A 43,801-nucleotide genomic window follows, 5' to 3' on the forward strand; every position below is an offset into this window, starting at 1 on the left:
GCTCGGCTGCCTCCACCACTGCCTCACCAAGCGCACTCCCTACAACGAGAGCATCGCCTTCCCACCCCACCCCGCACCTGTTCTGGCCGTCGCCGCTTGACGCCGCAACCGCATCGGATGTCTGATCTGCGACGGACGCGGCACCCCCCTCAAGGTCATCACCACCGCGGCCAATGTCAACGACGTCACCCAGACCCTCGCCCTCGTCGACGGCATCCCGCATGTCGCAGGCCGCCCCGGCCGGCCACGCCGCCGCCCCGACTCACTGCTCGGGGACAAGGGCTACGACTCCAACCCCAACCGCGACGAGCTGCGCAAGCGCCGGATCCTGCCGGTCATCTCCCACAAGGGCGCCCCGAACATCAAGGGCCTGGGCAAGCTCCGCTACGTCGTGGAGCAGACCTTCGCCCTGCTCCACCAGTTCAAACGCCTCGCCGTCCGCTGGGAACGCCGAACCGAACTCCACGACGCCTTCGTCTCATTGGCCTGCGGCCTCATCTGCTGGAGACGACTGAAGAAGCACCGGTCATGATCGTGGCACGAGTCTTTAGCTACAACTCACACCACTCACCCGCAGGGCCGGCCGCCCATGTCTGCGTGAAGTCGTGCACCAGGTCCCACGCCCGATCGATATCCAGGACAAAGTCGCCCATGAACACGGCGAGGTCGTCCATGATCGGGAGTTCGACCTCGGCACCCGAGGGCACGGTGCCGTCTCCTACGAGCAGAGACATCCTCTCGGTGTCACTCATCAGATGGACGACCGCGTGATCATCTCGGAAGGCCAGGATCAGCACCGGGAACTCCCTGTCCGGCGACCGAACCTCGACGTACCCCTGCCCACGGGAACGCAGGTCGTTGAAGCGGTCTGACAGATCCTTCACCTCTGAACGTCTCTCAACCGGATCGAAGAGTCCCGATTCGGGCGACGTCGCCGCCCACACCACGCTCATCCAGTCCCTCTTCCCCACACAGATCATCGTCCACGATCCAGGGCCAAGCTCCCACGCTCCACCACGACATGACTACTGGGACTGGGTCGCAAGATCGTGTTGCGACCTCTAAGGGACCTCGCCCACCCGACTCCCGTACCTCCATGGCTCAGGAGATGATCCGAGGACCATCCGTGGCCAAGAACTAACCAATCGGCCACTTACGACAACGGCATCGCCATCCCGCCACAGCAAGGTCCCCAACGGTCCGGCCCTCCTCTACGCGCGCTCGGAGATAGCCGCCATGATCGAGGGAGTCAAGGTCGGTGAATTTGACCATCTCGCAGAGGGCTAGCGCGCTCGGCCATGCGAGTGAGTAGTTCGCTGAGCGGTTTTTCGGAATGATTAGCGAGGTAGCTTGGTGGCGAAGTTGTCCTAGACGAGGCGGGAAACCATGCGTGCACGTAGAGTCTTCGCCATCTTGATCGCCACCCCTGTCCTGCTTGCCGCGATCGGAGTGGCTGGTGGATCCGCGGTCGCTATGCAAAAACCCGCCTCCGAAGGGTCAAGTGCTCGGCCCAAGCCGACCGCTGAAGTTGAAAACAGGCACGGCGAGGTCAAAAGATCTGCCGATGAAGAACCTGAACCGGAAGAAGGCCTACTCGGCACTGTCGGAGGTGAACTCCTCGATCGAGTTTCTTCCAGATGGGCGTAAGGGCTCGTAACGCGATCATGATCGTGTTACGAGCTCATAGCGGCTAACAGAATGGGCGTTGAGGATTGTGCGTACAGGTATCCCGGCTCGCCGGGGAGGAATCGACCACGCAGCGCGACCAGTCCAGCCGCGCGGCCGCGTTCAGTTCGGCCAGCAGAACCTCGTGCAGCTGCTGCCAGACGCCGGCCTCGCTCCAGTCCCGCAGCCGCCGCCAGCACGTCATGCCTGAGCCGAAGCCAAGGTCTTGCGGCAGGTACTCCCACTGGATGCCGGTGTGCAGCACGTACAGCACGTCCCGGTCCGGCAGTGGCTGGTGCCCTGGGTACCGGAACCTGCGCTCGCGCTGCGGCAGCAGAGACTCAAGGCGGTCCCACAGTTCATCCGGCACGATCCACGGCGACGTCCCCACACCGAGCCGAACGCTCAACTACCGCTCTGGACACAGCCATCAGCGACGATCCATCTCATTGTGTTAGCTGCTGTTAACGCCCTCTCAGAACGTGTCCCGACGCTTTGTCTCAACGCCTGTGTCATTTCCCCAGGCCGGTGTCAGGGCTGCGCTGGAAGATAGGGATGTGCAACTCCCCTACGTCTATCGCGTCACGAAATATGACCCCGCCGACCGTGACGAACGCGGGCACTACACCGGCACCGAGGACACCACCAGCGATCACGGCGAGGTCGAGGCGGCCTACCTTCAGTCGGTCGCGGCCTTCGCCGGGGACACCGGCATCGATCACTTGGCCGTACGTGAACCGCAGGTCCCGTCGCTGGCACACTTCGGCGTCGACCCGCCGGTGGACGACTTCGGGTTGGCCGGGCGTCTCCCTGTCGATCCGGCAGGCTTCCATGACGGGGCAGAGGTGTCGCTCGATATCGGGCTGGAGCTGGTGCGGGCCATGCTGCGCGGCAACGGCGCTTGGTGCCGGCTGGAAGTGGAGGACACTTTCGCGGTCCATGTGGGATGGGACCAGTACGTCTATATCGGTAGTAGTAGGCCATGCGAGGAAGCGCTGGCCCGAACCCGCGCTCTGGGGCTGTTCCCGGAACGCCGGGACGCCTCCCCGTACGACATGGTGGTCGACGGCGAAGACGTTCAGCGACCTGGCGACGACGATTTCTGGGCCGGCCTGCACTGGGCTGTCGCGATCGGCCGAGCCGGACTCCTGGAAGAGATACGCGTCGAAGGCTCCTCACGATGGCACCGCCTCGACCGCGACACCGTCGACACGGTTCGCGCCGGGCTCGCTCCGCGTGCCCGACTGGCCGTGTGGCCAGCCCTGTCCTCCGACATCGACGGCGTCCTCGGTTCACTCCCCGCCGGAGGCCTCGTCGAAGGGGTCTGGCAGGACAAGGACGGCCGGATCCACAGCGCTGTCGTCGAAGAGGACGAGTTCCCGGAGTTGGCCGCCCGGATATCCGTTGCCGATGCTGCAGCACTCCTGTCCGTGTATGCCGATGAACGTGCACCTCTGTTCACCGCGGTCATGCCTGACATAGACGGGGTGGTGCGGGCCCGTTGGCGGACCGAGCCGACGCCGAGCGACCGCACCTGGTCCTCACTCAAGGCTCTCCACCGAGGTGACATCGTCACCGGCACGGTGACCCACGTCGCCGACTTCGGCGTCACCTTCGTGGACGTCGGCGGTGTCGAAGCGATGATCAATATCCCCGAATTGTCATGGCGTCCCATCGACCACCCCCGCGACGTCGTCTCCGTCGGGCAGGAGGTCACTGCCGAAATTCTCGACGTCGACCTCATCCGTGAACGCATATCACTGTCCCTGAGGGCCCTGCACGATGATCCGATGTCGCTGCTGACCGGGCAGATCGGCCAGACGATCGTCGGCCGCGTCACCAAACTCGTCCCCTTCGGCGCCTTCGTACGCATCGAAGAAGTTGCCGACGGATTCGAAGGGCTGGTGCACAACTCCGAACTGGGCGACGGTTTCTCAGAGATCCAGGTTGGTGACGAGCTACCAGTCAAGATCCTGGAAATCGACCCGACACAACGGCGCATCACCCTCTCGCACCGGCAAGCTGCCCCAGAGTTCTGATCAGGCCGTGCTGCCTCTCACGGTTCCGGGGATTGTCACGACACGGGATCGAACCTGCCGCCCAGCCAGCTCACGGCGATGCCGTATCGGACATGCATCCGACACTGTGGTGCTTCTCGCCGTGTCTCATGGCGTGCCCAGCCGCTCAGTCTCACGGCCTTGCCCAAACCACGGCAGCCGGACGAGACACCGGAGCCTTGCCGTCTCACTTCAAGTTGTCGGCAGAGCGCGAAACGGCGACCTCGCCTTCACACGAGGCTTGTGTTGGACTGCGCGGACATAGTCCATACGGTGGGGTGAAGACGATGCCTCTTGAGGGCGAGTACGAGCCGAGTCCGGCGCAATGGGTGCGCGAACAGGTCGAGTTGTATGAGAGTTCGGGTGGCATGCAGGGCACGACGCTCTGGGACACGGGCCTGCCGGTCGTCATTGTCACGATGCGCGGTGCGAAGAGCGGCAAGATCCGTAAGATCCCGCTGATGCGCGTGGAGCACGAGGGGCAATACGCGGCCGTGGCCTCGAAGGCCGGCTTTCCGCGCCACCCGGTCTGGTACTTCAACCTCAAGGCCGACCCGCATGTGGATCTCCAGGACGGCTCCAAACGCCAGGACATGACGGCCCGTGAGCTCACCGGGGACGAGAAGGCCCAGTGGTGGCAGCGCGCGGTCGCCGCGTACCCGCCGTACGCCGAATACCAGGAGAAGACCGAACGCGTGATTCCCGTGTTCGTGCTCGAACCCGAGTACCTGGCCGAGCCTGCGAACACCCCAGTGCCGACGAGGAACTGAACTCCGGGCCTCAATCGCTCGGCCCGGCAAGACGCCGCGCGGCTGGACCAGGCCGACGGGGAGCGGGACGCGGTCGGCCGTGGGATCCCGCGCGATAAACCCGACGGCGTCGACGGCCGTCCCGGGATACTGCTCGCCATGGATGAGGTCAAGGTCGTCGTCGCCCATTCCGAGCGCGCGACCCTGCGCGTCGGCGATGTGTTCCTGAAGGTGGATGCCGATCAGGCGCGCATCGACGTCGAGGTCGAGGCGATGGCCTTGGCGCCGGTCCCGACCCCGGAGGTCCTGTGGCGCAAGCCGCCCGTGCTCGCGATCGCCGCGGTCGCGGGGTCGGCGCTCGGCCGCCTCGGCGAGCCGTCTGCCGCGTCGCCGGAGGCGTGGGCCATGGCGGGTGCCGCCATCCGGAAGTTGCACGACGCGCCACTGCCGCCGTGGCCCGGTGGGGGCGGCCGGGGCCTCGACGAGTTGGCAGCGGATCTCGACGGCGAGTGCGAGTGGCTCGTGACGAACGGCGTCCTGCCCGCCGACCTGGTCACCCGCAACCGACAGGTCGCCGAGGCCGCGCTCCGGCCGTGGACTCCGGCGTTCACACACGGCGACCTGCAGATCGCCCACGTGTTCGTCGACGGCGACGAGGTCACCGGCATCATCGACTGGTCCGAGGCAGGCCAGGGTGATGCCCTGTTCGACCTCGCCACCTTGACCCTCGGACACGAGGAGCACCTCGGCGACGTCCTCGCCGGCTACGGCACCGACGCCGACCTCGACGTGATCCGCGCGTGGTGGTCGCTGCGAAGCCTGCTGGTGATTCGCTGGCTCGTCGAGCACGGCTTCGACCCATCCGCTCCGGGCTGTGAGGTCGACGTGCTGAGATCCCGGCTGTGAGGCTGCCCGGGCCCTACTGCTGTGAATGAGTTGCGGTACACGCCCACGCCGGAGCTGTGCCCGGTGCCACGCTGGGCGATGGCGAGGGGCATGGGAGGAAAGCGACCGCTCCTTCGGGGGCAGCGGGGAACGGGCCGACACCGGGCTGCACCCCGTGCTCATATCCCGATCCTGCAACGTCATGACAGCGCCCCCGAGTTGCCGAGGAAACCCGTTGGGCTGCCCGACTTGCTTGAGGCATGATCGACTCGTGGAAACCTACCTGGAGACCGAGCGCCTGGCCCTGCGCCGCTTCACTGCCGATGACGCGGACCTGCTGATCGAATTGGACAGCGACCCGGCGGTGATGCGCTACCTGACCGGCGGCAATCCGACCGCGCCGGAGGTCGTCCGCGAGCGCTACCTGCCGAACATCCTCGCCGGCTACGAGAAGTGGGGCGGCGACCTCGGACTGTTCGCCGCGCACGAGAAGCACGGCGGCGCGTTCATCGGCTGGTTCATCCTGCGTCCCGAGCCGGAGGGCCCGCTGGACGAAGTCGAACTCGGCTACCGGCTGCGGCAGGCGGCCTGGGGCAAGGGTTATGCCACCGAGGGCTCGCGGGCCTTGCTGGGCAAGGCGTTCACAGAGCTCGGTGTGCGCATGGTCTGGGCTGAGACGATGTCCGTGAACCACGGTTCGCGCAACGTCATGAAGAAGCTCGACATGACGCTCGCGGACACCATCCCCACTCCCCCCGACATGGAGATGATCGAGGGCTCCGAGCACGGAGGCGTACGGTACGAGATCACCAGGGAGCAGTGGGAGCAGCAGTAGCCACGGTGCGAGCGACCGTTCTGCATCCACGCCTACCGGAACCGGTAGGCGGACCACACGAGTCACGAGTCGTACCGGGCTGAACCCGGGGCTCGCCACGGGTTGTTGGTCACTGTCAACGACACCCATTACTGAGCGATCAGCGACGGGGCTGACAGGAGTAGCGGCGCCGCCGGACCTCATGGGCGCGGGCAACGGGCGCAGCCTCTACGGCACTCTCATCCTGTACAACGGCGCCCCCTGTACAACGACGACCGCCACCTGACCTGCCCACCATGCCGTCGGAGCGGCGGGCATGGCAGAGCAGGTGGCAAAGACCAGTCGAGGTGAACAGCGTGCAGACCGAAGACGGACAATACCTGGCACGGCTGGAGCAGGCTCTGCAGCCCTCCGCCCCCATCCCGCCGGGCGACAGGTGGACCGCAGCCCCGGATCTGCTGCTGTACCTCGTGGAGCAGATCCGCTCCCGGCGCCCCGCACTCACCGTCGAACTGGGCAGCGGCATCTCCACCTTGTGGCTTGCCACGGCCCTGCGCACCTACGGCATACCCGGCCGTCTGGTGAGCCTGGAACACGATCCCGACTATCACGAACAGACCACGCAGGAGCTCAGCCGCCTGGGGCTTGGCGAATTCGCCGAGGTGCGGCTTGCTCCGCTGGAGCAGTGCGACGTCCAAGGCGAAACCTGCTCCTGGTACGCCGAATCGGCCTGGCACGACTTGAGCGGCTGCGGCCTGCTGTTCGTGGACGGCCCACCCGGATGGACCGCGCCGCTCGCCCGATATCCGGCCGTCCCCCTGCTCGCCGACGCCCTCGCCCCCGGAGCCGTAGTGCTCCTCGACGACTACGACCGCGCTGATGAGCAGGCCATTGCCGCCCGCTGGATCCAGCAGCACCCCACCTGGTCCCTCGAACGCATTGCACACCGGAAGGGAACGGCAGCGCTGCATCTCCCGGACACGAACCCGAGCTGACTCGCATACGGCCGGCACAACTTGCTTGATTGGAGACGGAGAACAGAGCACGTGGGCCGGAGGAAGGCCCTTGGTACTGGTGGGCTCGTAGTGGGCTCGCCTATTCAAAGGTCGCCAATTCTCCGGGGAGTGCAGTGTGCTGGTGATGTGGCCGTAGCTGAGGGCCTCGGCGATTACAGGGGTGGGCATCTCCCGGTGCAGCTGGCGGGTCACTTCTGCCCGGCCGGCGGTCGTGGCGATGTCGAGGTCATTGATCAGTTTCGCGAGGGTGCAGCGGGTGTAGGGGTGAAGCGGCTGGTCGGCGCGTCATCCGGGGAGAGCCAGCGAGAGTCGCGGTTCGTCGCCGTGTTCGCCGCCCGCCGTGCTTGGATCGGGCGAGCGGGGCCCAAGCACGCCTCAACTGCTATTGCTCGCCACGGTGGTCACCGCTGCCCCGGACGCCTCGCAGAGAAGGTAGGGGCGCACCCGGGTGCTGCGGGCGGGGGTGTGTGAGCCCTCCAATAGGTGACGATCAGGCGAGACCGTTGCTGTAGCGGCCAGTTGGCTCCATTGGGCCGGATGCTTCGCGCCATCCGGTTGCATGCCCCCCAGGGAGGACCCAGCCATGCGTACTTTCCGTTTTGCTGCCGCGGCAGCGATGCCCCTGATCCTTGCTGTCACCACCGCCCTCGTCGGTTCCGAGCAGACTGCGACTCACACGCATGCACCTCGCGCTGCCCAAGTGAACGGGGAAGTCGACTTCAACATGCCCGTCACCATCAACATCTACCTCGACGCCAACGTCAACGTGTGAACTGCCGGTGCTGATCCCGAGGTGGGGGAACGTCCACCTGGATCGCTGCTGGGCCGAGCCTATGCGCCAGCGGGCGGGTTGAAGGAGCTCCAATGCCCTGGCAGTGGAACGTCGTCCCGCAGCGCTACGCCCACATGGTCACCAAAGGGCTGCCCGCCGGCCAGGTCGACCAGGGCCGGGGCGCGGTGAGCGACAGGAGCTTCGCCCGCTGCTCGACAGTTACGCCAACACGCCGATGCTCGTGATCAACGGCGCTGACGACGTACACGTACCCCGGCACGACACGCTTGTCTTCGACGGCCGCCGCGACACAGAGCTCCGCCTCCAGCCCGACGGAGAAGAAATCCTCGACCGGAACCGGCAGCACCTCCGCGATCGCGTGCACAGCCGGGATCTGTGAAGGATCCACGCCTCGGAGGGCGACCGCCGGCTCCTCAACATGGTGCCTGTCAACGCGCTCGTCGTGGTTGAGCTGTATGGCCAGGCATAGTACGTAGCAGGCCGGCGTCGTCTAGGCGTCGTGGCCAGGGCAGGCTCGAACCCGCCCTTGAGCAAGACCGCAGCGCAGCGCTCCCGCAGCGCTATCGCGTTGGGGTCTATGGAGGATCTGCTCGGCCAGCAGTCAGGCGGCGTTCCCGCACCGCCCGCGGTGCGTGCTGCCAGCACACCGAGGCGAGCTCCCCGTATTCCAGCCGCACCAAGCCGAACACGCGGGGGGCCGGCGCGACTCTGCTGGACACCTACGAGGCCGAGCGGCAGCCGATCGCCGCCGGGGTCCTGGGGCTGTCCACCGAGAAGTGGGGCGGCATCGCCAAGCTCGACCCGTCGAGCATGAAGCGCGGCAAGGACGAACAGCAGCTCGCCCTGACCTACTACGGCGGCCCGCTCGCCCCCACCGACCGGGACAGCACCAGCACACTGCGCGTGGGAGACCGCGCTCCGGACGCCCGGTTGCTCGGTGCCCACGGCGCCGAGACCCGGCTGTTCGACGTCTTGCGCGGGCCGGACTTCACCGCCATCGCCTACGGCCCCGGTGCCGCCCGGGACCTCGAAAACCTCGACTGGCCGACGGCGGGTGCCCAGCTGAAGCGGCTCGCCGTCGGATCGGCCGCAGGCGACGGCCGCACCTTCTCCGACCCCGAGAACACGCTTCAGAGTGCCTACAGTCTGACTGGCGACACATTGCTGCTGATCCGTCCCGACGGCTACATCGGGCACATCGCCACCCGGGACTTCCTCACCACCACTCAAACCGCCGCACGGGCAATGACACCGCAGGCAAAGAACCGCACCATGTCCCGGCAGAGCCGCCCCTCCCCCAATTCGGGGGCCACTGAAAGAGCCGCACTCACCGGGCCCGGGCCAAACCGTCCCTGACAGGGCTCCGCACCCTGCGTCCCGGCCTGCACCACACCGTGACCCCACAGGCCCGAAGCCCTTGACCACACAGCCTTCGTCTTCAGGCGAGTGACTCCGTGGCATCCGGCCACGGAGCCTCCGCAAAAACCCGTTGGCTGACCACGGCGACCACTGCTAACTTCCCAGAGGCCGTGCGAGAGAACGAGGAGGTGGTACCCGTGAACACAGTATCGACATGGGTGCTCCCCTCCGGGGTCACGGTCGGGCGATAGGTCGTCCGGGAGCGCCGTTCAAGCGCACTCCCGAAAGGCACGACCATGCAATTCACTTCCGAACAGCGCCTCGACGACGGCGTCCTAGAGCGCGAATTCACCCTCGGCGAGATCCCCGGCACCCTGTGGACACCAGGATCCGCCGCACCGGCCCCGCTGATCCTGATGGCCCACAACAACGGCCTGCCCAAGGGGCAATCCCGGCTGGTGGCCCGCGGCCGGCACACCGCGGCGTCCGGCTACGCGGTGGCCACCATCGACGCCGCCGGGTGCGGCGACCGGCCCCGTTCCGCCGCTGACGAACAGGCCCGCGCCGAACTCCGCCGGGCGATGCAGGCCGGCGAACCGGTCGACGAGATCTTCGAGTCCCTCGTCGGCCCGCTGGTCGAAAAGGCGGTCCCGGAATGGCGGACCACTCTGGACGCCCTCCTTGCGCTGCCCGAGATCGGCGGCCCGGTCGGGTACTCGGGGTGGATGGCCCTCGGCATCCGGCTCGCGGTGGTCGAGCCGCGCATCGCCGCCGCCGGCTTCTTCGCCGGGGGGTTCGTGCCCCGCGCCCAGCGCGAGGAGGCCCGGCAGGTCACCATTCCGCTGCTGCTCCTGCTGCAGTGGGACGACGAGGGGAACCCCCGGCAGCGCGCCCTGGACGTGTTCGACGCCTTCGGCACCAAGGAGAAGACGCTGCACGCCAATATGGGCGGGCACGTCGGCACCCCGTGGTTCGAAGGGGAGGACGCGAACCGGTTCTACGGCCGACACCTGAAGTGAGGCCGGGCCGTCAGGCCGACAGGCCGACAGGCCGACAGCAGACGATAGGCGATAGGCGGTGTCAGCGTCAGCTGGAGTACTTCCTCGCGCTCTGTGAGGCGGACTCCTTCAGCGGGGCGGCTGCGTGGCTCTATGTCACGCAGCCCTCCCTCTCCCAACAGATCGGGGCTCTGGAGAAAGAGCCGGGCGCGGCTCTGCCGGAGCGTGGCAGGCAGGGGGTGACGCTGACCCCCGCCGGCCGGGTCTTCCTGCCGCGGGCGCAGGACGTCGTCCGCGCTGTTCAGGACGCCCAGGACTCGGTCGCGAGGTGGTCGAGGGGTCACACCGCCGGGTCCTCGAAGAAGCCATGCGTAGTGGTCAGGGCGACATCGCGGTCTTCCGCGACCCGAGCCGTGGGAAGGGCCGCGCGTTCAGCAGAAAGCTCCCTTCCCAACTGGCCGAACGCTACCGGGACTTGCTCACGTCCCTGGAGCTGCCGCCGACCGCGGAGCGGGATCTGCCCGAGGAAGCGCTCCGCTCCCAGGCCTTGCCCGAGCGGCCACGCCGCTCTTTCCTGCGACACCCTCCGGTACAAATGGAGTCCCGGCTTGACAACCACCTCACCCCGACCGGGTACCGGACCCAGGGGTTTCACCTGTTTCAAGGCGATACGGAGCGCCGCCGCGAGTGCTGCTGCGGCGCCCTGACCGGCCCGACCACGGTGGCGCGCCCGCCGTGGGCGAGGGCCGCGGCGAGGAGTTGGGCCGTGAGGGCGGTCAGGGCGGTGCCCTGCCAGCCGAGCAGGTCGAGGAGGGGCGCGGCAGAGGCGGTGCCGAGGGCGCCGATGGCGAAGTACAGGACCAGGTAGACGCTGCTGAGACTGCCGGACCGGTGGGGGTCGATGGCGATGATGCGGCTCTGGTTGGCGGCCTGGGCGGCGAAGCAGCCGGCGTCGAAGAGGGCCAGGCCGAGGACGGTGAGCGGCAGGGAATCCAGGCCGGAGACCAGCAGAAGAGTGCCTGCCGCCGCAATGAGCATGCTGACGGTGATCACCGTCCGGGGCGCGTACCGGTCGGTGAGGCGACCGGTGAGCGGGAGGGCGGCGAAGCCGAGGAGACCCGCCAGGCCGTACAGGCCGATGGCGGTGGAGGTCAGGGAGTGGGGCGGCTCGGCCAGGGTGAGGGTGAGGGCGACCCAGATCAGGTTGAAGGCGAAGTACCAGAAGCCTCCGGTGGCCACCGCGCGGCGCAGCGGCGGGTGTTGGCGCAGGAGCGGAAGCAGTACGGCGAAGGTGACCCGGTAACGCTGGGGCGCGTCGGGGCGCTGCCGGGGCAGGCGAATGGCGGCGACGAGCGCGCCGAGGAGGGCGAGGGCGGCGAAGACGAGGAGCATCCGCCGCCAACCGATCAGGTCGGCGAGAGTTCCGCCGGCGAGGCGGCTGAGCAGTATCCCGGCCGACATACCGGCAGCAACTGTTGCAACCCCTTTGGCCCGATGGGCAGTTGGGGCATGGCGCCCGGCGATGTTGCTCGCCTGGGCGGCGACGCCGGCGGCCGCGCCGATCAAGACGTACGCGACGAGGAGGACGGGCGCTGAGGGTGCGGCCGCGGCGAGGGTGAGACCGGCGGCCAGGGCCGTGAGCTGAGCGGCGACCAGGCGGTTCGCGGCGACGTGGTCGGTGAGGGGCAGCAGGACGGCGAAGCCCGCCATGCAGCCGATCAGCGCGGCGGTCGGCACGAGGCCGATCACGGAGAGCGGGACGTCCAGGTCTGCGGCGACCTCGGCGAGTACTGGCTGGAGGGCGTAGTTGTTGGCGATTGCCCCGCCCGCGATCGCAGCCAGCAGGAACGTACCGCCGCGGGACATCGCGCCGGTCACGGCCGCACTCCACGAGCGAGCACGACCACGTAACGGCACTCCGCCTGTGTGGTGTTGGCGAAGACGCGCTCGGTGGGCTCGCCGAGCTCGATGGTGTCGCCTGAGGCGAGTTCATGGACCGTATCGCCGTCGTGGAAGGTGAGCCGCCCGTCGAGGACCCAGACCACCTGCCGAACGAAGGCGAAGGCCGCGGCCGGATAGGGGACGCGAGCACCGGGCGGCAGCCGGATCTCGGCGATCTCGGCGGGGAAGTCCGGGCCGGCGATCTGCCGCCGCCGGTAGCCGGTCGCGGGGTCGGTCCACTCTGCGGCCTCCGCCCCGCGGCGCACCCCCGCCGTCGCATACGGATCGTCCTGCGCGCCCTCGGCCAGCGCGAGCAGCGAGGCGACACTCAGCTGGAACGCCGCCGACAGCTTCCCCAGCACCACCGCCGTCGGACTGCTCTCCCCGCGCTCGATCCGGCTGATCATCGCCTGCGAGACCCCGGACACCTCCGCCAGCTGGGCCAGCGTCCAGCGACGGCGCTCCCGCTCGGCGCGGATGCGGGTGGCGATCTGCCTCACCAGGGGATCTACTATATTGGACATGACTCCAATATACGAGAGAAGGGGCGGGGCTGTGACGGTCCGCTCGGCCCGCCCCGAGGACGCGAAGGCGATCCGCGCGATTCGCAACCACGCGATCGAGCACTCCACGGCACTGTGGACCACCACCCAGCAGTCCCCCGCCGAGGCCGAGGCATGGCTGGCCGCACACCTGGAGCGCGGCTCTGCGTTCGCGGCCGAAGTCGAGGGCGAGGTGGCCGGGTTCGCGGTCTACGGACCGTGGCGGGAGCTCGACGGATACCGGCACACCGTGGAGGACTCGGTCTACGTGCGCGACGGCCGCCACGGCCTCGGCATCGGCTCCGCGCTGCTCGCCGCGCTGATCGCCGGGGCGCGCGAGGCCGGCCACCACGTCGTGATCGCGGACATCGAGGCCGGGAACACCGCCTCGATCCGGCTGCACGAACGCTTCGGCTTCCAGCACGTGGGCACGGTGCAGGAGGTCGGCACCAAGTTCGGCCGCCGGCTCGACCTGACGATCATGCGCCTGCCCCTGTCCTGACCGGCGAAGGTTCTTCAGCACGAACCCAAGGGTGCGATGCCCCGATTCTTCAGAACCAGTGCAGGCAGTGCGGGGATCGCTCGACGCGGAAGAGTGCATCAGCGAGGGCGGCTGCGCCCGGGCGGTGGGCCCGGATGTGTCCTGCACGCACGAGCGCGCTCGGGGCTGTGCCGCCGAGGTAGACCGAGCCCAGATCGCTCACGTCCAGCGGTTGCCGGCGTCAGTCGCGGCCCCCGATGTCGTCCGCACCGTTCAGCCCAGTTCCAAGTGCCCGACGTCCCCGCGGATGGCGCCGTCCGTCAGGCCCGCCGAGGCCCGCGCGAGGACGAACCCGGACAGGATGTCGGTTTCGAACACCTCCAGCTCTTCCGCCGACGCAGGAGGCCAGTGCTCGCGCAGGTCCCGTACGACCACGGGCGCCAACCCGAGGCTCCTCGCCTTCGGCCCGACTGTGGATCGGTCGGACAAAGTGGGAGCGCTTCGCACACACGGCGAGAGCAGACTCCGCAACTGGACAGCCTCGTCCCGGAGCTACGACGCCGCGGCGTCCCCCGCGACCACCTGCACGCCGAGCACTTCGCGTTCCGCTGACCCGCGAAGGAGGGAGCCACGAACAGCTCCTCCCCGGCGGCTGGAGCGGCCCTGGACGGATAGGCCCTCCCAACCAGCCACGCAACCACGGCAGTTGGCACCCGAAGACCCAAGCCCACGGCCGCGACTCGCGCGGCAGGCACCTCGGCGCGGGCGATGACGGCGTCCTGGCGCGGACGATGACGGCGTCCCGGATCCGCCCCTTCGACCCGAACCGCGCCTTCGGCACCCCTGGCTGCGCGAGCAGCTGCCGGCGGCGACTCCACAACCGACCCTGCTAGGAGCTTTTCGCCGCCCGAGCCCGATGAGCCGCGACCGTCGTCCGGCTCGCGCACGCATTGGAGCAGAACCGGCGCGTCCGGTTGCGTGACTGGTCCACGAAGTAGTTTCCGCACCCGGCCGCGGCGCACCGCCCCAGCGTCACCGCCGGTTCCCCGGCCGCGATCAGGGCGAGTTGGGCGGCCATCAGCTGGCCGGCCCAGCGCTTCGCCGGGGTGCCGTTGCGGCTGAAGTGGATGTGCCAGCCGCCGAGGCCGTCGTGGTCGGACAGGTGCATGTCCGGCGGATACTCGCGCAGCAGGCGGTGTACGGCGTCGGGGGCGGCGCCGTCGACCGACTGCGCCAGGGCCGTTCGCACGAGGTCCGGCAGCTCGCCGTAGTCGCCGCCCGGCGGCGCAGTGACCTCGTGCTCCGCGAAGAACGTGGCGACCAGTTCGCCGTGCTGGTCGAGGGTCCCGGTATTGGCCAGCTCGACAGCCAGTCGCGTCACGTTCCCAATGTAGTCACCGTACTTCACTTGACCACCTACATCGCCGCTCCTAATGTAGGCGCCATGTTATCTGACGACACCTACGTGGCCCGCCGCCTGCAGCTGCTCGGGGAGTGGGACGCCGCGCTCGTGACCCTCGGCCCGGACACCGACCCCGAGCTGCGCGCGGAGATCGCCGTAGACCGCTGGTTCTTCCGGATCGAGGGTCACGAGGAGGCCGAGAAGGCGGTCGCGGCGCTCGATCCCGCATCGCCGACCGCGCACCTGCTCACGGCGCGACTGGCCTACAGCCGCCTGCTGTTCCGGCGCGACCCCCGCGCCGACGACCGCGCCGTGGCCGAGGCCGGCTACCGCGCGGCGGCCGAGAGCGGCGACGAGAAGCAGCGCGGCTGGGCCGAGTTCCACTGGGCCGTCCTGCTGGACAACATCGACCAGGACCCGGCCGGCGCCCTCCCGCGCTACGAGACGGCTCTCGAGATCGCGACGAAGTACGGCGACGGCTACTTGGAGTCCTACATCATCCGGCACCTAGCACTGCGCAAGGAGCCCGCCGAGCGGATCGCAATGCTGCGCCGCTCACTCCACCTGCGCGCCGCACTCGGCGCCCGGCCCCAGACGATCGCCGCGCAGGCCCTCCTCGCCGCCAACCTCCCCGAAAGCGATCCCGAACGCGCCGAGCTCATACGAACATTCCGCCCGGGTGCGGAAGAACTGCACATCGGCTGGCTCCTGCCCGAGGACTGATCCGCCGAGGCCAAGCGCGGTCTGCGGAAGAAGACACTCACGCCGGCCGCTGCAGGTCCTCCAGATTCCGCAGGACCACGGCCACCCGCCGGTCCATCTGGTCCGTCGGGGACAGGTCGAGCTTGGCGAAGATGCTGCGGATGTGTTTGTGGACGGCGCCCTCGGTGACGACGAGGCGTTCGGCGATGGCGGTGTTGCCCAATCCCTCGGCCATCAGGGCGAGTACGTCCCGTTCGCGGGGGCTGAGCCGGTCGAGACGGGTGTCCTGGCGGGAGCGGGTGAACAGCTGGGCGACGACCTCCGGGTCGATGGCGGTGCCCCCGGCGGCCACTCGGTACAGGGCGTCGAGAAACTCCTCCACCCGGCCGACGCGTTCCTTGAGCAGATAGCCGAGGCCGCCCACACCGCCGCCGAGCAGTTCGGTGGCGAAGGTCTGCCCGACGTACGCGGACAGCACGAGGACGGCCAGGTCGGGCCGTCGGCGGCGCGCCTCGACCGCCGCGACGATGCCCTGGTCGGTGTGGGTCGGCGGCATCCGTACGTCGAGCATGGCGACGTCCGGCTTGTTTTCGTCGATGGCGGCCAGCGCCTCGTCGGGGGTGCCCGCGGTGGCCACCACGTCGAGGCCCTCGGCGACGGAAACCCAGTGGCCCAGCCAGCGCGAGACCTCGTGGAGCAGCGGGCAGGGGAGGCCCGAAGCCTCGTCTCTGGATTGGAGACGGGCGGTTCGGCCTCTGCGCAGTCCATATTGCCTGTATGACCCGTACCCTTCGTGGTGTCTACGGCGTCACATAGCGGGCGCCAAACCACTGGAGGCAACACCTCGTGCTAATTGCTCAGCGTCCGTCCCTGACCGAAGAGGTCGTCGACGAGTTCCGCTCCCGGTTCGTGATCGAGCCGCTGGAGCCGGGTTTCGGCTACACCCTCGGCAACTCCCTGCGTCGTACGCTCCTCTCCTCGATCCCGGGTGCGGCGGTCACGTCCATCCGTGTCGACGGCGTTCTGCACGAGTTCACCACCGTGCCGGGCGTCAAGGAGGACGTCACCGACCTGATCCTCAACATCAAGCAGCTGGTCGTGAGCAGTGAGCAGGACGAGCCGGTCGTGATGTATCTGCGCAAGCAGGGCCCGGGTCTGGTCACCGCCGCGGACATCGCGCCTCCGGCCGGTGTCGAGGTGCACAACCCCGACCTGGTCCTCGCCACGCTCAACGGCAAGGGCAAGCTGGAGATGGAGCTGACGGTCGAGCGCGGCCGCGGCTACGTCTCCGCCGTGCAGAACAAGCAGGTCGGTCAGGAGATCGGGCGCATCCCGGTCGACTCGATCTACTCGCCGGTTCTCAAGGTCACGTACAAGGTCGAGGCGACCCGTGTCGAGCAGCGCACCGACTTCGACAAGCTGATCGTCGACGTCGAGACCAAGCAGGCGATGCGTCCGCGTGACGCCATGGCCTCCGCCGGTAAGACCCTGGTCGAACTGTTCGGTCTCGCCCGCGAGCTGAACATCGACGCCGAGGGCATCGACATGGGCCCGTCCCCGACGGACGCCGCCCTTGCCGCTGATCTGGTACTGCCGATCGAGGAGCTGGAGCTCACGGTCCGCTCCTACAACTGCCTCAAGCGTGAGGGCGTCCACTCCGTGGGTGAGCTCGTGGCTCGCTCCGAGGCCGACCTCCTGGACATCCGTAACTTCGGTGCGAAGTCCATCGACGAGGTCAAGGCGAAGCTCGCCGACATGGGCCTGGGCCTCAAGGACAGCCCGCCCGGATTCGACCCGACCGCCGCTGCCCTCAGCGCGGACGACAACGCGGACTCGGGCTTCGTGGAGACCGAGCAATACTGAACGCTGCGCCGGCATAGAGACACTCCGCGTACAGGGACAGGAGAACCCTCCACCTACTGGTAGCCATGAACGGCGCATGTCTGCCGTCTGGGAGCCGAAGGCCCAGCTCAGGCGGCGCCGCGCGGGCTCCGATACCCTGCGGCGGTGGCTGATGCCGATGAACAGAGGCTGCGCAGGTCATGCCTGGCGATCCCCCGCCCGCCCTGGTTCGGGCGCCTCGGAGATCAGGGTGAAGTGGGGGACTTCCCTGTGTCCCGGTGGGTGGGCTCCCGGGAGACTGGAGTCCAGGACCGTCCAGCCGGAGGGGCGGCCGTCATACGGGATGTCTGGTTGTGCCTACGAAGCGATGCGCGTCCGTGCTCACCGCCGCCGTGGTGGTGGTGGGCGCTCTCGTAACGGTCGGATGTGCTTCGTCCACGTCGAGAGCGCCCTCGGCCGGCAACACCGCCGCACCAAAGACCGCCATGGCCGGCAGCACCGTGCATCTCACCGATTACAGCGACAACGACGGCGCCAAGTCCAAGGTGATCCTCACCGGAGCGATCGGCGACTACGGCGGGGCCACGAGCGTCAGCGCGAACGGCACGAAGGACTTGGCGCACAGGAGCGAACTCGACCTGGCACTGGTTCACGGCTCGTTCCGCGTACGCATCGCCGACCTCGACAAGAAGATCGTCAGTGCGTTCAGCCATTTCCCGTCCAACACCAGTACCTGCTCGGGCAGCGTGATCGTGACGGGTGCAGCCCCGATCATTGCGGGCTCGGGCACCGGCTCCTACCGGAGGATCAGCGGATCGTTCAATCTGACCGTCACCATCGACGAGGTCGTCGCGAAGTCGAAGTGCGACGCGTCCGCCCCGTTTCTCGACCAGGCCGTCGTCATCTCCGGTTCGGGATCCGTCTCTTTGGGCTGATGCCGTGGCCGCAAGCATGTGCCCTAACGTGATGTGACGCGCCGTCCGGATGCTGCGCGGGTCTGTGGATGCCAGACATCCGGGCCTCGTGGCGGAACCCGTACGGGTCCGGGAAAACGATGACGACGGGGGTCGGCGGCTGCTGCGGATCATCCGCCACGCTACCGGGGCGTGGTGTTCTGGCGGCGGGCCCAGACGATGCTGCTGTCCGGGCAGGGCATGCCGGTGGCGAAGATTGCCGAGGTGTCGTTCACCCATTGCCTCGTCCTCGAAGCAGAGCCAGACGCCCAGGTCCGCCGCTCTCTTTTCATGACAGGCCACTGCTCATCCTTCCAGGCGGCGATCTTCGACCCATCCCGCTCGGAGGCTTTGTGGGTCGGGACCTGCTCGCTCCAGTCGATGCGGTGCAGCAACAAGTCGAGCCCGGAGGGTGAGGCGCAGGGCTGCGAGTTCGGCCCGGCGCTGGGCGGTGGCGGCGACGGGTTTGTTGGCGATGCTGAGCAGCAGGTAGACCAGCAGGACCACGATCGTGGCCAGGTTGATCCACACTTCCGGCGGTGCGTTGTTCAGGCCGTCGGCGGACTCGGGGGTCGTGTCCTCGAGTGCCAGGCCAGGTCGTGGGAGAGGACCACCGTGCCGAAGCCGAGGCCGCGGGCGTAGACGGCGACCACCCGACTGCATACCCGGACCAACGACCGACCGTCTGATCCAGACGAAACCACATAGTCGTGGTCAGGTGTCTTCGGGATACAGCTCGAACGTGAAATAGATGCTCAGACAGTAGGGCTCGTCCTCGTCGTGGAAGAAATCCCAGGACACGTCTGTGAGGCGGATTTGTTGTTCCCGCACCCACTCATGGGCTTTCTTGAAGGCTTCCGCGGCAGTTGTGGCAGGGAATAGCTTCCTGGCCATGGGGTGCACCCCAGTTTCAGCGTCCGAGTCGTCGAAACCCTCCGGAACGTCCAGGCAGAAGTCGGGATTAAGCACCATGGAGCGCGCCCTTTCCAGTCGGTTTGCCGTTACGAATCGACAGAGGCTGATCCTCTGAGCACGACGCCCGGTAAGACCGCCGCATCCCCGGGAAAGGTTGCTTCCGCCGACCATGCGGCGAGGTGCCGCAGCCGATGGCACCTGGCCCAACGATGATCCAAACGGCACGGCATGACGTCGCGGGATGACGAGCCCACCGTCGAGGTGCTCTCAGCTGTCGTGCGCGGGTGCCCGTCGCGATGGAGCTGCCGAGATCACGGGCAGCACTTCGACGGTGGCCTGTGGCCCGTCGACGGGATGATCGTCGATGTGGAAGTTCACCATCCCGGCATCGGCAAGCCGGTGCAAAGCGGTGCGCACCAAAACGGGCTGGACGCCCAGGGCCCGGGCTGCTGGACGGAGTGGGAACTGAACGGTGCGAACGGAAGCGGTCTGACGCCCATCGACTGCGAGATCCACAAGGAGTCCTGCCACGATCGCGCCGTGGGAGACCTGCCGCGCTTTGAGTACCCAGGGCAACGTCCAGTCACCCAAGGAGACATGCTCCATTCACCCTCCCTTCACTTTTTCGTCACCTTGTCGTCCCTGATCAGCTTCTGTGGCCGCCGCCTCTTGAGCCACTCGGACGGGCTGAACGGGCCCTGCGGCACGGAATTGGGCGGCCCGACGACGACAGCGGCTCTCCGGTGGCTGTATGCCGTGCTTCGCCGCCACGCTCCTCAAACCGATGGCGCGCGGAGCCCGTCAATCCAGGGGGAGGCCGACGTCGAGGGCGTGGCTGCCGCCCCCTGCCGCGTCCGCCCAGGACGGTGGTCGGCGAGTCCTCGTCGACCACCAGTTCTGCCGGACGGTGCACGGATATGCGCGTAGTCACCTGATGGATTCGTTGAGGATGACCCGCGCCTTGCGTTCGACCAGCACCGGGACGAATTCGCAAACGGGCCGCTCACTGAACGTTGCGTGTGCCTTGGCTACGGCTGCCGCGATCTCCTCGGGGCTGTGGGTCGCGCTGAAGGCGCTCGACAGGCGGTCGACAACCCCGCGAATGGCCTCTTCTTCGCGTGCCTGGTCAGCCACAGCGTCACCTGCCTGGAAGGGTGCCTGTCAGCCTCCGCTGACATTCTCGCGCCGGAGCACCGCGCTTCGATGATCATTGCAGTCCGACCGGGGAGCGTCACCCGGAACCGGCCAGGCCTGCTGAGCCTGGAGGGCCAGGCTGGCCAGCGTCATGAGCAGGTGGACGTCCCCATCGACGTCGAGGCGCAGCGTCAGCCACGCGGAGCCGGGCACGAGCCGGACTGCGGTGGATCCGGTGAGGTGCTCTTCGAACTGCCGTATGACCCGCGCAGTGAGGTGCAGGTCAACGTCCCTGTCCGTATGGAAGTGGGCGATCTCGCCACGGGATGAGCACAGTGCCCGACCAATGCCGCAACTCGGCTCGGCCTCGGTGAGGTCGGGCCAAGTCGCCAGTTGCGTGAGAGCTCGCGCGGCCAACGTCATGCGCCCATCATGCCGAGCTCACCGGGTAGCCACCAGAACACGAGGAACCTGTAACCGCACAACCGCAGGAGGTACGTCCGGATACGAGTGGGGGACCTTGCCACGGACCCCGCCTTCAGGACGGCGAGGGCATGCGCTCGATGGCCACCATCGCGGCGTCGTCCCCCAGACGGCCGCCGACGTGGCGCAGCAAGTCCTTGCGCAGATGGGTCAGGAGAGCGTCGGGACCTTTGTCGGCCTTGCCGGCCACCCGTTCCGCAAGCGGGTAGAAAGTGCCGTCCCGGTCGCGGGCCTCAATGACACCGTCCGTGTAGAGCAGGGTGATGTCGCCATTCTCGAAGGAGAACGCTTCCGCGGACAGGTCGGTCTCCACGAATTCGGTGAGCCCCAGCGGCGGTGCCGGGTGGCGCGTTTCGAGCGGACTGACCTGGCCGCGACGCAGCAGCAGGGGTGGAGGGTGCCCGCAGTTGATCAGGCGAAGGACCGGCTCGTCGTCCGGGATGTCCAGCACGGCGGCGGTGATGAACGCCTCGCCGCGGTCCTCGGTCGCTACGTCGGGAGCTGCGGGGTCGTCCAGGTCCGAGGAAACGGTTCCCTCCAGGAAGGTGACCAGCGCGGGCAGGTCGGCCTGCCGGTGTGCTGCGCCCCGGAACGCGCCGAGCAGGAGGGCGGCATCCCCGACCGCCTCCAATCCCTTGCCCCTGACATCGCCGATGAGGATCCGGGTTCCTCGCTCCGTGCGGGCGGCCGCATACAGGTCGCCGCCGATCTGTGCCTCGGATTCGGCGGCCAGGTAGACCGAGGCGATGCGCAGCGGACCGATCCGCTGGGGAAGCGGCTTGAGCACCACCTCTTGGGCGGCCGTCGCCACCGAGCGCAGCTGGGTCAGCTCCCTCTCATGGCGTTCTCGCCGGGCGGCAAACACGAGCGCGAACGCCGATATCACGATCAGAGTGATCAGCTGGAAGGTGTGGTTGAGATCAACGAGGCTGGTGCGCACCGCTGCGACCACGGACTGGGCCAGGACGGCGAGCGCGCCGACGCAGGCGGTCGTCCGAGGTCCGGCGAACGACGCCGTGACAGCGGGGGCGGCGACCAGGAACGGCCCGAGGTGGACGCCGGGCGGAGCCAGGATGTCGACCACCGTGACCATCGCGATCAGCGCGATCGGTACGGCCAGCAGCGCATGACGTGGCTCCCCTGACGAGGCGTGCCCTCTGGGACGTCCAGGAACCATATGTACTGGATACACCGCATCGTGCCCCGGCGCCCGCTCCGGCTGAAAACGCTGGAGCGGCTCAGGGCGGGGTGGAGTCGCCGCGGCCCAGGCCCATCTTGTGGGGGCGCCCCTCCAGCAGGAGCAGAGCGAGCGCGACGACCGGGTCGAGTGCGGCGTTGCTGCGCGTGTCGAAGACGCGGGCGCCGCCGTTGCGTGTGAACCGCTCGCGGACCCGCAGGACGGTGCGCATCTCGGCCTGGCCCGGCCGCAGTTCATCCGTCATGAGTGCCGCGCTTCCGCCGATTTGTGTGGACTGTGACCGTGCTTCTGTGCGGACGATACGGGAGGTTCCCACCGTCACCCCGGGACCGGCCAGCATCACCTGCGGATCGGTCCACGTCTCGTGGGCCCCGGGACCAGCGTCCGGGTGCAGCCGTGAGCCGCGTAGGACATGAAGCATTAAGACGGCGCACTGGAGGTACGGGAAACAGGCAACGGCGGTTCGGAGTCGGTGTCGGCAGTGATCCGCGCGGCGCCGCCGGGAGAGGGGCGCCCGGCGGTCATCGCGCTCAGGGTGAGGACGGCCGCACCGCAGGCCGCGATGATCCACCAGGCCGCCGTCCTCGACCCGGCGGCGACCACGGCGCCGATCACCGCGATGCCGAGCGCGGAGCCGACCTGCCGGCTGGTCGCGGCCATTGCGGCGGCCACTCCTGCCCGGTCGCGCGGCAGGCCGGCCACCGCCGTGTCGGTGATCGGCGCGTTGACGAAGCCGAAGCCGAGGCCGAACAGCGTGTACGGCAGGGCCAGTAGGGCGTACGAGGGGTGGGCGGAGCGGGTCACGAGCACGGCCAGTGCGCCGCTGGCGGTGATGCCGGCCCCGGCGATCAGCAGCGGCAGCCGCGGGCCCCGGCCGGCCACCATCCGCCCGGACAGCGGCGGGCACACCAGCGACAGCACCGCCATCGGCAGCAGCCGCAGCCCCGCCTGCAGCGGACTGAGCCCCAACTCGCCTTGCAGATAAAGGGCGTTGGAGAAGAGGAAGCCGCCGAGTGCGGCGAACGCGAAGACGGCAGTCAGGGTGGCCCCGCTGAAGGGCGCGCTGCGGAAGAGCCGCGGATCGATCAGCGGTTCGGCGCGCCGGTTCTCGTACGGTATGAGCCCGCTGAGCGCGCCCGCCGCGGCGATGAGGCAGGTCACGATCAGCGGTGAGGTCCAGCCCTCGCCGGGGCCCTCGATGACGGCGTAGGTCAGCGTGCCGAGCAGGACGATGACCAGCGACTGGCCCACCGGGTCCGCGCGACGGGCGCGTGCCGCCCGCGACTCGGGGACGACCAGTGCGGTGAGGATCAGTGCGGCCAGGCCTATCGGTACGTTCAGCCAGAACACCGCCCGCCACCCGACCGACTGCACCAGTACGCCGCCCAGAACCGGCCCGGCCGCCATGCTGACGCCGACCACGCCGCCCCACACACCGATCGCCCGTGCCCGCTCCCGCGGCTGGGGGAAGGTGTTGGCGAGGATGGCCATGGCGACGGGGGTGAGCATCGAGCCGCCCACCGCCTGCATCATGCGGAAGGCCACCAGCCACCCCGTGCTCGGCGCCAGGCTGCACAGCGCCGAGGCGCTGTGCTCGGCGCCAGGCTGCACAGCGCCGAGGCGCCGGTGAACAGCACCAGGCCCAGCTGGAACACCCGCCGCCGCCCGATACGGTCGGCCGTCGAGCCGGCCGCCGTCAGCAGCGAGGCCAGCACGATGGTGTAGGCGTCCAGCGTCCACTGCAGTCCGGAGACCGAGGAGCCGAGGTCCCGCTGGACGGCGGGCAGGGCGACGTTGAGGACGGTGGTGTCGAGGCTGACGAGCAGGACGCTCAGGCAGCAGACGGCCAGGACCGACGTCGGTCGGCCGCCGCGGGGTCGGGGCACGGGACGCTTCCCTTCAGGGCCGGTTCGTGGCGTGGGCGTCGGCGAAGTCCCAGACCACGGTGAGGAGTTGCTCGGGTGTCTCGATCTGGGGCATGTGGCCGGTGCCGTGCAGCAGCTCGAACCGGGCCTGCGGGATGGCCTCCGCGTACGCCCGCCCGTAGTCGGTGTCGCAGACCTCGTCGCTCTCGCCCCATGCCACGAGGGCCGGGTGCATGACCTTGGCCAGGCGCTCGCGGAGGGTGGGGTCCTCCATGACGTACGGCCCCGAATAGGCCTCAAGGGCTGCGCGGTTCGCGGCCATCACCGCGCGGGCGGCCTCCGGGAGGGTGGTCGGGTCGACGGCGAACTTCGCGGGGTCATGGAAGGCGAGCCGTGACAGCTCGGCGGGCGTGATGGAGAAGGTGTCGGCGATGGGGTGGCCGGGGACCTTGATGCCGGCGGCGTTGACGAGGACGACGCTGCTGATGCGGTCGCTGCCGAGCAGGGCGATCTCGGCGGTGATCCAGCCGCCGATGGAGTTGCCGACGACGGTGACGTCCGTGAGGCCGAGTTCGTCGAGCAGCTGGACGTAGGCCTGGGCGAGGGTGGCGACATCCGTCAGCCAGTCGGGGCGGGCGGTGCCGCCGAAGCCCGGGTGGACCGGGGTGATGACCCTGGCGGGCCGTCGGTCGGCGAGCAGCCCGGCGAACGGCGCGACCGTCTGCGGACCGCCGCCTCCGTGCAGGAGGAGGAAGGGATGGCCCTGGCCCTGGTCGTCGACGGTGATGTCGAGGTCGCCGGAGGGGAGGGAGAGGGTGTGGACGGTGCTGGTCATGGTGATTCCTCAGATTCCTCGGGGAAGTCGGGGGTCGGCCGGTTCAGGCGAAGTCGGTGGCGGGAACGGTGGCGTAGCGGCTCATGACCTTGACGGTCGACTCGGGGTTCAGCTCCTGGCCGCCGGCGATCATGTCCCGCAGATCGCGGAAGTACTGCACATACAGGTCGGGCGTGAAGGTGTTGAGCATCACCGCAGGCTCGTCGCCGGGGTTGGCGAAGGTGTGCGGGGCGCCGGGCGGGATCATCGCGAGCGTGCCGGCCGGGGCGACGTGCGTGGTGTCCCCGATGGTGAAGTGCACCGTGCCGGAGACGACGTAGAAGCCTTCGTCGTGCTGGGCGTGGCGGTGCTGCGGCGGGCCTTCGGTGTGCGGGGCGAGGGTGATCTCACCGATCCCGATGCGGTGTCCGGTGGTGCTGCCGTCCTCGAGGATGCGCATCCGTGTGGGGCCCAGCCGGATCGTCTCGCCGTCGTCAGGGCCGACCACCGAAACCGTGCTCATTGCTCCTCCTTCGCGCTTCGTGAGAGCTGACTCTCACGAGAGTAGAGAAGTCGAGCCTCGTAATGCAAGTGAACTCTCACGAAGAGAGTCGACTGCTAAGATGTGAGTGAACCGACGGGAGGAGCTCGACGATGACGGCACAGGCGGACACCGGCCGCAGCAACCAGAAGCAGCGCACGCGGACGGCGATCGTGGCGGCCGCCCGCGAACTCATCGGCACGGGCGCCGAGGCGACCATGCCCGCGATCGCCCGCGCGGCCCTGGTCTCCGAGGCCACCGCCTACCGGTACTTCCCCGACCTGCCGTCGCTGATCAGCGAGGCCCTGGCCGGCGTCTGGCCGCCGCCCGCCGAGGCGCTCGCGCCGGTCGCGGACTCCGCCGACCCCGTCGAACGCACCGCCTTCACCTGCGAGTTCCTGCTGCGCGGCATACTCGCCCGACAGGGCGCGGTGCGGGCGATGATCGCCGCCACCATCACCCGCCCCGAGACGGTGCCCCGGAGACCCGGCATCCGTTTCGGCCTCATCGAGGAGGCGCTCGTCCCCCTCCAGGACACCCTGGGGGCGACGGATCCGGACGCCTTCGCCCAGCTCAAGCGGGACCTCGCGGTGGTCGTGAGCGCCGAGGCGCTCTTCACTCTCACCGACCTGTGCGGGCTCGCCCCCGACGAGGCGGTCGCCAGCGCCGTGCGAACCGCAACCACCCTGACCGAGGCGGCAGTTCGCGCTGCGGGTTCACCGAACGACGGCGACGTCTGAGACGCCTTTCGCCGACGGCAAGTACAGCCTGCTGTACCCCCACTTGGGGCGCGCACGGCAATGATCCGCGGACGCCCGGCTGGTGTGCTGAACACGTCACGTCAGCCAGCATCCGCCGCCGCCCGCTGACCTGGTTCTTCTCCCTGGCCTACGTGCTGAGTTGGACCGCGTGGACGCCGTACGTCCTGTCCGAGAACGGCGTGGGTATCTGGCACTTCGCCTTCCCCGGGGTCGGCGGCACCACCCAGCTTCTCGGCGTCCTGCCCGGCGCCTACCTCGGCCCGATCACGGCGGCACTTCTCGTCACCGGGGTCACCGAGGGACGTCGCGGACTGCGGGCCTGGCGCGGGCGGATGACCAAGGTCAAGGTCGGCCGGCGCTGGTACGTCGTGGTGCTTCTCTCGGTGCCCGCCGCGCTGACCCTCGCCTCGGTCGCGCTGGCCGACCGCGGCCCCGCGATGCCGCCCGTCGCGGTCCTTGCCGCCTACCTGCCCGGCCTGATCATCCAGATGATCACCATCGGCCTGGCCGAGGAGCCCGGCTGGCGCGAGTTCGCCATGCCCCGCCTGCAGCGCCGCTACGGCCCCGCTGCTCGGCACCCTCGTCGTCGGCCCGCTCTCGGGCGCCTGGCACCTGCCGCTGTTCCTGACCGAGTGGGACGGGCCGCACGTCACCTGGACCACGCCGCTGGAGTTCATCGCCACCACGATCGCCTTCAGCTCCGTCATGACCTGGGTCTTCAACCGCACCGGCGAGAGCCTGCCGCTGGCCATGCTGTTGCACTGCGGCGTCAACAACTACTTCTCCCTGGCCTGGTTCGACCTGTTCCCGTCCCTGCCCGACGGATACGCCGCCCACGCCTTCCTGCTCAGCTCCACCGCCCGGGCCGTCGTCCTGCTGATCGCCACCCGCGGCCGACTGGGCTGCCCGCCGGTGCGCGACGCCGGCACGCTGTCGGACCGGACGGCCTGACGGGCAATCCCCGGCGATTCCGTCGCGAACTCAACCGGACGTCGTGACCGGGGACCACATGCCGAGCCACTGCTCGGCGTCCCAGGCCTCGAACCGCTCTACCTCGGTGAACCCCAGCTTCGCCGCGAGGCGCATCGAGCGGGCGTTGGCGGTCTGGGTGGCGAGCACCACCGGCTCGCCGGGAAGCGCGCCGGCCAGCCAGTCGAGTGCCGCTGCGCATGCCTCGGCGGCGTAGCCGTGTCCCCACGCCCGCGGCAGGAACAGGTAGCCGAGATCGACCTTCCCGACGGCAGCCGGGCGACGATGCCCCGTTGCTCTCCTGAGCAGGATCTGGCCGATCATCGCCCCGTCGAGATCGACGACGAAACTCCCGGGCCACCGCTCGGGCACCCCGGACAACTCGCGCTCAAGCTCGTCACGCGGCCGGGGACCGCCGAGATAGGTGTGCACCTCCGCCGAAGCGAGCAACTCGACGAACACCGTACGGTCCCGGGCCTCGGGCTCACGCAGCACGAGCCTCTCGGTCCTGATCGGCGCAGGCGGCCAAGCCACGGCTCTCAGATCTTCCATCCGGGCACGCTAACAAGTGGTCAAGGAGGTGGCCGAAGGCGGTCTCCGCCGTGCAGCATGATCGTGCAACACTGCTCGCACCACCCGCAGGGGACCTGTCGAGCAGAGGAGTCTCACGTGACCGGGATCGAGCCGGCCGCACAGCGGATCGACACGACCAGACCGCACCCGGCCCGTGTCTACGACTGGTTCCTCGGCGGCAAGGACAACTACCCGGTCGACGAGCAGTTGGGCCGGCAGATCGCGTCGATCCAGGGGGACGCGCCGCGGGCCGCCCGCAGCAACCGCCGGTTCATGCAGCGCGCCACGCGCAGGCTCGTCGAGGGGTCGGGAATCCGCCAGTTCCTCGACATCGGCACGGGCATCCCCACCGAGCCCAACCTCCACCAGATCGCCCAGCGCGTCACGCCGGACGCGCGCGTCGTCTACGTCGACAACGACCCGATCGTCCTCGCCCACGCGGGCGCCCTGCTGCGCGGCACCCCGGAAGGCGTCACCGAGTATCTGCAGGCCGACGCACGCGATCCCGCCGCGATCCTGGAACAGGCGGGCCGTGTCCTGGACTTCGACCGGCCGATCGCCCTGTCGCTGATCGCCCTGCTGCACTTCATCGCCGACGAGGACGGCGCCTACGACCTGGTGGGCACCCTCGTCGACGCCCTCGCGCCGGGCAGCTGTCTGGTGCTGTCCGCGATGACGGCCGACTTCGAGCCGGAGAACGTACGGCGGGGCATCGAGGCCTATGCCGCGGGCGGGGTCACTCTCGTCGCCCGCACGCACGCCGAAATGGGCGGATTCTTCAAGGGACTTGAACTGATCGAGCCGGGGATCGTGTCCGTGGTGGACTGGCATCCGGAGCTCGGCGTGGACGAGACACCGGACGGTGAGGGACCCGTGTCGCTGTATGGAGGCGTCGGCGTCAAGGGCTGATGACTCAGGGCTGCCCGCCACCGCGGACGCCGCCGCGCAGGAAGTCCGCCAGTGCGCTCAAGTCCCGCTGGCCCAGGCCCTGTTCCACGGCTTCACCCACCAACCGCCTGTTGGTGGCGGCCTGTTGCATGGATGCCCCCACGCGCTCGGCGAGCGCAAGGACCAAGTCCAGGTCCTTGGCGACGAGTTCGAGAGTGAAAGCGACCGTGGCGTTCTCCGGGTGCAGATACGCGTCCTTCTTGTACTGCACGAACGGCGCCCCCGCGGCACCGGCCGCGAACACCTCGTACGCCGACTCCCGGGGCACCCCGGCCCGTTCGGCGAGGACGAGGGCCTCGGAGAGGGCCTGGTTGAGGCCGAGGAGCAGGGAGTTGACGGCCAGCTTCATCGCCGCGCCGGTGCCGCCGGGGCCGACATGGACGACGTGGGCCGCCAGGACGTCCAGTACGGGACGGGCCCGCTCCAGGGCCGATGCGTCCCCGCCCGCCATGACGGTGAGCCTGCCCTGCTCCACGAAGACGACGCTGCCGGAGACGGGGGCGTCCAGCAGTGCCGCGCCCGCCTTCTCGACGAGGGGCGCCAGGGCCGTCACCGTCTCAGGAGCGACGGTGCTGGTCTCCACGACCACCGCGCCGGCCCGCAGCCCGGCGGCGATGCCGTCCTCCCCGGCGTATGCCTGTCGTACGGCCGTGTCGTCGGCGAGGGAGACGAGGACGACGTCCGCCGCCGCGGCCGCCTGGCGGGGTGTGGCGGCGACGGCAGCCCCGGTCGCCTCGGCCTTGGCGCGCGTGCGGTTGTGCGCCGTCACCGCGAAGCCGGCCTCGCGAAGCCGTACCGCCATGGCCGCACCCATCCGGCCCGTGCCGATCACCGCCACACGCGATTGTGTAACACTCATCCCAGCAGCCACCCCCCGTCCACGCTCAACTCCACCGCATTGACCGACCTGTTGCGCAGCAGGAAGTCCACGGCGTCCACCACGTCCGCCATGGTGGCGAGCCGTCCGGTCGGGGTCCTGGCGCGCAGCGCGGCCAGCACCTCCGCCGGCTTGGACTGCCAGTAGGGACTGTCGCCCACGACACCGGGGTGGACGGCATTGACGCGTACCGGCGCGAGTTCGACGGCAAGGGTGTTCACCAGGCCCCGTACGCCCGCGTTGACCGTTGCCACCGTGGTCGCGCCGGGGTAGGGGCGCTCCTTGGCCTGGCCGCCGAAGATGACGATGGCGCTGTCGTCGGTCATCCGGGGCCGCAGTACGTGCACGACCTCGGTGTAGCCGACGAGCTTGAGCGTGACGAGGCGCAGGGCGGCGGTGATGTCGTAATCCGTGGCCCGGTTCTCGTCTCGGGAGACGCCCGCGAGGACCAGGTGGTCGACGCGTCCGACGTCCGCCAGCGCCGCTGCGAGCTCGCGCGGCCGGGACAGGTCGAGGGCGAGGCCGCGGGCGCCGATCTCCTTGGCGACGGCGTCGGCGCGGTCGGGGTCGCGGCCGGTGAGGACGACCTCGTCGCCCCGTTGCGCGCGGGCGCGGGCGAACTCGCGGCCGATGCCGGACGTACCGCCGACCACAACGACGCTGCTCATGACTCCAGGGCCTCCCTCAGATACTCCCAGTCCCGTGTGAAGCGGTACGAGTGGCGCGGCGGCGGCTGCGGTGCCTGTGTCTCCAGCCAACGCAGCGGCCCCGTACCGGCGTTGGCGAAGCCGTGCACGCAACCGGCGCCCGCCCAGGCGCAGTCGCCGGGTCCGAGCCGGTACCGTTCGCCGTCGAACACCGCGTCCGCCTCGCCTTCGAGGAAGTAGTACGTCTCCTCGAAGGGATGGTCGTGCGTACCGGCGACGCCGTCGGGCGCGTACTGGACCATGAACATGGTCGAGGCGACCGCGCCGAGGTCACTGTCGACCATCATCTTGACCGTGATGCCGCTGTAGACGAGCAGCGCGGTGCGCATGCTCGCCGAGACGGCGAGCAGGTCTTGAGATTGTTTTCCCGGGTCCATCCGGTCGGGCTCGAAGTGGCCGAACGAGCGGGTGCGCGGGTCGCGGACGTCGATGCGCACGGGGTTGTTCACCGGCAGATCGCGCACGGCCTGCGTGTCGTGGCCGTAGCGCGCCCGCGGGACCGGCGCCAGCATGTCCGCCCAGCGTGCGGGCGTGTCCCCGGCGCCGCGCCAGGCGTGCGGGACGCCGGTCGGGAGGATGCCGTAGTCGCCCTCCTCCAGGAGGTACGAGCCCTCGGGCACGTCGAGGATGACGGTTCCGTCGAGGATGTGGAAGCTCTCCTCGTACGAGTGGACATGCGCCGACACCCCGCCGTCCGGGCGCAGTTCGCACAGGCCGAAGCCGGTGTGCACGCTGCCGTCGTCCTCGCCGACCAATTCCCGCCGCCGGTATCCGAGTTGGTCGTACGGCGGCTCGGGCACCCCGTCGGCCCGCCGTACCAGATGCTGTGTCATTCCTTCGGCTTCGCCTCCTTCGCCGCGAGGAGCCGGTCGCGGGACTCCTCGACGAGTTGCCGCGCCCTCGCGACGTCGGCCGTCAGCCTGCCGTCGCGCTTGCGGATCACGCCGTCGACGATGACCGTCTCGACGTTGGAGACGTCCGCGCAGAGCGTGACCGCGGACGCCGCGTCGTGCACCGGCGCGATGTTCAGTGCGGTGGCGTCGAGGGCGACGATGTCGGCGCGCTTGCCGGGGGTCAGGGAACCGGTGCGGTGCTCCAGTCCCGCGACATGCGCGCCGTTGCTTGTGGCGATCTCCAGCATCTGACGTGCCGTCAGCATGGTGTTCGGGACGGGCAGGTTGGCGTGCCAGCAGTCGGCGTTGACCCGGGCGCGCTCGGCGCCGAAGGCCGCGCGGATCTGGGTGAACATGTCGCCGGGCACGGTGGTGACGACGTCGATGCTCAGGGACGGCCTCAGGCCGTGCTCGATCGCCGCCATGACGGGCGGCCAGCCGTGGCCCATCTGGGTCTCCACCTGCGGCGCGACCGACACCGTACCGCCGCTGTCGGCGACCATCCGCCACTCCTCCTCGCTGAGGTGGCAGCAGTGGATGTAGGTGGTGTCCGGGCCGAGGAGGCCCAGGTCGTGGAGTTGTTTCACCATGCCGAAGCGGCCGGCGAGCCGCCCCATCGCCACATGCACTGTGATCGGGATGTCCAGTTCGCGGGCGAGGGACCACTCGGACGTGACGACGTCGTTGACGCAGAAGCCGGGGCCGCGGGTGGCGAGGGCCATGGTCAGCAGGCCGTCGTCGGAGGAGAAGTACTTGGCGCGGATGCGGCGTACGTCGTCGCCCGGGATCGCGATCTTGCTCTCGAACCAGTAGTCCGCGAGGGAGGTGTTGGCGCTGCCGTAGGCGTACTGGGCGCGGATGCCGGTCTCCGTCAGCGCCTGGACCGCGGCGTCCGGGTGCTCGGGCGTGTTGTTGATGTGGGACCAGTCGACGAGGGTCGTGATGCCGGCGTTGAGGCACTCCAGGGCGCCGGCGAGGTTGGCCGCGTACACGTCCTCGGGCGTATAGAGCGGGGCGAAGGTGTCGAGGATGTCCACGAAGTAGTCGTCGAGGGTGGCGTCGGGGGCGACGCCCCGGATCGAGGCCTCCCAGGTGTGGCGGTGGGTGTCGACGAAGCCGGGGATCACGATGCGGCCGGTCATGTCGAGGACCTCGGCGTCCGCACTGATCTCCGGCTGCACCGCCGCGATCCGGCCGTCCTCGATCAGGACGTCACCCCTCGGCAGGTCCCCGACGGAGGGATCCATCGAGAGCACGTGCCCGGCGCGAAGCAGTATCCGATTGGTCATCGCGCTTCCTCCTCAGGGGTGTCAGGGGTGTTCAGTACGCGGCGAGCCTCCGCACGGCCGCCACGACCTTGTCCACGGTGGGAATGACTTGCTCCTCCAGCGCGTCGGCGAACGGCAGCGGCACGCACTCCCCCGTCACCCGGCGCACCGGCGCGTCCAGCAGTCCGAAGCCCTCGTCGGCGACGACCGACACGAGGGTGGCGCCCCAGCCGCCCTGGTAGGGGTTCTCCTCGACGGTCACCAGGCGTGAGGTGCGGCCGAGGGAGGCCAGGACGGTGGCGACATCGAGCGGGACGAGGCAGCGCAGGTCGACGACCTCGGCGTCGATGCCCTCGTCGGCGAGGAGTTCGGCGGCCCTCAGCGCCAGGGGCACCATGGCGGCGAGGGCGACCAGGGTCACGTCGGAGCCCTCGCGCACGACCGTCGCCCGCCCCAGCTCGACCACGTGATCCGGCGGCGCCGGGGCGCCCTTGCTCGCCAGCAGGCCCTTGTGCTCGAAGAAGACCACCGGGTCGTCGCTGCGGATCGCCGCCGCCATCATGCCGATGACGTCGGCGGGCGTGGCGGGAGCGGCGATCTTCAGTCCGGGGACGGTCAGCGCCCAGTTCTCGGTGGCCTGCGAGTGCTGGGCGCCGAAGCCGAGCCCACCGCCGTTGGCGGTGCGCACGACGAGCGGGACGGTGACCTGACCCCCCGTCATGTACCGCACCTTCGGTATCTCGTTGGCGAGGTAGTCCCAGCAACAGGCCAGGAAGTCGGAGAACATGATCTCGGCGACCGGCCGCATCCCGGTCATCGCGGCGCCCATCGCCGCGCCCACGATGGCCTGTTCGGAGATCGGCGTGTCCCACACCCGCTCGGGCCCGAACTCCTCCCGCAGCCCGACGGTCGTCTTGAACACCCCGCCCGCCTCGCCGATGTCCTCGCCGAGGCATACGACGGCCGGGTCCCGGCGCATCTCCCGCGCGATGCCCTCGGCGACCGCCTCCCGGTAGGTGATGACGTCGCGGTCGGTCCTCACGTCCGCCATGCCGCACCTCCGTCCGCCCACACATCGGTCAGCGCCTCGCCCGGATCGGGCGGCGGCGCGTTCTTCGCCGCCTCGACCGCCTTCTGTACGACGTCACGGGCGCGCTCGTCGGCCGCGGTGACCGTCTCCTCGGGTACCCCAAGCTCCGCGAGGCGGCCGCGGGCGAGGTCCAACGGGTCGTGCTTGAGCCAGCGTTCGACCTCCTCGGCCGGGCGGTAGGTGGCCGGGTCGGCGCGGCTGTGCCCGAAGTGGCGGTAGGTCTCGGCCTCCAGCAGAGCGGGCCCGTCTCCTGCGCGGGCCCGCTGTGCCAGGGCGGCCACCGCCTCCTTGACCGCCACGACGTCGTTGCCGTCGACGACCTCGCCGGGGATGCCGTACGCGGGCGCCCGGTCGGCCGCCGGACGGGCGACGGCCGTGACGTCGGCGATCGGCGTGTACTCCATGTACAGGTTGTTCTCGCAGACGAACAGCACGGGCAGCTTCCATACGGCGGCCAGGTTGAGCGCCTCGTGGAAGGCACCGATGTTGGTGGCGCCGTCGCCGAAGAAGGCGACCGCGATCTGCCCGGTGCCGCGCAGCCGGGCCGACCAGGCGGCGCCGACCGCCATCGGCAGGTGGGCGCCGACGATGGCGTAGGAGCCGAGCATGCCCAGGGACGCCTTGGTGAGGTGCATGGAGCCGCCCTTGGCCTTGCACAACCCCGTGGCGCGGCTCATGAGTTCGGCGAGGCACTCCTCGGGGGTGGCACCGCGGGCCATCGCGTGGTGGTGGCCGCGGTAGGTGGCGAAGACGTAGTCGTCGGGGCGCAGGGCGGCGCTCGCGCCGACGGCGATCGCCTCGTGCCCGGCGGCGAGGTGGGTGGTGCCCTTGACCAGTCCGGACAGGAACAGGTCGTGGGCGGCCTTCTCGGTACGCCGGATGACGGCCATCTGCTCGTACAGGGTGAGGAGTTCGTCGCGGTCGACCACCATCAAGTCCCCCCGTCCGTACGGGTGTTGAGGTGGGACTGGGCCTCGCGGCGGGTGTTGAGCTCGCCGCCGACCGTCCAGTACTTGCGGCCCGCGACGAGGAGTTCCTCGGCCGGGAACTTGGTGATGACCTCGCAGCCGTCGGCGGTGACGACCAGCTCCTCCTCGATACGGGCCGCGGACCAGCCGTCGGCGGCCGGCCAGTAGGTCTCCAGGGCGAACACCATGCCCTCTTCGAGGACTTCGGGGTGATCGAGGGAGACCAGACGGCTGAAGATGGGCTTCTCCCAGATCGACAGACCGACGCCGTGGCCATACTGCAGGGCGAAGGCGGCGGTCTCGTCTGCGAAGCCGAACTCCTCGGCGCGCGGCCAGACTTGGACGATGTCGGCGGTGGTGGCGCCCGGTCGGACGAGGGCGATGGCCTCGTCCATGTACTCACGGCAGCGGACGTAGGCGTCGCGTTGGGCGCGGGAGGCGCTGCCGACGGCGAAGGTGCGGTAGTAGCAGGTGCGGTAGCCGAGGTGGCTGTGGAGGATGTCGAAGAAGGCGGGGTCGCCGGGGCGGATCAGGCGGTCGCTGTAGACGTGCGGGTGGGGTGAACAGCGTTCGCCGGAGATGGCGTTGACGCCTTCGACGTACTCGCTGCCGAGGTCGTACAACACCTTGCTGACCAGGCCGACGCACTCGTTCTCACGGACCCCCGGGCGCAGGTAGCCATAGAGCTCCTCATACGCCGCGTCGACCATCGCGCAGGCCTGGGTGAGCAGGGCGATCTCGTCGTGGGTCTTGGTGCGGCGGGCCTCCAGGAAGACCTGCTGGCCGTCGACGACGTCGATGCCCTCGGCGCGCAGGGCGGCCAGGACGGGCATCTCGGCGACGTCGATACCGAGGGGTTCGTTCGCGAGGCCGTGTTCGCGCAGTTCGGTGGCGATCTTCCGGGCGACGTCCTCGGCGATGCCCGCGTCCGGGTGGAAGGCTCCGCGCAATGTCGAAATCCCGGCGCGGGCGCCGGTGGGCGGGCCGCCCTTGCCGTCGCTGTAGTCCAGCCAGGGGTTGTACAGCTGGTGGTGGCGGGCGGCGGAGCCGAAGTCCCAGACGACCGGTTCGCCGCCGCGCACCAGCAGGGCGAAGCGGATCAGCTTGTCCATCGCCCAGGTGCCGATGTGCGTGGCGGTCATATAGCGGATGTTGGCGAAGTCGAAGCTGAGCACGGCGCCGAGCGATGAGCGGTTCAGTGTCTCGTGGAGCCTGGCCAGCCGCTCCTTGCGGAGCCGGTCCAGGTCGATGCGCTCTTCCCAGTCGACGGCATTGGGTCCGAACGTACGGATCGCCATGGCGACCACCCCCACTTCGGAGTGAACGACCATGCCGCACGGGTGTCAAGTGTTACTGAACGCCTTGGCTGAACACGAACCAGACGCCGACGGCAGGCTCAGCACCATCGTTGCGGTAGCGGTGCGGGGTTGTCGACTCGAAGCAGACGGCGTCGCCGGGACCCAGCGTGTACTCGTCGAAGCCGAGGGTGAGAACGAGCTCGCCGGAGGTCAGACAGCCGTACTCGGTGCCCGTGTGCCGCATCAGGCCGCCGGAGCTGGAGGAGCAGCCGCCGGGCCGGTAGGTCACCAGCAGGAAGTCGACGTCGGTGCCCGGAACATGCCCGAGCCGCTCCCACACGACGCCCGAGTCCAGCTCCAGCAGCTCCCGCTCACCGGGCGTGACCAGCGGCCCGATGCGCCGGCCCGGGTCGGCGGCGAAGGCGGCAAGGGAGTGCAGGACGGTGGCGGGGGCGGCGGACGCGGCCACGACCGGGGATACGGCGGCCTCGTCCTCGTACGCGTCGGACCCCTCATGGGTGTCGAAGAGCGACTCCACGGAGATCGACAGTGCGGTGGTGATGGCGTACAGCGTGCTCACCGACGGCTGGCTCTTGCCGGTCTCGATCTGGGAGACCAGGCTCGCGGAGACGCCGATCTCCCGCGCGAGGGCGCGCAGGCTCACGCCTCTGGCGAGGCGTGCCTGCCGGATGCGTGCGCCGACGGGCGGCACGGCGGCAGGAGCCACGGCTGCTCCCCTCTCGGGCTTCTCGGGCTTCTCGGGCCGACATGTGCAGCACCATTGAACAGCCGGGGCGGGCCGCGACGCCAGAGCCTCGGGCGACGCCCAGGTCCGTACGTCGGCACCAGGCGCTCCGCTGGATGTGCCGCGATGGTCTGTCGGTCGTCTGCGGCGGCGTCGTGGCTGGTCGCGCCCACGCGGCGGAGCCGCATATGGATGCAGCCCCGCGCCCCTTCAGGGCGCGGCCGGACCGCAGCGGGCTTCGCATGACCTGCCTAGCCCGCCGGGAACACCGCCCGGACCTCCCAGCCGATCCCGGCGCGCGGGCCCGCGTGCAGTTCGCCGCCGAGTGCCGTCACCCGCTCCTTCAGGCCGACCAGGCCGAAGCCGCCGCCGTGGGCCGCGGCCGGGAGCTGGGTGCCGCCGCGGCCGTCGTCCGTCACCGACACCGACAGATGGCCGGCGTCGTAGCGCACCTGGACGGCGATCTCGGCGGCGTCGGCCGCGTGGCGCCGCACGTTCGTCAGCGCCTCCTGGACGACCCGGAAGGCTGCCGCCTGCACCTCGTGCGGGAGGTCGTCGGGGACGGTGGGATCGCTGTACAGGGTGGCCTTCTGGACGGGGCCGGCGAAGCCCTCCGTCAGGCCGGCGATGCCCGCCAGGTCGCCCACCGGGCGGCGGTCGGCCTCCTCCCCGGTGTCGCGCAGCACGCCGACCGTGCGGCGCATCGACGCCAGTGCCTCGGTCGCGGCGCGTTCGATGCCCGCGAGAACGGGGTCGAGGTCGTCCGGCTGAGTGGTCGCCATCATGCGGGCCACCTGGGTCTGCACGAGGATGCCGGTGACGTGGTGGGCGACGAAGTCGTGCAGGTCGGCGGCGATCGCTACCCGCTCCTCGCGGCGGGTCTCGGTGACGGCCACGGTGCGGCGGTAGTCGAGGGAGCGCAGATAGGCCGCGAGCCCGGCGACGATCCCGATCACGACCAGGCCCCCGACCATGAAGCCGAGGGTCGTGCCGTCCTTGAGCGAGTGGGAGTAGCGGACCGGCAGGAGCAGCAGGGCGACGCCGTCCAGCAGACCGCACGCCACGGCCCACGAGGGCGGGCAGTGCCGTACGGCCACGAACAGCAGGCACAGCAGAATCGTCGCCTCGCCCGGGCCGAAGAGGGCCTCCCGGCCGGCCAGCAGCGCGCCTGCCGTGAAGAGCAGGGAGGCCAACGCCGTTACGGCGGCGCGCAGTTGAGGGGTCAGCCACGCCGGGCGCCGGTTTGCCGGCCACAGGACAGCGGTCAGGCCGGCCAGGAGCAGCACGGCGGTCGGCCACAGGCTCTGGTCCGCGTTGCCCACGTTCGCGATGTCGGCGACCGACGCCGCGAGCAGGAAGCCGACGCCGAATCCGCGGGCGCAGCCGCCGCCGGAGATGGAGGTCATGCGGTTCACCGTAGGTGAGCCGGTGGCCCGCGGGATCGGCCGAATGGTCGAGGGGCCGCAGCGCCGACCATGGCCGTATGACCGAGGTGCGCGCAGGTGCGCGCGGGCGAGGGTGGAGCCACCTCGTCGGAGGCTTCCTCCCTCAATCCATCAGGAGTGCGTGATGCAGCCCAGCAAGTTCCTCGTCGGCGCCGTCGGTGGTGCCACCGCCCTGGTCGCCCTGGGGGGCCTCGGCACGTACCTGCTGTCCGGGACCGAATCGACCAGCGAGCTCGACCGGTACTCGTCGGTGGAGGTGGACGGCCACAAGGCACTGTCGGGCAAGATCGTCGCGGGTCGCGCCGAGAGCAAGTACCACCCGCTGCCCTGGGTCGGCAAGAAGGTCTCCGGCGTCACCTGCCCGACCGGCCTGAAGGCCGTCGCAGGCGCCACCGTCACCTGCACCGGCAAGAGCAGCGGCGGCAAGAGTGTCGACATGCCGGTCTCCGTGGTGAGGGCCACGAGCACCTCCGTCACATGGAAGTTCGAGCGCTGAGAAGGACTGGGGAAACCATCGTGAGCACCGTTCTGGCCGGACTCGGCCTGACCAAGAAGTACGGCTCGACCACCGCTCTGGACGGTGTCGACGTGGACGTCCGCGAGCGGGATTCGCTGGCCATCATGGGCCCCTCCGGCTCGGGCAAGTCCACCCTGCTGCACGCCCTCGCCGGGATCATCCGCCCCGACGGCGGCACCGTGCTGCTGCGCGGACAGGCCATCGACGGCCTGAGCGAGAACAGGCTCAGCGCCCTGCGCCGCAAGCGTTTCGGTTTCGTTTTCCAGTTCGGCCAGCTGCTGCCTGAGCTGCCCGCCGAGGAGAACGTCGCGCTGCCGCTGATGCTGGAGGGCATGCCCCGCCGGCAGGCGGTCCGGCAGGCCCGCCGCTGGTTCGCACCGCTCGGCCTGGACGGTCTTGAGCAGCGCCGCCCCGGCCAGCTGTCCGGCGGTCAGGCCCAGCGGGTGGCGATCGCCCGCGCCCTGGCCGTCCAACCCGACGTGGTCTTCGCCGACGAGCCGACCGGCGCCCTCGACCAGACCACCAGCACCGAGGTGATACGGCTGCTCACCTCCGTCACCCGCGAGCAGGGCGCCGCCCTGGTCATGGTCACGCACGACGCCGACGTCGCCGCCCACTGCGACCGGATCCTTCAGGTCCGCGACGGCCGGATCAGCAACCACAGCCAGTACACGGCCGTCTGAGCCCTTTCGGAGATGTGATGCGCTCCCCTGTCCTGCCCCTGACCTGGCACCTCGCCAAGTCCTCCGGCCGCCGTGGCCTGCAGAGCCAGCTGCTGGCGGCAGGAGCCGCCGCCGTCGGCGCGTTCGTCCTGCTGGTGATGCTCGCCGCGACCCTCGGCTCCGGCGCCCGCGCCGACCGCACGGCCTGGCGCACGCCCGAGCCCGCCGAGCACGCCACCGCCGTCCAGGCGCTCGCGACGACCTACGTCCGCCACGAGCCCGTCACCGTCGTGAACCTGGCCCAGCTGCCCGACCGCAGGGCCACCCCCGCACCGCCCGGCCTGAGCACCTTCCCCGAGCAGGGCGAGGTGTACGTCTCCCCCGCCCTGGCCGAGCTGCTGCACAAGCTCCCGGCGACCCAACTCGCCGACCGCTTCCCGAAGGTGACGTCCTACGGCACGATCGGCGCCGCCGGTCTCGCCTCGCCGGACGAGCTGGTCGCCGTCGTGGGGCGGGCGGCAGCCGACCCCGCGGTCTCCGCGACCGCCGGCGAGAACGGGATGTACGACATCAAACAGGCCGCGCGCGCCGGGATCACCGGCTTCCAAGGCGGCAAGCAGAGCCTGTTCACGTACACCGACCAGTCGACCGCACTGCTGGGCGTGGCGCTGCTGGTGATGCCGGTGGCCGTGCTGGCCGCGGCCGCCGGGCGGCTGGGCGCGGCCCGGCGCGAGGCGCGGCTCGCCGCACTGCGGCTGGCCGGGGCGACCCCGCGGCAGATCATCGGCATGACCGCCGCCGAGGCCACGGCCGTCGGCGCGGCCGGAGCGCTGACGGGTGCCGCGCTGTACGCGGCCCTGCTGCCCGCACTCGCCGAGATCCCGTTCGGCATCGGCAGCTGGTACACGGGACAGCTGTGGGTGGGCGTGCCCTGGTTCGCCGCCGTCGTCCTGGCGGTCACCGCGCTCATCACCATCAGCGCGGTGTCAATGCTCCGCCAGGTGGCGACCTCGCCGCTTGGCGTCGCCCAGCAGGCCGACCCGCGGCGCACCCGGGTCATCCGGCTCGTGGTGTTCGTGGCGGTCCTGCTGTACGTCTTCCAGTCCACGAACGGCGGCGGCCTGAACACCCGTCAGGTGGTCGCTCTCCTGCTGCTGTTCTACGGCGCGTTCTGGCTGTTCGGCCCGTGGGTCGTGGACCGGTTGGGCCGGATCGCGGGCCGCTTCGCCCGCCGCCCCGCCACCCTGCTGGCCGCGCGCCGGCTCAGCGACGACCCGCGCGGCGCCTGGCGCACCGTCAGCGGACTGGTGCTGGCCGGCTTCGCGGCCGGGTTCTTCGCCGTCAGCATGGTCGGCACCGACGGCTCGCAGTTCCGGGGCCAGGTCGCGGTGGTCACATCGAACGCCGCCGAGGCCCGGCACGCCACCGCCGAGGCCCGCACACTGCTGCACGAGGCGGGCGTCAAGGCGACGGTCACCACCGTGAAGGAGGACGACTACGACAGCCTGACCAGCGGCTCCCCGGGCCTGGTCGCCCGTGTCTCCGGCGGCCCCGAGCGCATCGACACCGCCGTCACCGCCCTCGCTCCGCTCGGCAGGTCCGGGCTGCCGTACACGCAGGACTACGCCACCGCGGCCGACCGCTCGGCCATCGACCGGTTCGCCGAGGTCAGCACCGCCACCCTGGCCCTGAGCTTCCTGGTGGCCACCGCCTCCGCGGGCCTGACCGCCGCCGCGGGCGTCCTGGACCGGCGCCGCGTGTACGGCCTGCTGCGGCTGGCCGGCACCCCGCTGAAGGTGCTGGACCGGGCCCGGGTCCGCGAGACGGTCCTCCCGCTGGTCGTCCTGGCCGGCGGCACCACCGCCATCGGCGTCTACGCCTCCTACCGGCTGAACAAGGCGTTCGGCGCCTCGCTCGACCTCACCGGCGCCCTGCAACTCGCCGCCTGCGTGGCCGTGGGCGCACTGGCCATGTTCGCGGCGATCGGCAGCAGCAGACCGCTGCTGCGCACCGTGACAGCCGATCCGGCACAGACCGCGGACTGACGCACCACCCGGAGCGGCCACCGGCCGGTGGCCGCTCCGCCACAACTCCCCTGAGGCATGATCGACCCATGACGAGCCCCGTCCCCGCCACCCCGTCCGGAGCGCCCATCCGCGTCCTGATCGCCGACGACCAGGACATGGTCCGCACCGGTTTCCGCTTCTTCCTGGACGCCCAGCCGGACATCACCGTCGTCGCGGAGGCGGCCGACGGCGAGGAGGCCGTGGCACTGGCCCGGCGGATGCGGCCGGACGTGTGCCTGCTGGACATCCGGATGCCGAAGCTGGACGGCCTGGCGGCGACCCGGCTGCTGGCGGGGCCGGACGTCGCCGACCCGATGCGGGTGGTCGTGGTCACCACCTTTGACCTCGACGAGTACGTGTACGGGGCGCTGCGCGGCGGCGCCTGCGGGTTCCTGCTGAAGGACTCAGGGCCGACCCTGCTGGCGGAGGCGGTACGCGCCGCGGCGGCCGGCGACTCCCTGGTCTCCCCCTCGGTGACGGTCCGCCTGCTCAAGCACGTCACCGCCGACCCGAAGACCGAGGTCCCCGCACGGCCCGCGGCCCCGGCCGACTCCCTCACGGACCGCGAACTCGACGTGGTCCGCCTGGTCGCCCTCGGCCGTACGAACGCCGAGATCGCCGCGGAACTCTACGTCTCCCTCTCCACGGTCAAGACCCACCTCTCCAGCGTCCAACTCAAACTGGACGCCCGGAACCGGGTAGAGATCGCGGCCTGGGCATGGCAGAACGGCCACGCGCCCCTTTAGGGGCGCGGGGCTGTATCGATATGCGGCTCCGCCGCGTGGGCGCGACTAGCCACGACGGCGCCGCAGACGATCAACTTCCCGACCGAATCAAACCCGCCAGGTACCGCCACAGCGACGACCGCCGCTTGGCGGCCTGGTCCGGCGCATCGGTCAGGTCCGGCGCGGGCGCCGGCACAACCTGCACCGGCGGCCCCGCCAACTCATACCGCACCGGCAGCGACCGCAGCCCCCGCATGAACGGCGAGGAACGCCAAGGCAGTTGGTCGACGGGGAGGGCGAGCTCCAGGTGCCCGAACCGTTCGAAGAGGCGGCTCACGCCTGCTGCCGCGATCGTCGACGCCAGTTCGCGGGCCGGGCACTGGCGGGGGCCCGCGCCCCACGACAGGTGCGCCCGGCTGCTGATGCTGGAGCCCGGCGCCGTCTGTCCGGCGAAGAGGGGGTCGGCGTGCGCGGCGGCGGAGGAGACCCATACGGGGTCGCCGGCACGGATGGTGTAGTTCCCGAGCCGGGTGTCCTCGGCCGCGAACCGCGGCACGAAGTTGACCAGCGGCGGCTTGCGCATGACCACGCGGTTCATGGTTTCCCGCACCATCCCGGCGGACAGGGTGGTGCGTACCCCGCCCTCGCTCTCTCCCGCGATCACCTCGACGACGGTGTTGGAGATGAGGATGCCGACGTGGTCGGAGGTCATGCCGAGCAGCATGAACAGCTCCCGGGCGAGCGCGTCGACCGACAGGTCCGGGTGGGCGGCCAGCAGCTGGGAGGGAAAGTCGTCGCCCGGCTTCTCGATCTTGGCGGCGGCGAGTTCGGTGAGCGTCACCAGCAGGCGTTCCAGGGCGGGTTCGGCGTCAGGGCCGGCGTCCAGCACCCGCCACATGTCCATCAGGGCGTCGTCGCCCTGCGAGCCGGGGAAGCCGAGCAGATGGCTCGCCGCCATCAGCGGGAGCGGGCGGGAGAACTGTGCCGACAGGTCGGCCAGGCCCGTGCCACCGCCCTGCGCGAGCAGGGTGATCAGCTCGTCGGCGTAGCCGGTGACGGCCGTCTTGAGCCGCTTGGCCTGCGGGTTGCGCGGGTCCTGGAAGGGGCGCAGGGCGGTGTCCCAGGCGCCGCGCAGGGTGCGGTAGCCCGGGCCGCCCTGGATCAGCACGTGGTTGACCTCAAGAGAGGGGCCGAGCGGCCAGTCGGCGGGCACCCGGCCCTCGGACCGGGCGCGCCAGTTCTCCAGGCCCTTGGGCCAGGCGGGGTCGTCCTGGAGCACCTGGAGCGACTCGCGGTAGCCGAGCACGAGCCAGGCGGGCACGCCCAGCAGGTCGACGGGCGCGACGGGGCCGTGGCGCTCCCGCAGCCGTTCGTAGACGAGCGCGGGGCGGGTCTCGTAGTCCCGGGTCAGCAGGGGTTCCGGAGCCAGGGCCTCCAGTCGCGTGCCGTCCGGCTCCGCCCCGCCCTCGTCGACCAACTGGAACTCCATGCTTCCGCCGCCCCCTCGACACCGCCCGTCACGGTCCGCGGCGTGCCGGTGCTCGCGGACCCCGGGGGACCGTATCTCAGACGTCACGCAAGGCACACGGCAGGGTACTCACCGGTAGCAAGGAAGGCATCCGCCCTCATTTCCGCTCCCCGTTCCCGGCCATCATCCGCTCCAGCCGGTCGAAGCGCTCGTGCAGGGCATGGACGGTCTCCTCGCCCAACTCGCGGGCGTGCAGGGCAAGATGGTGGCGGCGCTGCTGCTCCCGCCCGACGAACCAGGTCGCGAGGGCCGCGGTGACCATGCCGTACGTGGTGATCCCGACGACCATCACGACGGCACCGATGACGCGGCCGCCGAAGGTCACCGGGTAGAAGTCGCCGTACCCGACGGTCGTCGCCGTCTCGATCGACCACCACAGCGCCTGCGGGTACGTCCGCAGATTGGCGCGCAGTGCGTCCTGTTCGGCGGCGACGACGGCCCACGAACCCGCCAGCATCACCGCTCCCAGGAGGGCCGTCGCCCCGCCCGCCGCCTTCAGGTGCAGCGAGCGGCCCTCCCGGCCGAGCAGCAACTCGACCGCCCTGGCCAGGAATCCGGGCAGCATGGGCACTCCTCGGTGTACGTCCGTATGGGGTCAGTGTCGCCGAGGGC

49 protein-coding genes and 5 pseudogenes are annotated in these 43,801 nt (G+C 69.9%); 22 read left to right on the top strand and 32 right to left on the bottom strand.

What is annotated here, in order from left to right; all coding sequences use genetic code 11:
• Positions 1–157: 157 nt before the first annotated feature.
• Positions 158–532 (top strand): transposase, encoded by a 375-nt coding sequence (locus P2Q00_RS51060; RefSeq protein ID WP_369293701.1) that lies wholly within the window; start codon positions 158–160, stop codon positions 530–532.
• A 19-nt stretch (positions 533–551) separates the two neighbouring features.
• Here the strand turns inward: P2Q00_RS51060 and P2Q00_RS49015 are convergent, their stop codons facing one another.
• Both P2Q00_RS49015 and P2Q00_RS49025 read right to left on the bottom strand, forming a co-directional pair.
• The gene (locus P2Q00_RS49015) at positions 552–980 is read right to left on the bottom strand and encodes a hypothetical protein (RefSeq protein ID WP_275781511.1); all 429 of its coding nucleotides are present in this window, start codon (positions 978–980) and stop codon (positions 552–554) included.
• 761 nt (positions 981–1,741) lie between these two features.
• A pseudogene (locus tag P2Q00_RS49025) lies at positions 1,742–2,056 on the bottom strand (transposase); the annotation flags it as partial.
• Between the two features lie 166 nt (positions 2,057–2,222).
• Here P2Q00_RS49025 and P2Q00_RS49030 point away from each other — a divergent pair.
• From P2Q00_RS49030 to P2Q00_RS49055, 6 genes are all read left to right on the top strand, one after another.
• Positions 2,223–3,704: a S1 RNA-binding domain-containing protein gene (locus tag P2Q00_RS49030; RefSeq protein ID WP_275781513.1), complete on the top strand. Its 1,482-nt coding sequence runs from the start codon at positions 2,223–2,225 to the stop codon at positions 3,702–3,704.
• A 305-nt stretch (positions 3,705–4,009) separates the two neighbouring features.
• The gene (locus P2Q00_RS49035) at positions 4,010–4,492 is read left to right on the top strand and encodes a nitroreductase family deazaflavin-dependent oxidoreductase (RefSeq protein ID WP_275781515.1); all 483 of its coding nucleotides are present in this window, start codon (positions 4,010–4,012) and stop codon (positions 4,490–4,492) included.
• 138 nt (positions 4,493–4,630) lie between these two features.
• Positions 4,631–5,377, top strand: a complete 747-nt coding sequence (locus tag P2Q00_RS49040) for a phosphotransferase family protein (RefSeq protein WP_275781517.1) — start codon at positions 4,631–4,633, stop codon at positions 5,375–5,377.
• Between the two features lie 250 nt (positions 5,378–5,627).
• On the top strand, positions 5,628–6,191 hold the full coding sequence (locus P2Q00_RS49045; protein WP_275781518.1) for a GNAT family N-acetyltransferase: 564 nt from the start codon (positions 5,628–5,630) through the stop codon (positions 6,189–6,191).
• A 335-nt stretch (positions 6,192–6,526) separates the two neighbouring features.
• Positions 6,527–7,165, top strand: a complete 639-nt coding sequence (locus tag P2Q00_RS49050; protein WP_275781519.1) for an O-methyltransferase — start codon at positions 6,527–6,529, stop codon at positions 7,163–7,165.
• 604 nt (positions 7,166–7,769) lie between these two features.
• Positions 7,770–7,958: a hypothetical protein gene (locus P2Q00_RS49055; RefSeq protein ID WP_275781520.1), complete on the top strand. Its 189-nt coding sequence runs from the start codon at positions 7,770–7,772 to the stop codon at positions 7,956–7,958.
• Between the two features lie 124 nt (positions 7,959–8,082).
• Here P2Q00_RS49055 and P2Q00_RS49060 read toward each other — a convergent pair whose 3' ends face one another.
• On the bottom strand, positions 8,083–8,367 hold the full coding sequence (locus tag P2Q00_RS49060) for a hypothetical protein (protein ID WP_275781522.1): 285 nt from the start codon (positions 8,365–8,367) through the stop codon (positions 8,083–8,085).
• A 305-nt stretch (positions 8,368–8,672) separates the two neighbouring features.
• Here P2Q00_RS49060 and P2Q00_RS49065 point away from each other — a divergent pair.
• From P2Q00_RS49065 to P2Q00_RS51065, 3 genes and pseudogenes are all read left to right on the top strand, one after another.
• Positions 8,673–9,335, top strand: a pseudogene (locus P2Q00_RS49065) (FAD-dependent monooxygenase); the annotation flags it as partial.
• A 299-nt stretch (positions 9,336–9,634) separates the two neighbouring features.
• The gene (locus P2Q00_RS49070) at positions 9,635–10,357 is read left to right on the top strand and encodes a dienelactone hydrolase family protein (RefSeq protein ID WP_275781524.1); all 723 of its coding nucleotides are present in this window, start codon (positions 9,635–9,637) and stop codon (positions 10,355–10,357) included.
• The gene (locus P2Q00_RS51065; RefSeq protein ID WP_369293700.1) at positions 10,354–11,043 is read left to right on the top strand and encodes a LysR family transcriptional regulator; all 690 of its coding nucleotides are present in this window, start codon (positions 10,354–10,356) and stop codon (positions 11,041–11,043) included. Before P2Q00_RS49070 ends, P2Q00_RS51065 begins: the two co-directional genes overlap by 4 nt.
• On the opposite strand, the gene P2Q00_RS49075 is transcribed toward P2Q00_RS51065, so the two are convergent.
• Positions 10,997–12,214, bottom strand: coding sequence for an MFS transporter (locus P2Q00_RS49075; protein WP_275781525.1), 1,218 nt, complete (start codon positions 12,212–12,214; stop codon positions 10,997–10,999). The two genes, P2Q00_RS51065 and P2Q00_RS49075, sit on opposite strands and share 47 nt — an antisense overlap.
• Positions 12,211–12,801, bottom strand: coding sequence for a helix-turn-helix domain-containing protein (locus tag P2Q00_RS49080; protein WP_275781526.1), 591 nt, complete (start codon positions 12,799–12,801; stop codon positions 12,211–12,213). Before P2Q00_RS49080 ends, P2Q00_RS49075 begins: the two co-directional genes overlap by 4 nt.
• Here P2Q00_RS49080 and P2Q00_RS49085 point away from each other — a divergent pair.
• On the top strand, positions 12,800–13,321 hold the full coding sequence (locus P2Q00_RS49085) for a GNAT family N-acetyltransferase (protein ID WP_275781527.1): 522 nt from the start codon (positions 12,800–12,802) through the stop codon (positions 13,319–13,321). The genes P2Q00_RS49080 and P2Q00_RS49085 overlap by 2 nt on opposite strands.
• Before the next feature lie 49 nt (positions 13,322–13,370).
• Here P2Q00_RS49085 and P2Q00_RS49090 read toward each other — a convergent pair.
• From P2Q00_RS49090 to P2Q00_RS49100, 3 genes and pseudogenes are all read right to left on the bottom strand, one after another.
• A pseudogene (locus tag P2Q00_RS49090) lies at positions 13,371–13,529 on the bottom strand (sterol carrier protein domain-containing protein); the annotation flags it as partial.
• A gap of 44 nt (positions 13,530–13,573) precedes the next feature.
• Positions 13,574–13,744 carry a hypothetical protein gene (locus P2Q00_RS49095; protein ID WP_275781528.1) on the bottom strand — a complete coding sequence of 57 codons (171 nt, stop codon included), beginning with the start codon at positions 13,742–13,744 and terminating at the stop codon, positions 13,574–13,576.
• A gap of 445 nt (positions 13,745–14,189) precedes the next feature.
• Positions 14,190–14,681, bottom strand: a complete 492-nt coding sequence (locus tag P2Q00_RS49100; RefSeq protein WP_275781529.1) for a CGNR zinc finger domain-containing protein — start codon at positions 14,679–14,681, stop codon at positions 14,190–14,192.
• A 63-nt stretch (positions 14,682–14,744) separates the two neighbouring features.
• On the opposite strand from P2Q00_RS49100, the gene P2Q00_RS49105 reads away from it, so the two are divergent.
• Positions 14,745–15,425, top strand: a complete 681-nt coding sequence (locus tag P2Q00_RS49105; RefSeq protein WP_275781530.1) for a hypothetical protein — start codon at positions 14,745–14,747, stop codon at positions 15,423–15,425.
• A gap of 37 nt (positions 15,426–15,462) precedes the next feature.
• Here P2Q00_RS49105 and P2Q00_RS49110 read toward each other — a convergent pair whose 3' ends face one another.
• Entirely contained in the window at positions 15,463–16,104 is a 642-nt protein-coding gene (locus tag P2Q00_RS49110) for a response regulator transcription factor (RefSeq protein ID WP_275781569.1), read from the bottom strand.
• A gap of 146 nt (positions 16,105–16,250) precedes the next feature.
• Here P2Q00_RS49110 and P2Q00_RS49115 point away from each other — a divergent pair, with 146 nt between their 5' ends.
• The 3 genes and pseudogenes from P2Q00_RS49115 to P2Q00_RS50890 form a co-directional block, all read left to right on the top strand.
• Positions 16,251–17,267: a DNA-directed RNA polymerase subunit alpha gene (locus P2Q00_RS49115; protein WP_275781531.1), complete on the top strand. Its 1,017-nt coding sequence runs from the start codon at positions 16,251–16,253 to the stop codon at positions 17,265–17,267.
• 464 nt (positions 17,268–17,731) lie between these two features.
• A complete protein-coding gene (locus P2Q00_RS49120; RefSeq protein WP_275781532.1) occupies positions 17,732–18,181 on the top strand; it encodes a hypothetical protein in 450 nt (149 codons plus the stop codon).
• Between the two features lie 88 nt (positions 18,182–18,269).
• A pseudogene (locus P2Q00_RS50890) lies at positions 18,270–18,436 on the top strand (IS630 family transposase); the annotation flags it as partial.
• 3 nt (positions 18,437–18,439) lie between these two features.
• Here P2Q00_RS50890 and P2Q00_RS51235 read toward each other — a convergent pair.
• The 11 genes and pseudogenes from P2Q00_RS51235 to P2Q00_RS49170 all read right to left on the bottom strand — a co-directional run.
• Positions 18,440–18,609 (bottom strand): annotated as a pseudogene (locus P2Q00_RS51235) (winged helix-turn-helix domain-containing protein); the annotation flags it as partial.
• Positions 18,610–18,913: 304 nt separating this feature from the next.
• Complete coding sequence (locus P2Q00_RS49130; protein ID WP_275781533.1) at positions 18,914–19,171, bottom strand: hypothetical protein; 258 nt, start codon at positions 19,169–19,171, stop codon at positions 18,914–18,916.
• A gap of 210 nt (positions 19,172–19,381) precedes the next feature.
• Positions 19,382–19,720, bottom strand: a complete 339-nt coding sequence (locus tag P2Q00_RS49135; RefSeq protein WP_275781534.1) for a hypothetical protein — start codon at positions 19,718–19,720, stop codon at positions 19,382–19,384.
• A gap of 321 nt (positions 19,721–20,041) precedes the next feature.
• The gene (locus tag P2Q00_RS49140; protein ID WP_275781536.1) at positions 20,042–20,248 is read right to left on the bottom strand and encodes a three-helix bundle dimerization domain-containing protein; all 207 of its coding nucleotides are present in this window, start codon (positions 20,246–20,248) and stop codon (positions 20,042–20,044) included.
• Between the two features lie 27 nt (positions 20,249–20,275).
• The gene (locus tag P2Q00_RS49145) at positions 20,276–20,671 is read right to left on the bottom strand and encodes a luciferase domain-containing protein (RefSeq protein WP_275781537.1); all 396 of its coding nucleotides are present in this window, start codon (positions 20,669–20,671) and stop codon (positions 20,276–20,278) included.
• Positions 20,672–20,786: 115 nt separating this feature from the next.
• Positions 20,787–21,908 (bottom strand): PP2C family protein-serine/threonine phosphatase, encoded by a 1,122-nt coding sequence (locus P2Q00_RS49150; RefSeq protein ID WP_275781538.1) that lies wholly within the window; start codon positions 21,906–21,908, stop codon positions 20,787–20,789.
• Positions 21,909–21,969: 61 nt separating this feature from the next.
• Positions 21,970–22,173, bottom strand: a complete 204-nt coding sequence (locus P2Q00_RS49155) for a hypothetical protein (RefSeq protein ID WP_275781539.1) — start codon at positions 22,171–22,173, stop codon at positions 21,970–21,972.
• A 176-nt stretch (positions 22,174–22,349) separates the two neighbouring features.
• On the bottom strand, positions 22,350–23,474 hold the full coding sequence (locus P2Q00_RS49160; protein ID WP_486389047.1) for an MFS transporter: 1,125 nt from the start codon (positions 23,472–23,474) through the stop codon (positions 22,350–22,352).
• Positions 23,459–23,815, bottom strand: coding sequence for an MFS transporter (locus P2Q00_RS51285; RefSeq protein WP_486389048.1), 357 nt, complete (start codon positions 23,813–23,815; stop codon positions 23,459–23,461). The genes P2Q00_RS49160 and P2Q00_RS51285 overlap by 16 nt, the downstream gene beginning before the upstream one ends.
• Positions 23,816–23,828: 13 nt before the next feature.
• A complete protein-coding gene (locus P2Q00_RS49165) occupies positions 23,829–24,629 on the bottom strand; it encodes an alpha/beta fold hydrolase (protein ID WP_275781540.1) in 801 nt (266 codons plus the stop codon).
• A gap of 43 nt (positions 24,630–24,672) precedes the next feature.
• On the bottom strand, positions 24,673–25,131 hold the full coding sequence (locus P2Q00_RS49170; RefSeq protein ID WP_275781542.1) for a cupin domain-containing protein: 459 nt from the start codon (positions 25,129–25,131) through the stop codon (positions 24,673–24,675).
• Positions 25,132–25,262: 131 nt separating this feature from the next.
• On the opposite strand from P2Q00_RS49170, the gene P2Q00_RS49175 reads away from it, so the two are divergent.
• Together P2Q00_RS49175 and P2Q00_RS49180 are read left to right on the top strand one after the other, a co-directional pair.
• On the top strand, positions 25,263–25,889 hold the full coding sequence (locus P2Q00_RS49175) for a TetR/AcrR family transcriptional regulator (protein WP_275781543.1): 627 nt from the start codon (positions 25,263–25,265) through the stop codon (positions 25,887–25,889).
• 645 nt (positions 25,890–26,534) lie between these two features.
• Positions 26,535–26,861 carry a hypothetical protein gene (locus P2Q00_RS49180; protein ID WP_275781570.1) on the top strand — a complete coding sequence of 109 codons (327 nt, stop codon included), beginning with the start codon at positions 26,535–26,537 and terminating at the stop codon, positions 26,859–26,861.
• Positions 26,862–26,891: 30 nt separating this feature from the next.
• Here P2Q00_RS49180 and P2Q00_RS49185 read toward each other — a convergent pair whose 3' ends face one another.
• Entirely contained in the window at positions 26,892–27,431 is a 540-nt protein-coding gene (locus P2Q00_RS49185) for a GNAT family N-acetyltransferase (RefSeq protein WP_275781544.1), read from the bottom strand.
• Between the two features lie 117 nt (positions 27,432–27,548).
• On the opposite strand from P2Q00_RS49185, the gene P2Q00_RS49190 reads away from it, so the two are divergent.
• Positions 27,549–28,361, top strand: coding sequence for an SAM-dependent methyltransferase (locus P2Q00_RS49190; RefSeq protein WP_275781546.1), 813 nt, complete (start codon positions 27,549–27,551; stop codon positions 28,359–28,361).
• Positions 28,362–28,365: 4 nt separating this feature from the next.
• On the opposite strand, the gene P2Q00_RS49195 is transcribed toward P2Q00_RS49190, so the two are convergent.
• From P2Q00_RS49195 to P2Q00_RS49235, 9 genes are all read right to left on the bottom strand, one after another.
• Positions 28,366–29,238, bottom strand: coding sequence for an NAD(P)-dependent oxidoreductase (locus P2Q00_RS49195; RefSeq protein ID WP_275781548.1), 873 nt, complete (start codon positions 29,236–29,238; stop codon positions 28,366–28,368).
• 17 nt (positions 29,239–29,255) lie between these two features.
• The gene (locus P2Q00_RS49200; RefSeq protein ID WP_275781550.1) at positions 29,256–29,945 is read right to left on the bottom strand and encodes an SDR family NAD(P)-dependent oxidoreductase; all 690 of its coding nucleotides are present in this window, start codon (positions 29,943–29,945) and stop codon (positions 29,256–29,258) included.
• Positions 29,942–30,817 carry a cupin domain-containing protein gene (locus tag P2Q00_RS49205; RefSeq protein ID WP_275781552.1) on the bottom strand — a complete coding sequence of 292 codons (876 nt, stop codon included), beginning with the start codon at positions 30,815–30,817 and terminating at the stop codon, positions 29,942–29,944. Before P2Q00_RS49205 ends, P2Q00_RS49200 begins: the two co-directional genes overlap by 4 nt.
• Positions 30,814–32,166 carry an amidohydrolase family protein gene (locus tag P2Q00_RS49210; RefSeq protein WP_275781554.1) on the bottom strand — a complete coding sequence of 451 codons (1,353 nt, stop codon included), beginning with the start codon at positions 32,164–32,166 and terminating at the stop codon, positions 30,814–30,816. Before P2Q00_RS49210 ends, P2Q00_RS49205 begins: the two co-directional genes overlap by 4 nt.
• 31 nt (positions 32,167–32,197) lie before the next feature.
• Positions 32,198–33,196: an alpha-ketoacid dehydrogenase subunit beta gene (locus tag P2Q00_RS49215; protein WP_275781556.1), complete on the bottom strand. Its 999-nt coding sequence runs from the start codon at positions 33,194–33,196 to the stop codon at positions 32,198–32,200.
• Positions 33,184–34,167: a thiamine pyrophosphate-dependent dehydrogenase E1 component subunit alpha gene (locus tag P2Q00_RS49220; protein WP_275781558.1), complete on the bottom strand. Its 984-nt coding sequence runs from the start codon at positions 34,165–34,167 to the stop codon at positions 33,184–33,186. The genes P2Q00_RS49215 and P2Q00_RS49220 overlap by 13 nt, the downstream gene beginning before the upstream one ends.
• Positions 34,167–35,501: a M24 family metallopeptidase gene (locus tag P2Q00_RS49225; RefSeq protein WP_275781559.1), complete on the bottom strand. Its 1,335-nt coding sequence runs from the start codon at positions 35,499–35,501 to the stop codon at positions 34,167–34,169. Before P2Q00_RS49225 ends, P2Q00_RS49220 begins: the two co-directional genes overlap by 1 nt.
• Positions 35,502–35,553: 52 nt before the next feature.
• Complete coding sequence (locus tag P2Q00_RS49230; RefSeq protein ID WP_275781560.1) at positions 35,554–36,228, bottom strand: helix-turn-helix domain-containing protein; 675 nt, start codon at positions 36,226–36,228, stop codon at positions 35,554–35,556.
• Positions 36,229–36,497: 269 nt separating this feature from the next.
• On the bottom strand, positions 36,498–37,652 hold the full coding sequence (locus P2Q00_RS49235) for a sensor histidine kinase (protein WP_275781561.1): 1,155 nt from the start codon (positions 37,650–37,652) through the stop codon (positions 36,498–36,500).
• A 163-nt stretch (positions 37,653–37,815) separates the two neighbouring features.
• On the opposite strand from P2Q00_RS49235, the gene P2Q00_RS49240 reads away from it, so the two are divergent.
• From P2Q00_RS49240 to P2Q00_RS49255, 4 genes are all read left to right on the top strand, one after another.
• A complete protein-coding gene (locus P2Q00_RS49240; protein WP_275781563.1) occupies positions 37,816–38,187 on the top strand; it encodes a DUF4333 domain-containing protein in 372 nt (123 codons plus the stop codon).
• Between the two features lie 20 nt (positions 38,188–38,207).
• A complete protein-coding gene (locus P2Q00_RS49245; protein ID WP_275781564.1) occupies positions 38,208–38,891 on the top strand; it encodes an ABC transporter ATP-binding protein in 684 nt (227 codons plus the stop codon).
• A gap of 17 nt (positions 38,892–38,908) precedes the next feature.
• Complete coding sequence (locus P2Q00_RS49250) at positions 38,909–40,915, top strand: ABC transporter permease (protein ID WP_275781565.1); 2,007 nt, start codon at positions 38,909–38,911, stop codon at positions 40,913–40,915.
• Between the two features lie 68 nt (positions 40,916–40,983).
• Entirely contained in the window at positions 40,984–41,682 is a 699-nt protein-coding gene (locus P2Q00_RS49255; protein ID WP_275781566.1) for a response regulator, read from the top strand.
• Positions 41,683–41,752: 70 nt separating this feature from the next.
• Here the strand turns inward: P2Q00_RS49255 and P2Q00_RS49260 are convergent, their stop codons facing one another.
• Both P2Q00_RS49260 and P2Q00_RS49265 read right to left on the bottom strand, forming a co-directional pair.
• On the bottom strand, positions 41,753–43,150 hold the full coding sequence (locus tag P2Q00_RS49260; RefSeq protein WP_275781567.1) for a cytochrome P450: 1,398 nt from the start codon (positions 43,148–43,150) through the stop codon (positions 41,753–41,755).
• Between the two features lie 136 nt (positions 43,151–43,286).
• The gene (locus P2Q00_RS49265) at positions 43,287–43,754 is read right to left on the bottom strand and encodes a potassium channel family protein (protein ID WP_275781568.1); all 468 of its coding nucleotides are present in this window, start codon (positions 43,752–43,754) and stop codon (positions 43,287–43,289) included.
• Positions 43,755–43,801 lie beyond the last annotated feature (47 nt).

The sequence above is a fragment of the Streptomyces coacervatus genome (assembly GCF_029223485.1).
In the GTDB taxonomy this organism is placed as follows: Bacteria; Actinomycetota; Actinomycetes; order Streptomycetales; family Streptomycetaceae; genus Streptomyces; species Streptomyces coacervatus.

Bases quoted from the DNA above. Each gene is read 5' to 3' on its own strand.
- P2Q00_RS49015 (WP_275781511.1), bottom strand. From the start codon at position 980: ATGATCTGTGTGGGGAAGAGGGACTGGATGAGCGTGGTGTGGGCGGCG.
- P2Q00_RS49035 (WP_275781515.1), top strand. From the start codon at position 4,010: ATGCCTCTTGAGGGCGAGTACGAGCCGAGTCCGGCGCAATGGGTGCGC.
- P2Q00_RS49040 (WP_275781517.1), top strand. From the start codon at position 4,631: ATGGATGAGGTCAAGGTCGTCGTCGCCCATTCCGAGCGCGCGACCCTG.
- P2Q00_RS49055 (WP_275781520.1), top strand. From the start codon at position 7,770: ATGCGTACTTTCCGTTTTGCTGCCGCGGCAGCGATGCCCCTGATCCTT.
- P2Q00_RS49070 (WP_275781524.1), top strand. From the start codon at position 9,635: ATGCAATTCACTTCCGAACAGCGCCTCGACGACGGCGTCCTAGAGCGC.
- P2Q00_RS49085 (WP_275781527.1), top strand. From the start codon at position 12,800: ATGACTCCAATATACGAGAGAAGGGGCGGGGCTGTGACGGTCCGCTCG.
- P2Q00_RS49080 (WP_275781526.1), bottom strand. From the start codon at position 12,801: ATGTCCAATATAGTAGATCCCCTGGTGAGGCAGATCGCCACCCGCATC.
- P2Q00_RS49105 (WP_275781530.1), top strand. From the start codon at position 14,745: ATGTTATCTGACGACACCTACGTGGCCCGCCGCCTGCAGCTGCTCGGG.
- P2Q00_RS49120 (WP_275781532.1), top strand. From the start codon at position 17,732: ATGGCCGGCAGCACCGTGCATCTCACCGATTACAGCGACAACGACGGC.
- P2Q00_RS49130 (WP_275781533.1), bottom strand. From the start codon at position 19,171: ATGGTGCTTAATCCCGACTTCTGCCTGGACGTTCCGGAGGGTTTCGAC.
- P2Q00_RS49135 (WP_275781534.1), bottom strand. From the start codon at position 19,720: ATGGAGCATGTCTCCTTGGGTGACTGGACGTTGCCCTGGGTACTCAAA.
- P2Q00_RS49145 (WP_275781537.1), bottom strand. From the start codon at position 20,671: ATGACGTTGGCCGCGCGAGCTCTCACGCAACTGGCGACTTGGCCCGAC.
- P2Q00_RS49150 (WP_275781538.1), bottom strand. From the start codon at position 21,908: ATGGTTCCTGGACGTCCCAGAGGGCACGCCTCGTCAGGGGAGCCACGT.
- P2Q00_RS49155 (WP_275781539.1), bottom strand. From the start codon at position 22,173: ATGACGGATGAACTGCGGCCGGGCCAGGCCGAGATGCGCACCGTCCTG.
- P2Q00_RS49165 (WP_275781540.1), bottom strand. From the start codon at position 24,629: ATGACCAGCACCGTCCACACCCTCTCCCTCCCCTCCGGCGACCTCGAC.
- P2Q00_RS49170 (WP_275781542.1), bottom strand. From the start codon at position 25,131: ATGAGCACGGTTTCGGTGGTCGGCCCTGACGACGGCGAGACGATCCGG.
- P2Q00_RS49175 (WP_275781543.1), top strand. From the start codon at position 25,263: ATGACGGCACAGGCGGACACCGGCCGCAGCAACCAGAAGCAGCGCACG.
- P2Q00_RS49185 (WP_275781544.1), bottom strand. From the start codon at position 27,431: ATGGAAGATCTGAGAGCCGTGGCTTGGCCGCCTGCGCCGATCAGGACC.
- P2Q00_RS49200 (WP_275781550.1), bottom strand. From the start codon at position 29,945: ATGAGCAGCGTCGTTGTGGTCGGCGGTACGTCCGGCATCGGCCGCGAG.
- P2Q00_RS49205 (WP_275781552.1), bottom strand. From the start codon at position 30,817: ATGACACAGCATCTGGTACGGCGGGCCGACGGGGTGCCCGAGCCGCCG.
- P2Q00_RS49210 (WP_275781554.1), bottom strand. From the start codon at position 32,166: ATGACCAATCGGATACTGCTTCGCGCCGGGCACGTGCTCTCGATGGAT.
- P2Q00_RS49215 (WP_275781556.1), bottom strand. From the start codon at position 33,196: ATGGCGGACGTGAGGACCGACCGCGACGTCATCACCTACCGGGAGGCG.
- P2Q00_RS49220 (WP_275781558.1), bottom strand. From the start codon at position 34,167: ATGGTGGTCGACCGCGACGAACTCCTCACCCTGTACGAGCAGATGGCC.
- P2Q00_RS49225 (WP_275781559.1), bottom strand. From the start codon at position 35,501: ATGGCGATCCGTACGTTCGGACCCAATGCCGTCGACTGGGAAGAGCGC.
- P2Q00_RS49235 (WP_275781561.1), bottom strand. From the start codon at position 37,652: ATGACCTCCATCTCCGGCGGCGGCTGCGCCCGCGGATTCGGCGTCGGC.
- P2Q00_RS49240 (WP_275781563.1), top strand. From the start codon at position 37,816: ATGCAGCCCAGCAAGTTCCTCGTCGGCGCCGTCGGTGGTGCCACCGCC.
- P2Q00_RS49250 (WP_275781565.1), top strand. From the start codon at position 38,909: ATGCGCTCCCCTGTCCTGCCCCTGACCTGGCACCTCGCCAAGTCCTCC.
- P2Q00_RS49255 (WP_275781566.1), top strand. From the start codon at position 40,984: ATGACGAGCCCCGTCCCCGCCACCCCGTCCGGAGCGCCCATCCGCGTC.
- P2Q00_RS49260 (WP_275781567.1), bottom strand. From the start codon at position 43,150: ATGGAGTTCCAGTTGGTCGACGAGGGCGGGGCGGAGCCGGACGGCACG.
- P2Q00_RS49265 (WP_275781568.1), bottom strand. From the start codon at position 43,754: ATGCTGCCCGGATTCCTGGCCAGGGCGGTCGAGTTGCTGCTCGGCCGG.